The following is a 55427-nucleotide window of genomic DNA, read 5'->3' as shown; positions in this document are numbered from 1 at the left end:
CGAGGAGGTCGCCTACCTCTTCCCGGGCTACGTCAAGGTCGACACGAAGGACGCCCCCGTCGCCGGGTCGGGCTGGAACATGCACACCCGGCTCGGGCCGAAGAAGCCGACCCCGTTCAAGGGCTATTACATCTACGACGAGCTCACCGACAAGGTGTGCATCGCAACCGCCGGCCGCCGGCCCAAGCTCGACGCGATCACCCGTGATGTCCCCGTGGGCGCGGCCTACGCCGGCCGCTGGGCGCGCACACTGCCCGTGCTGTACAAGGGGCAGCAGCTCACCGAGGCCGCGCAGCGCGCGATCGAGGAGGCCGGCGAGATCGTCGAGGCGGCCGCCGCTCTGCTCGCCGAGCAGGGGATCGCGCCTGCAGCCCCGAGCGCTCCGGCCGCGGGCGCGCCGCAGGGGTACGAGGGGTTCGGCGGCGCCGCCGCCGACCTGTTCGCCGCGGTCGAGGCGAACATCAGCGGGGGCGCTCCTGCGCAGCACCTGGCCGTAGCCACCCCGACGGGCGTCGAGCCGGCGCCGACGGCGGCCGCGGCCGCAGCTGTACCGCGGCCGGCCCGGTCGCTCGACCCCCGACAGCTCGGGTGGGAGCTCCTCGCTGCGGCAGGCTCCGACGGCTACGCCCCCAAGGAGCTCCACACAGTGCTGTCCGAGGCCCTGCAACAGTGGGTCGGGGAGCACGCCAACGTGCCGGCACCGCGCACGGTGGGCGGCTGGCTGGCCGGCTGGGCGAAGGACGGCAAGGCCCTCGCCGACCACTCCGGGCAGTACACCCGCTACTTCGCCCGGACCGAACCGGCCGCCGGCGGCAACCCGCAGCCAGCGGTCGCCGAGAACGACCGGCTGCCCGACGGCGTCGACGAGACTCTCGTCCTCCAGGCCGTCGAACTCCTGGTCAGCACGCAGTTCGCCTCGCCGAGCATGCTGTCACGCAAGCTGCGCATCCCCTTCGACGTTGCCAAGGCCCTGATGGCATACCTGCAGCGTCGCAACATCGTCAGCCCTGCCGATGACGGGGAGAAGCCGGACCTCCTGGTGCGCCCGCAGGACCTGCCGGAGATCATCAGTAGGCTCTCCGCTGAACTCGGCGTTGCCGAACCCGATTTGGTGGCCCTCGGGCTCGCGCCCGCCGGCGCCGTCGCTGCTGCAGGAGAGTGATGCGACTGTGGAAACCGCCCACGAGGAGATCCGTCGCCTCGAAACCGAACGGCACCACTACAGCGAGACCTTCCGCAACACCTCGGAGACGGACCCCGTCACCCGGGCCCACCTCCAGGAGGAGATGGACCGCCGGACGGCCCGCATCCGGGCCCTGCAGGAGCAACGGCCGCTCGGCTTCCTCGCCCGGTGGGCACTTCGCGCGGCCGCGGCCGGCGCTGCCTGGTGCGCCTTCCAGGCCGACCCGTGGTGGGGCAAGGCCCTCCTCGGCGCTCTCGGGCTGGCTCTCGCTTTCCTCTCCCTGGGGTAACACCCAGCCCGGCTCCACCGCCCTCACCGGCGCCGCACCGAACGGAGAACACCATGGACCGACGCCCCTTGCTCATCGTGGATGAAGCCGCTGCCCTCATGGCCCCAGGTTCCAAGGCCCGCGAGTTGATGACCGAACTGCTGCTCATCGGACGCAAGCACGGTGTCCAGGAGCAGCCCGAATCACGTGAGCGCCGTCAGCTGCCGAGGCAGTACCCGACCCTCGCCGAGTTCGAGGCCGCCCCTCGCTGGCAGTAGCTTCCGCCTGACCCCGCACCGGCGGCCGACTTGGCCGTCCCGAAGACCCGCCCGGCTCTCGCCGGGCGGGTCTTTCGTTTGCCCGAACTGCCAAGGAGCCCCGTGGACACCCGCAACCTCAGCGTCCCCGCCCCATTTCCCGCCCCTCCAGCTCCACCAGCTGAGGCATCCACACCCGTCGCGGGCCTCCCGTACGACGAGCTCCTGCGGATAGCCCAGCTGTTCGCCGGGGAACACCTCCACACCGACCACCCCCCGCCAGCGCCCTATCAACAGATGACGCCCGAGGTGCGGCAGCTGCTCAACGAGCGGTACATGGCGCGCGTGCACGACCTGGTCGAGCGGGAGGAGGGCGTCCTGCTCAGGCGAGGGATCCTCGCGTCGGCCCAGCAGTACCCCGAACTCGTCGCCCCTGCCCGACCGGAGCCGAAACCCGCTCCGGCGGTGCCGGCCTTCGTCTGGAAATACTCCGCCATCGCCCTGTCCACCGGGGGCGGCATCGCCCTAGCCGGCGTGGGAGTCGGCGCCGCCGCCCCCACGCTGGCCCTCCTGGACGACATCCTGGCCGCGGCCGGCCAGATCGTCATGGGCCTCACGGCGCTCGTCGTCGTCCTGTGCCTGGCCTTCTGCGGCAGGCCAACCCAGAACGGATCCGGCGGCAGCACAGTCGTCAACATCGGCAAGGCCATCATCAAGCGCAGCCGGTTCCACGGCTGAGGCCGGACGACCCGCCTCGCCCCCGGGGCATCAGCGATGCCCCGGGCGCGGGACAGGCCGCCTGGCCTCACCGGATCCGACTGCACCAAGGAGATACACCCATGGCCCTCCGAGAAATGAACCCTCCGCACCCGGCCGAACCCCCCACCCCACCCAAGAAGCAGCGGACCCCCTTAGCCCGCCACTGGAAGCGGGCATGGGCTCCAGGGGGCTTCCTGCACCGTCGGTGGGACGAAATCCTTCAGGCCCGCTCGGCCGGCTGGCACGGACAGGCCAACTGGATCAAGACCACCCTGGCCGCGACTGTGGCTGCCGGCCTCGTGCTCCTGCTCTCCCAGGCCGGCGACGCGCTGCACGAAGGAACGCGAATGCTTGCCCCCGTCGTGAACCACCAGGCCCTGACCGAAGGATGGGCCACGATCGAGCAGCCTGTACGGCACTACCTCGACCTGCACACGCAGGACCTGCCCACCTCGCAGGCTGTCCTTCACGGCCTGTGGCGCACCAGCGGACTTCTCTTCCTCCTTGGCGGATTCCTCACCCGCAGCTCCGGACTGCGCTTGGGATGGACGACCTGGGGCGCCCTGACCGTGGGCATGGTCTGGGCCGGAACTCCAGACCCCGGCCGCCCCGTCGCCGCCGGTCTGGCAGCCATGGCATGGGCTCTTGCCTCCGCCTTCGCGCTCCGCGGACTCGGCGCGCGCCCCACCCCCGCTCCGGTGTTCCAGCACACCCAGTGCCAGCCGCAGATCATCCTCGCCCCGACGCCGTCGAGGGCGCCCGAACTTCCGCGCACCCACCCAGACTTCTGATCCCCCAACCACTCGGGAACAGCGAAATCTGTCCACAGCGCAATCTGCTTACCGTCAGGTCGGAGGCTCTGTGCACGTAAAACGTCCCGCTCGACGCCCGGCCGCCGTGCGTCCCCGATCCATCCACGACGTCTCAGGCCGGGCAGTTCCGCCCGGCCGACACCACGACCTGCTGTGACCGCCGCGCGGCGGACGCAGCGGAAGGGAACACCATGTGCTTCATCTGCCGCGTCCTTCTCGCGCTTGCTCTCTCGCGCATCGTCATCCGACTCGTCCTCTACGGCGCAGGAGTCACACTCCTGGCGGCATTGACGGAGGTTGTTCGCGCGGCCCTGTTGCGCGACGGCTCGGTCATGCTCGGCGCCGTGGGGATGATCCTCGTCGCAACCTGGGGTACCGCGTTCGTTCGACGGCGCGCGAGGCAGGCCGCATGAGCGCACGCTCCGACAAGTCCGCCGGCCAGCCGCGGTGCTACTGGGTGCACGAGCCCGATGGAACCCGTTGGCTCGTGCCGGGCTGCATGGGCCGCGTACACGATCCCGACATCGACTCGTGCGACTGCCCCAACCTGGCCGAGGAACTGGCCGCGGCCCGCAGTGAGCGGGACGCGGCCCAGCGGGGCTACCAGGGCCTTCGGGCATGGACGGACAGCATCGTCGCCGCCGTCCACGCCCACCCCGACGGCAAGAAGATCATGAAAGCTGCGGCCGACCGGGCCAGTCGGCCGTAGGACCACGACACCCACTCGTCGCCTCTTAAGGCTTGCGTTGGGGGAATCCCTTGTGTAGTGTCTTAAGAGTCATTAGGTACTCAGTTCTGGGGGAAGACCCGTGCTCAACGACATTCGCAGCGACCTCACCACCAACTTCGTCGACGAGTTCGGCGTATCGGAGACGTCGGCCGCCATGGCCGTACACCTCTACCTGGCCGTCACCAGCTCCGTACATGGGGAGGAGGCCCAGGCGCACGAGTTCCAGAGGGCGCTCCAGCAGGTCGCGGCCCAGGGGGAGGCCTGGGCCCTCGAATTGCTCACCAAGATCCTTGAGAAGCGGCTGCCTGCTTACCGCACCACCTACCAGCACGCTCTTGCGCACGGAAAGGAACCGTCCACCGCGCTGATGCGCACCCATTCGCTGCCTGCGGAAGCAGCCCACGAGCTGATTACCCTCTTCACCGGCGAGTCCGCCAGCGGCGACGAGGAGCAGCGCGACGCCCCCTCAGCCCGGCCTGTTATGGCGGACATCCAGTGCTTCAACGGCCAGGTGACGGTCACCATCGATCCGACCGCCACAGTGGCCAGCGCCCGCGTCCACACCAAGGACACCTCCGGCCCTTCCGCTAAGGCGGCCCGCGACGCCACCATCCGGCTCGCTGGCGACCAGCTGACGGTCACCGTTCCCGAGCCGGAATCCACTCTGATCGGCAATAGCCACTTCGGCAGCGGAACCGTCTTCCAGAACGTTTCCTCCGTGGGCGACGGCATGACGATGACGGGCCTCACCATGGACCGGAACGGCAACATGACTGCCGGTGGCATCAGCAGGGCCGTCAACGCCAGCCCGATCGAAATCGACGTCACCCTGCCGCCCGGCTCGGGCGTCAAGCTGCGCGGACGTAACGCCGACCTCACCGTCAACGGCCCGCTTGCCGCACTGGACATCAACACGAGCAACGGCGACCTGCGCGCCGGGATCCTCGGCAAGGCCAAGATCCGCACCCGCAACGGCGGCAGCACGATCGACGCTATCCAGGACTGGATCGACAGCGAGACGTACAACGGCACCACGACCATCGGCACCTACAGCGGGAATGACGCCCGCCTGATCACCCACAACGGCGGCATCCACCTCACCGCCTCCCGTCACGCCAGGCATGGGATCAACGCACGCAGCTACAACGGCCCCATCACCCTGCGCGGCGTCGTCGGACGCACCGACCTCCAGGTGACGACGAAGTCGTACAACGGGCACATCAGCGAATCCTGAGCCCTGTCGGGGCGGCCTGTGGGGCCGCCCCGACGGGCCGCCGCACCTTCTCACCGCCAGCCGGATAGCTGGCGAAACAGCAGAGAGGACACAGCAGTGCCGAACTCCATCGCCCGCTTCTTCATGGGTCTTATGGGCAGGTCCTGGGTCTACGAATCCGTCGAGGACATCCGCGAGGTCATCGCGAAGAACCATGTCAACTCCCAGGACAAGAGGGCCCGCACGCACACCGAGGGCGCCGCCCGCCTCACCGATGCGCCTGCCTTCCAGCCGGGCCTGATCGACCTGCACGACGAGCTGCACGAGACCTGGAGTTACCTCGTCGGCCTCGCCGACCGCGCTATCGAGCTGGGCCACGAGACCCTCGGCTCGACACTCGCCGTGGCCGCTACCACCACCCGCCACACGCTCGGACACGTGGCCACGGCTGCTGAGGCCACGGTCCCGGCACCCGCGAGCCCCGTTGCCAAACACGACCCGGACCGGGCGTCGTCCTGACACCGACACCAACCGCTCCGGGCCCCTGCGCGACTGGCAGAGCCCTCGCGCCGCACGGAGCCGCGCCCCCTGCAAGCCTACGAATTGGCTTCCTGGATGTGCCCTGACCTGGACTGCGGCCTCACCGCAATGAAGGGCACACACCACTGGGACGACCGGGGCCCCTACCAAAAGCTGAGCAACCACTCCCTGGAATGCCCGAACGGGCACCGCTGGAACAACAGCACCGACGGTGGCTAGCTCCCGGAGACCACATCACCCGCTGACCATCCCCCGCGAGCCCGGTCGAGCTAACAGACCAGGCCCCACACCCCAACCACACGCCACCGAAAGGCAACCCGCATGAGCCAGCCGAAGCACCAGACCGTCCGCGACTACATCGCCGCCAAGAAAGCCGGCAAGACCGAGGAGACCAGCCGAATCGTCCGCGAGGTCTGCGAGCGCTTCGCGACCCGCACCACCGACGGCTCCGAAGCAGCCGAACTCTTCGAAGCCACCATGACCACCCCGCTCGGCCAGCAGAACAACTGAAGGGAACCCACCCCATGGCCACCCCGCAGCCGACCAGCACCGAATCCGACAACCAGCGCCTGCGCGCCGAAGTCGCGGAGCTGAACTCCATCGTCCGCGAGCTGTGGCTGCGCGTCGCCGACGCCGGAAGCCTCATGAACACCTCCTGGGTCCGGGGTGCGCTGGAGGGCAGCACCGCACTGTCAGACCAGGACTACGTGCGCAACGCGTCCAAGCTCCCCGACCCCGTGCGCGACGGGCTCCCCGCCCACATGCGGGACGACTAGCCCCCGCAGGGCCCGGGAACCGCGCTCACACCCGCCTACTCGACCGACTCAATCAGGAGCAGAAGCCCATGACTCTCATGCCGTTCTCCCGCACTGCCCCCACCGATCCGCAGGCGGACCCCGCCCGCGAGGCCCGGCCGGAGACCTGGACGCCCGAGGGCGTGACCGTCTCTCAGCGCTTCCTGGGACTCGCAGGCGCTATCGCTCTCGTCTACACCGCAGATGCCGGGGTCAACGGCGCGTATTACGCGGTTACCTGCCTGGGCTGCTGGTTCAGCATCAAGTCAAAGGGGGGGCCCTACAACTACTTCGCCTCCCCGCGTGAGGCCGGGGTGGTAGCCAACGAGCACGCGGCCCAGTGCCGGGCCCTGAACGGACCGCTGCCCGAAAGGCCGGACGACGCCACGGCCCGCAAGTTCATCCGACGCATCCTGGACCGGCAGCGGCGTTCCGAGGACGTCACGGTCTCTCTCAACGAATTCCACCTGGACCGCCTCGCCCTCCAGAGGTCCACTGCATGGATCGAGGACGAGCTGCAGCGGCTCGCAGCTGAGCAGCCGGACTTCCTGGCTGCCAAGCCGCGCAGTTACGGCCCCGGAACCGAGTTCACGATCGTGAGGTTCAAGGCGGATGCCGTGCACACAGCCGGCCGCTGAGGCGCTTGAAGCGGTCCTACCAACCCGGCATCGGTCGGCGACGTGAAGGTCGAACGACCGTGCTCGTCTTGACGGTCACCCGTTCCGCCCTGGCTCCCGCGGCCAGGGCGGTGCGGTGACCAATCAGCCCGCTGCGACATTGCCAGCACATCGCGCACATCCCTCGCGGTAGCCGAAAAGCCCGACCGAAAGAGAAGAAGCAGATGCTGCTGAACCCCGCCATCCGCTGCGCATGCGGCGCCACCGACCTGGTGGCCGCGCCGCTCTATCGCTCCGACGGCAGCACCGGCGTCGCGGTGCTGACCTGTACATTCTGTGGCCTCACCTGGGAGGCAGGCATGACGCCCACATGCCCGGGACCGAATTACACGCAGGCCTACGCCACCGCCGAAGGGCTGGACCTGGTGGACGAGGAACTGGAGCTGCTGTTCCTCGCCGAAGACATCAAGGAACGCTCCACCGCAGCGTTCACCGGCCGCGGCCCGGCCGTCGACACCCGTGAGCTCCGCGACTTCCTCCTGCGCAAGGCCGCTTTCCTGGATCAGACCGCGTATGGACTCGAACTCGGCTGGTTCCTTGGGCAGGCCGGCGATGAGAGCGTGAACGACGCCAGCAGCAAGGCAGTCCTCGCCGCGCGCGAGTTCCTGGAGTTCGACTGCCGCCACGACGCTGCCTACGCCCTCGGCCCGACCCGCGTCACCTCGCCGGACTGGGCCTGCCACGGAGGAACCCGCGCGTATGTACGCCAGGAGTACCTTGCCCTGCGGCGGGCCGAGGAGGCCGAAGCCGACCAGGAGGAGTACCTTCCGCACCGCGACAGCAGCGGCGAACTCCTCGACACGGAGGGCCGGCCGCTGTGAGACCACACCGTGCAGCCAATCCCGACGAGACTGCCGCCTGGCGGGCCGTGGCCCGCGAGAGCGTCCGCGCCTTCGACCTGATCTTCATGCCGAGCGTGTACGGCCTTGGCGCGACGGACGGTGCCCGCCGCGCGGCCGGTCACCTCAAGGCCGGCCGCGCGTTGATGCAGCCCATCCTGGACCGGTACGTCGCTGGCGCACGCACGCCGGTGGCACGGCTGTGGCGCCGCTGGGCCGTGGCCCGGAGCCCGTACGTACGGGCCTTCGACGAAGCGCTGATACACGCCCGGGCCCGCTGCACCTGCGCGCCCGAGCCCCCGTGGCCGCAGCTCTACAGCCGCGGCTCCCTCCCGCTCATCCACCGGCACACCAGCGACCGCCGCCTCCTGGAGGAAGACCCCCGATGACCAGTTCACCCGACCCGGTCTTCGAGCCGGCATTCGACGACAACCCCGGCTGGGAGGGCAGCAAGCTCTACGTCGATCTCGGCTTGGCCCAACGCGAGGCACGAGACACCTACCGAGACGACGTCCTGGACGGCGAGGACGACGACCTCACGTGGGAGCCGGCGGGCCCTGACAGCTGGGACCTGCTCCACGCCGGCGAGCCGACGGCCGTGAGCATCCACACCCGCACGATTCACGGCACCGCCCGGCCGCGATGAGTCGCCACCACACCGAGGTCGTAGACGCCCAACGAGAACTGAAGGAGATGCTGTGCTGGCCCGCTTCGCGATAGACGACGGAAACCATCGGCCGAAGATTATCCCCGACGACGACGCCTCTGTGGCCGCCGGTGCCGCCCGCTACGCCGCCGAGTGCTCCTGCGGGCGATGGCCCCGAAAGGTGTATGACGACCGGCACCAGGCCCTCACCGGTCACCTTGCACATGTCACCTCGCGGCTCGGGCCCTCCAAAGGGCCGGGCTGGCTGCCCGTGGGTCTACGACTGTTTCTACTGGCCGCCGCGATGATGCTGGTCTGGTCGGCCTCCTTCGCCACGGGCCATGTCATCGGGCGCTCCACCAGCAATTCCGGCCTGGTGCTCGCCGCATTCCATCTGGTCGGGGTCGGCTTGGCTTTCGGCCTCATGGTCGCCGTGCGGCGCTACATCGCGCCGACTCGCGACTGATCCCACGCCACTGGTCACCGGTGGCCGTGGTGTCCCAGACGCAACAGGGACACCACGGGCAGGCGTAGGGGCACGGCTAACTACCGGAGGAGGAGAGTGAGTTCGCGAGTCGCTCACCTCGGTCGGGATCGAGTTCAAGCTGCGCCAGGACCACGGGGTCGACGACAGACGGCAACACGTACTGCCACATCACTTTCAGATGGCTCGTAAGCTTCATCCGACCGTCGTAGGTTTGCGACATATTCTGAATTCCTGAAAACGACGCGACGAAGTGCCAAGCCAACTCTTCGATGTTGACGGAAGTCCGCAGCTCTTCCTGTCTCCGAGCTTCCGTCAGGATGCCCGTTACGAGTTCAAGCCATAGATCGTTCGATCGCTTGGTGTCGAGATCCTTCGCCGCCTGTTCCATGGCCAGGCGGGACGCGCCACGCTGAATCGGATCTTTTCTCAGCTGATAGGCGAGGAGATATCCGGTATCGATGAGCTGCTGGAGTGCCAGCTGGTGCGGGGGGATGCCAGACATCCCTTCAATCTGTGCCGTGATGACGGCTGCCGCCATAGCGCTCTTGTTCTTAAAATGAAAATAGAGCGCCCCTTTGGTCATTCCAGACCTTTGGACGATGTCGGCGATCGTGGCGCGGCCGTATCCGAGCTCGTCAAACACGGCTGCAGCGGCATTCAGGATCTTCTTACGGGTCTGAACGGCCCGATCCTGTTGTAGAGCGCGTCCCGTCCGCTGGGCCACAATGTGTCTCCTGTCAATCAAGCTTTTTACGTGATGCAATCAGGTCGCCACGGACCGTGCCCATAAGCGGGGCGCGCTTTCGGGTTCCCGACGGTGAGTTGCGCCTAGCGTGGAGCTTAACATTCTGCACGGTCGGAAAACGCTGGTGCACAACCACTAATCTTTAGACTGCTTCCTTGGGCTGTCGTGCGAAGTTTTATCCACAGTCTCACTTCCTATCGCATGTGGCATCGATAGTTACGGCGGAATCTGTAGAAACCGCCCCGATTTACCCTCGACCATTCTCGGAAGGTGAAGGTGAATTGGAAAATCTATCCACAGGATGGTTCCAATACGCTCAGCCATGTGCGGAGAGAGGGGAATTTTGATGTCCGCCATTACGTGGCTACGCGTGGAGGGCGACCGCCTGATCCGTGCCGACCTGATCACGGAGCTCGATCTGTGGGGGCCGTCGGTAGGGCACGGCACCGTGGTGGCCGGCCAGGAAGCTCGGATCATCGCGTTCGTGGGGGCTGACCGTGATCACTGGGTCGAGGTTGGCCGCGTAACGAAGTGTGAGTGGGGAGGTGACCTGATCACCAGTCTGGCCAGCGCACTGGCGAGAGCCGCCGGCAGTGCCGAGGCTGTGCGGTATGTCTACGGCCTCTACGAGGGAGGCGCGCTGATCGGCTGGTCGAGCGGGCCGGTGATCCCTGTCTCCGATCCAAGGGTTCGACCTCTGCACACGGTCGCCGATCCGGCGCCCGGCAAATGGCTCCGCTACTCGGCCGGCCAAGGCCGGCCATCGAATCTGGCGGCCGCCAGCAGCTCGTAGACCACCTTCGGGTCGAATGCACGTGCAGGGAGCGAGGGCCCCGCCCGGTATGAATCACGTCGGGCGGACCGGTTCCGTCAGCCGGCCCGCCCGACGAGGATCAGCTGAGGGTCAGCACCGGTTTGATGACCTCACCGGCGGCCGCGGCCCGCGCGGCCTCCTCGATGTCGCTGAACGGGAACGTGGTGATCAGCTTCTCGACGGGGAGCCGTCCTTGCTCGTAGAGCTTGATGAGCTGGGGAATGAAGCTCTGGGGTACCGCGTCGCCTTCGATCACGCCGCGCAGCTGGATCCCCTTGGCCATCACGGTCATGATGTCGAACTCGGCCGACTTGCCGATCCCCACCAACGCCAGCGTTCCACGCTGCCGCAGGGCTGCGATGGCCTGAGAGATCACGGCCGACCGACCGGTGGTGTCGATGGCGTAGTGCGGTCCATCGGAGGCGATGTCCCGGACGGCTGCCGCAACATCCGGCACCTCAGCCGGGTCGAGAGCTGCGACGGCACCGAGGTCTCGCGCTACGGAGCGTCGGGAAGCGATCGGGTCGACGGCGACGACGGCGCAGTCCTCGGCAACCGCGGCCATGACCGCGCTCAGGCCGACAGCACCGGCTCCGAAGACGACCAGCGACGAACCGGCGGCCGGTTGCAGAACGTTGAGGACCGTGCCTGCCCCGGTTTGTACGCCACAGCCAAGGGGGGCGGCCAGGGTAGGGGAGAAGTCTGCGGGGATCTTGACGCAGTTGCTCTCGTAGGCGAGGGCGTGGGTGGCGAAGCTGCTCTGCCCGAAGAAGTTGCCGTAGACCCCTTCTCCCATGAGGGTGAGGCCGGTGCTTCCGTCGGTGCGTGTGCCGCTGGCGTTCAGGGCAGTGATGCCGGCATCGCAGTACGCGGTGCGTCCGGAGGCGCATTGCCCGCAGGTGCCGCAGCTGCGGTAGCTCAGGCACACGGTGTCGCCCGGGGCGACGGTGGTGACCTGCTCGCCGACGGCTTCGACGATGCCGGCACCCTCGTGGCCGAACACCATCGGCAGCCGCGGCCAGAACGCGCGGGTGCTCAGGTCCGTGTGGCAGATGCCCGCCGCGGTGATTTTGACGAGGACCTCGTCGGGCCGCGGTTCCTCGAGGTCGAGGTTGCGGATGGTGAAGGGGCCGCCGCGGGACTCGACGACGGCTGCCTGAATGCGCACAGATTTCCCCTGGAGTCGTGGCCGCGGACCGCGGCCTGGATCAATGGATGGCCGCTGTCGGGAGAGCGGCCGCGGGTTGCCAGGCAGGAGCCGGCGGCGGGTTAGTCGTGTTCCCGCTCAAGCACGAAGTAGAAGTGCTGGCCGTCGGCCAAGACGTCCTTGCCGTTCATGACGCCCAGGAGGGTCTCAGCATCGATGCGCTTGAAGTGGTCGAGGATCGGCCGGGCATCGTAGACCATGGTCGCGGTTGGCTCTCCACGAAATTCGACGGTCCACAGGCTGGCACCGCCACCGTTGCCCAGCTCGTGGTTGGAGAACAGATCCCCCTGGTCATCGCGGCAGATGAGCGGGTGCACCGCCGAGACGGAGTCGAATCGTTTGCCGTGCCACTGCGCCGTGGTGAGCATGGCCTCCACCGGGTGGCCAGTAGAGAACGCGCTACCCTTCCACGCCCCGAGTATCTCCTCCGGGCGTACGGTCGGCAGCGCCATCCAGAGCTCATCCAGTTCGGCGGTGGACACCTCCCCGCCGGCTGCGCGGATCTCGGCAATGCGCGCGCGGGCATGCTCGTCGTTCATCGGGCTCCTCTCAACAGGTAGATCGACCCTAGCTGTCGGGGCGTCACGCCCGCGGGGCCGTTGACCTGTCACGGAGCACACGCGGCATCAGCGCAACACGTACCCGTTTCTCGTTCCTGTTTGAGCGCGCCGACGGCCAAGAGCAGCTCACAAGGGCTTCGGTGCGGGGCCGTCAACGGAATCTCTCCTCGACAGCCCCGCAGCGCTCCGGTCAGCCCAGCGGTGAGGCTATGCGACCGCTGGTGTGTCGTTCGGGTCGAGCATCTGTCCGCGGACAGCACCGCCGGTGACCCCCGGGCCGAGGGCTAGGAGCAGGGTCTCGCTCCCTGGATTCGGTGCGTGCTCAGCGGTCTCGGCCAGGAGGTCACATACGGCGGCACCCCCGGTGTTGCCGATCTCGGACAGACGCTTCCAGGAAAGCTTGAGGGGATTGCCCGGATCATCAGGGTCAGCCGGAAAACCCAGCATGTCTGCCATGTTGCGCAGCACCGCGGGTCCGCCGGGATGGCCGATCACCGTCTCAGGCCGCCACCCCTCGGGCAGCCACTCCTCCAGCGGCGCCTTGAGCTTGCGGACCATCCGCTGCGCACCGCGCTCGGACAGAAAGTGCAGGCCGTCGGAGAGGTGGTCGAGTTCGTAGGTGGTCATGGAGTCTGGGATGACGTACTGCCAGCTGTCGACGATCCTCATGCAGGCGCCCCGCGGAGGGCGCTCGTGGCGTGCGTTGCTGGGAGCGGTCACGACGCATGCTGCGGCGCTGTCGCCGAAAAAGAGGCGCCAGAGCAGACTGTCCAGGGAGGCGGGCTTGCGTGGCTTGCTGATGTCGTGGCCCCCCGTCTGGTAGACGGCGCTCAGGGGCTCCGGGATGAGGACGAGGACGTTCTTTCCTGGGTGTGTATCAGCCCAATCAGCTGCCGTGCCCAGGGTGTGGGCTCCTCCGACGCAGCCGAGCGTGGTGGCGGGCGTGCGCTTGACGCTGGGGGACATCCCCCGTTTCACCAGTTCATTGACCGCGTAGACGTCGACGCCCGGTGTCCCGGGGTTCACCGAGTTGCTGGTGATGATGTGGTGGATGTCCTTGGGTAGGAGGCTGGCGCGCTCCAGTGCCTCCAGGACGGCTTGCTTGGCGAGGGCCCTCATGCCCCGCTTCGCCCACTTGTTGCGCTCCTCCATGTTGCCGGCGCGGGCCACGACCTCCAGAGGTTCGACGAAGTACCGGTTTCGAACCCCCACATCCATCGCTATGACGCGTTCCAGGAACGGACTGTCTTTGGCACTGACCTCCATCTCCTTGTGGATGTCGGTGGTGCTGATGGGGTTCTGGAGGGGGAACACCCGGGAGGGCGGAAATGCGTAGGCCACAGCGAACTCCTTGCCGCGGCGAGGCGGAGCCCGGGTGCCCCTGGCACGCAGGTCGCCTCGCGTAGTCGATCGCGACGGTCGTGTGGTCGCCCGTGGGTGCGCCACAGTCGGGTGAGGGTGGTCAGGGGGGCCGACGCGATCTCGAACGTGTCTGGATTTGGATGAGGCAGGGCTACAGGAGGGAGCGTCAGCAACGCCTCGACAGGACAGAGGCGTTGGCGAACATCAGGTGACTGGAACGAACCGTGCAGCCTGCCTGCTGAGCACGGTCCTCCCCTCACCTGCGCACAGTGCGCAGTGACAGGCTCTCCTGGGCTACCGCATGGGGAGCCCGTACATCGTTACGGAAGTGCGGACCCCCCCGCCGGCCGATCGCCTGGTCTCCAGGACAGGCCCCTTGGGGCCTCGGTGGTGACGGCTCTCGATGGCGTGAGTTGTGCAGAGATCATGGAGGCATTGTCGGTCCTGTTCAGGACCCATGAATGTGGTACATCGCACAGTCGGATGAGCAGATTCCGCTGGCCTGTTCCAACGGCCGCCATTCCATGAAGACCACTCGGGCCCCCGGCGCGCCGAGAGGTTCGGAGACCGCGCCTTCCATGACCCCGACCTCGTCCCGGCCGGCGTGGTACATCAATCGGCGTGTGCCGTCAGGGTGGGAGTTGCGATCCTCGGCACCGGCACCTGCGATGACCGGCCCTTCGTACAGGTCCAGGAGCTCGGGGTCTTGCCGCACTTCGGCGTGGATCTTCAGCAGGATCGGGTCGTCGGGGTGGTCGGCCAACCCGCTCCGCAGGCCGGCTGCTCCGGCTCGGCCCCAGGTCCATCCCCAGTCGGGCATGTGGCGCCGCTGGTAGGGCTGTGGCGGCAGGTCCAGCATCTCCAGCTGTTCCAGAGCGCGTTCGCCCCACGGTCGCTTCGGGTCGGGCTGGGTTGAGTCCTTGTGCCGACCATGAGGGAGGCCGAATAGGCTCCTGAGTATGTTGTCCGGCATACCGCCGAAGAGCTCATCCGCTGCGGCGTTGAAGGCGCAAACGTCCCAGCTGCGGTTGCTGATGTAGGCCGGCATCGGGCTGCTGTGCAAGACGCGATTCCAAGCAGGAGCCACCGCTAGGCCGGCGTCCTGCCGATGCGGCTGCATGGTCCTGCTGCCGAACAGTGCGATGTGGAGTGCCTCGAACTCACGCCAGCTCAGATCCAGCAGCCGGCTGACCCGGCGCAGCTCGCGCCTGTCCGGCTGGGTGATGCGGCCGCCCTCCAGTTTTTTGTACCAGTCCGTCCGGGAGTGGATGTGCCCCAGCAGGAGGCTGACTTCCTGCTGGAGGAGGTAGGGGCGCAGCGCCTGGGTGCGGTCCTGGGAAAGGCCGGCCTGCATGCGCAGGGCACCGAGTTCCGGGAAGTTGGTCGCCTTCGTTCGCATACGGGCTGCGCTCAGGATCCTGCTGACGAGCTCCATGTCCGGCACGACGTGGTCCTCCATAGAAAAAAACCAAACCGACGGTTTGTTGGGTTTTCAATCAGGTGCGATCGATCGCCCTATAAATCGAGGAGGGAGGCATATGACAATCGGGCCGCCAGGTCGCTGATACGCATACGCGCTGGCACGCAGACGAACGGGGGGCAAGTGGTAACCATGTGTGATCGCGGCGCTACGCGGAAGGCTTCACCGAGTGCCCGAAATGCGCAAAGAAGGCACCCGCGCGGCATCGCTCCATCACCCCGATGGGGTGGATGCCGGAAGTCGATCCCTGTCGCTGACACTGCCCTGACCTTGTGTTTCTCGCCGGACGAGGAACTCTATCTTCGACCGGACGCGACTCCGTCAGTCACCCCTGACGGAGTTCACGGGGGTGTCGAAACTGCGGCCAAAAGGTGTCAAACGGTGAAGCACGTGACGGTCAGTAACGTTCCGATTGGTATTTCTGCTATAAATTGCACCGGGATGTGCGCACAGGGCCGAACCTCCGGTCACCTGCCCGGGGAGCCCTCCAGCGGTTGTGTGATGTGCGTCCCGGGACGGACTTGGCGCACCTTCGCTCAGCGCGGGCGGCACGTTGCCCCGGCCTCAGCAGGCACGGTGGCCCCGAACGTGAGGGGCTCGACGTGTTCGAGGTAAGGAAGCTGCGCCGGTCGTGCGAGAAGCGCCTCGACGACCTTCCAATGCCGGACCCGTTCACCCTGGACGGCCTGGTCGCCGCCATCAGTGAACGCCGGGGCCGCACGATCAGCCTGGTGCCCATCGACGACGACGGCGACATGCGCACAGCCTGCGGACTCCGTGTCAAAACCCCCGACCGCACCTTCGTGCTCTACCGCCGCAGATCGAGTCCCATCCAAGACCAGCATGTGATCTTTCACGAGCTCACACACGAGTGGCTCGAACACACCACCGACCTCTCCCCGGACGAGCTGAAGCGCCTCGTTCCTGCTGGGGTCCACCAGCTCATCAAGCAGTTCGCCGACGAAGCGGTCTTCCAAGCACGCTCCTCCCGGTACGAGGACCTCCAGGAGCAGGAGGCCGAAATGGGCGCTTTCATCATCGGACGCCGGCGAGGGCAGTGCCGCCCAGCCGGAGACGACCTTGTGAGCCAGCTCGAACGCACGCTCTGCCATCCCGTCGCTCCGCCGCGGCGCGACCGCAGTTAGGACTCCATGCAAACCGGCTTTTTCGACTACCTCGCAGCACTGCTCATGACCGGCGTCGCACTGTGGCGCGCACCGGCGGCCCTGCGCTGGGGAGACACGCAGCGCAGGGCACTGTGCGCCTGCTATGCCGGCTACGCCGCTGCCCTGTGGCCCAAAACGCCCATCGTGGCGGACTGGTTGTCGCACATACCGGTCACGGACTTGGCTGTGCTCCTGGAGCACTACGCCGGCTCGGCCGCCGTCATGTGCATCATCATTTACGTCGCGGCCGGCTACGGAAGGATCGACGACTCTGCGCCCCGTCCGGTGGTGCTGACAGTCCGGCTGGCACGTGTGGCCCCGGCTACCGCGGCCGTGTTCGCCCTCGGATTGACGGCAGCGTTCCTCACCCTCGTGGACCGCAGCCACTCCACCAGCGACTTCGTGGCCGAGCACGTAGGCCAACCCGGCGCCGCCGCGTACCTGACGATTTTTTACGTCTGGCTGGGATCCAGCTGCCTGGTGTGCGGCTACCAATGGGCCAGCGCCGCCCGCCTGTCGTCCTCGCGCCCCCTGCGCGTCGGCCTGGCGGTGCTGGCCACCGCGATGGTCCTCGGATCGGTATACATCGTGATTCGCGTGATTTACATGTGGGGCGCCGTCGCCTTCCCCAGCCTTCGCGCCTACGGTTCCTCGGTCGCTCACATCACCGCTGGGATCCAGCTGGTCATGTTCATCACCTTCGCTGCCGGATGCAGCATTCCGACAAGCAACGTGGCGGCGGGACGCTGGACCAGCTCACGCCTCCTCAAGGACCTGAAAACGCTCCACCACGACCTCATCGCCTGTTTCCCCGACGTGGCCTTCGAAGGCAGCCTCCGGCGTCGCAGCGCTCTGGCCTCAGTCCCCGTGCTGCGGAAATTCTTCGACTGGTCGATGCCGATCGATGTCAGGCTCGGATTCAGGATCCACGCGATCGCCGACGCGATGGAACAACTCCGCCACTACGCCCCACCGGACCTCTTTGAGCACGCCGAGGACTACGCCGCCACCATGGAAGAGGAACTGCCCGAGGAAGAACGCCCCAACCCCCAGGCAGTAGCCGAGGCCATCTACATCCGAGCGGCCCTGGCCGGCTTCGCACTCGGCACGTACAGGGCGACGCCCTCGGATCCTCTGCCGCGCAAGCCACACGTCAGTGTTGAAGCGGAGGCCCGGTGGTGGCGGCAGGTGCAGGCGCAGTACACCGCTATCACTCCTGCCGAGGCGTGGAGTCTGCTCCTGACAGCAGCGGCAGAGGCGTGACGGATGGACGTCCCCGCAGCAGCAAAGAGGGCCGGGCGCACATCTGTCCTGCCCGGCCTCGGAGGCGGCATCAGCTGAGCTGGCTGGCTGCGCGGGGGCGTCCGGCCCTATCAGCCCCGCTTCGGGCGGGATTCGGATTTGACCACGGCCGCCAGTTCCTTGAGTTTGGCGGCCATGCGAGGGGAGATGCCCCTCTCGCCACCGCGGGCCTGCAACTCGAAGTTGCCCTGTCCAGCCAGGGCCTGGACCACCTCGACGAGGTGTTCAACCATTTCGTCGCTCGACTGGAACGTGACCGCCGGGACGTCGAAGACGTCAGCCAGACCTTGGTGCAGGATCGACTCCGGAACCTGATCCAGGATGTCCTTCTGAGACATCGCCCCCGTGCGCAGCGCGAGCGCCTGGTCCGGGACGATCAAAGGCCTTCCCGCCCGCGCGTTGACCGCCGCGGCGATATCCGCATCAGTCGGGCGGGCATCCGCCGGCATGCGCTCAAGCTGATACGTGATCTTCCCGGCGAGGGTGGACGGCATCACAGGCTGCTCGCGATCGCCGAACGACCGGTCCTCCGCAGCACGCAGCTCCTCCACGGACACCCCGTACGCGGGAGCCAGCAGTTCCGCGTAGACCTGGTCGAGCCGCTTCTTGCCGTTCTCGGCCTTGCGGACCGGGACAGGGCTGGATGTCCCGAGGATCTCGGGAATCATCTTCATCTTGATGCCCATGTCGCACCGCAGATCCTGCAGGTTGGGCTCAACGGGATTGCCGTCGTCGTCGAGATGAGGGAAGACCTCGTCGATGTCCACGCCCAAGGCGTCCGCCCAGGCGGGAATCTGCTCCGGTGCAGGGGTCACCTCGCCAGCCAGCATCTTGCTGACCATGCTGTGTGTCGCGTAGCCCAACCGTTCAGCCAACGTTTGCTTTTGGACGCGCTGGCGTCGACGGATGGTCTCGACGAGCTCGTAGTCGAATCTGCGTGGCACCTGGGCTCCTGCACTGCTGGGGGTGGCGGCAGGAAGAACCCTAGCCACTCGCTTGATCACAGGAAACACATACGTTAGTTTCGTGATCGAGCGATGGTCTGGCACGACACCCTCTTGGTTGCTCTGCCAGCAGTTTCTCACCCAGATCGCTCCGCGCCCACCCCCAGGCGCGGGGCCGCCGGACCCGGCGAGCACGAGGTTTGCGAGGCCAGTAGCTGGCCGGGTCCGGCTCTCATCCCGAATGGAGACGTGCATGAGTTTGTCATCATCACCCCGCCGCGCGCACCCAGGTCGCCGATTTCGTTCAGCCCTTCTGCTTGGCACTACGGCGGTTGCGCTGGGCGCGGGCCTGGTTGCGGCGCCGAGCGCGCTCGCTGCGGACAAGTACGGCCCGGGCTACTCGATACCGGACAGCCACGGCAAGCCCGGCGCCTCTCACCTCGGCGCCTTTGGCAAGCCCGGCTCGCTCTTCCCCAACGCGCGCTTCCACGGCTACTGCGCTGACCCGACCCTGCCCGGCCCCGCCGCGGGCGGTCACTACAGCCCGATCACGCAGTTCAGCAGCTGGAAGTCGAAGGCCACCGGCGCAAAGGTCCCGGCAGCCAACATCGCCCGCGCCGCCTTGATTTTGAGCGATCTGCGTCAGCCGACCGACGCACAGGCAGCGGCCGCCGACGCAGCAATCACCAGCTACCTCAACCCGGGCACTACCTACGCACTGCCCAACGGCCAGCGGGCCCTGCAGCGCCTGTCCTACCGCAACGTCTCGCCGGCGGCGAAGCGCCTCGCCGTCCAGTACATGAAGCTCGCCGACCGCTACGCCGGCCCGTACAAGGTCAACCTGCACATGCCGGACAGCCTGAAGCCGGGCGCGAAGGCCCGCGTCCAGGTCGACGTCACCTCCGCGGCCGGCCACAAGATCAGCAACGTGAAGCTGGACCTGTCCGGCGCCACCGGAGCCGAGAAGATTTCGACCGGCCCGACCGGCACCGCGACCACGACGATCACCGCCCCCAAGAAGGGCGAGGCGACCGTCAAGGCAGTCGCCAAGACCCTGCCGGCCTACACCCTGCGCGCGCAGATCCCCAGCAACCCGGGCGCGCAGCGCATCGTGGTCACCGGCGGACGATCCAGCGCTCAGGCCACGGCCCACGCCAAGGTCAGCAGTGCACACGGCGGTCTGAAGGTGATCAAGACCGCAGCCGACAGCCACAAGGTCATGGCCGGCGTGCAGTTCGAGATCAAGGACCACCGCGGGGCCGTTGTGGCCAAGGGCACGACCGACCGTCAGGGCGTGTGGCAGGTGAAGGGCCTGAATCCTGGCTCGTACACGGTGCACGAGATTCGCGCCGCTGAGGGCTACCAGCTCGCCCCTGACAAGCGGGTGAGCGTCGGCGACTTCGCCGCGACCAACGTCTCGGTCACCGACGTCAAGATCCCGAAGGGGACGGCCCCCCAGGGCCACGCGGTGCACCTGCCCGGCAACGTTCTGCCGCAGACCGGCGCCTGACACTCACACCTGGCGCGCCGCCGGATGTAACAGCCGCGGGGCGGTGACCGTGCCCCCAGCACCTCCCGCCCCGCCGCTGTCCTCACAGCCGAGATCACTCGGCCGATCTCACCGCTGGACGGATTCCCATGCCTGAAAACCCTCCTGCCGCCGACGCCGCCGAGTCCACCTCCTCCAGCGAAGCCGGTCAAAACTCCCGCGCCCGTCGCAACATCCTGATCGGCGCGGCCGTCGCAACCGCCGTCGCGATCGGCCTCACCGGCGTGCGCTGGAGCAACGGCACCCAACCTGCCTCCGCCGAGACCAAGACCGCAGCAGTCAAGCGGCCCAGCACCTCGGCCCAGGACTCGCTCAAGACTTCTCAGCCCTCCTCCCGGAAAGCACCGGACCACACTGACAAGGCGACCGGCCAGGCCAGCAAGACGCTCCGCAGCTGGAGCCGGCACAACCCCGCCGGCGACAGCACGCACGCCGTCAGCGGCACTCCCGACATCGGCGCCGGCGGCCACATCAACGAAGTGCTGCGCATCCCCGCGCTCGGTACGTCCTGGGCCCAGCCGGTGTACGAAGGAGCCGGCGTCAAGCAACTGCGCTCAGGCATAGGGCACTTCGACGGCTCGGCCAACCCCGGCGAGCTCGGCAACTTCGCGCTTGCCGGCCACCGCAGCGGGGTGACGAACCCGCCCTTCCGCAACATCGACCGCGTCAAGCCGGGATCGGCGATCAAGGTCACCACTGCCAACCGGACGACCTACACGTACACCGTCGCCCGGGTCCGCATCGTCCCTCCCACCAACGTCGACGTCCTCCTGCCCGTGCCTGACAAGCCCAACGCCGTCCCGACGACGGCCAAGCTCACTCTCGTGACCTGCTGGCCGGCCACCGGCCACACCAAGCGCGTCATCGTTGAAGCCAACCTCACCTCTGCGAGGGGCGGTGCGAAATGACCAATGACGAGGCGGACAAGGCGACCATCCAGCCGGCTGTCGCCTGGCCGTCGTACCAAGAAGGACATGCCCACGCCGAGCTTGCCGCCTTGCGCATGCTCGTCGAGAAGGTCCCGCTGACCTCCATCCGGCGGCGCACCAAGCTGAGCTGGGCGCACATCCACCGTCTCGCCGAACTCGTCAGCGAGGAATCCCGCAATCCGGCTGTGCCCCGCAACGTGATGCGTGAGCCGCGGCGGCGACGGCCGGCGCGCGTCCGCGTGATCGAGCCCCACCAGGAGGCGTTGCCCGAACCCGCTGAACCTGAAGACGTCCCAGTGAGCCAGACCACCACGCAAAGGCCGCCCGAGACTCCGCCCGAGATGCACGCGGCCGCCCTCGCCGTACCAGAACAGCTCTCGCTCCTCTGCGTCTGACAAGCCCTCCCTGAGCCGCCCACCGCGGCCCGACCTCCCCAGGCCCTGCAGGGCCCGCAGCAGCCTTCGTCGCCGCGGGTCTACTTCGCGCTACCCGGAAACGGATCCTCGTGCCCACCACCCAGCCCACCCTCCCTGAAGCGGCTGCAGCGGCCATACCGCCGCACGTTCCCACCGCCCATCAGTGGCTCTCGGCGACCACCGGCCGCATCGCCCCCGACGGCTACTCCTGGATGCAAGCCGTCTGCTGGGCGCACCTCGACAACACCTACCGCCCCAACCGCGGCCACGGCCCGCAGCACATCGGCGACACCACACTGCGCGTCGCCGTCGAGCTCGCCCGCCTTGCACCCTGCCGCCCCGGCGTCGACTACCTCGTGCGCGTACTCAAGCTGTCCAAGCGCACCGTCCAGTACCACCTCGGGATTCTGCGCGAGGCCGGCCTGCTCACCTACCAGGCCAAGGGCACCCGCGTTCGCGGTGAAGGCGGCCGCGCCAGCGAGTTCATCTGGACGATCCCTGCCGCCTTCGACATAGCACTGCACCTGATCACTCGGGCCTGCGACCGGTACATCCGGGCCTTGCAGGGCATCGCCGACGAGGGACGCGCGACGATGAAGCGGCTCGCGAAGATGGCCCGGAAGCTGATGCGTCGCCCCCGCCGGAGCCGTCCCACCGGCCCGTCCGCCAAGCGCCCTTCGAGTGCTCCCCGTTGCACCCCAATGGAGGGTGGTTCCTCTACGTCTTCTTCTGCGGCAACTACTACCTCTCCCTCTGAGAGCAAGCTCGAAACGGGGAACCGCCATGCACCCGCCCCGAAGAAGTCCCGTAAAGCCCGCAAGCTGAACGCCGTCGGTCGGCGCCACCAGCTCGCGTACGAGCTGATCCAGCAGGTGCCGTGGCTGCACCGCGCCGCGGTACCCCGCATCGCCTGGGTCATCCAGGACGTTGCCGACGCGGGATGGACCGCGGAGGAAGTCATCGCCGTCATCAACGAGCAGGCCCCCACCCGCACCGTCCACCGGCCCTCTGGCTTCCTCGCCCGCCGCCTCGCTGGCGCCCTCCGGCGATTCGACACCCCCGCCAAACGACAGGCCCTGGTCACCTGGTGGCGGGACTCGCGTGAGGCGGAACGCGCCCGCCACGTCGAGTGGGAGGGCGCCTGGCAGGCCCCGCGCAGCCGCGCCGTCACGCGTCTGGTCCGTCAGGCCATCAACGCCGTCCGCCACACGGAGGCCCCGGCCGGCCAGGCCGTGGAACAGGACGACCAGGCCCTGACCGACGACCAACTGCAGGTGCTGCGCGAGACGGCCCATCAGGCGTTCCTGGCGGGAGACACCGGGCTGGTCACCTCCACAGTCGCCTTCCGCGGACGCGTCGAGGCCGAGCGCATCTACGGCGCCGAGCTCGTCGGCCGAGCCCTGCGCCTGCGCAGCGCCAGCAGTCACCTGAAGGTGGGGGCCGGCCTGTGAGCACTCCGCAACTCGCGGGGGTCGACCTCGCCCGCGACGCCCTCAACGCCGCACGTGCGAACGCCAAGAGGAACGGCGGCTCCTCCGCCCGACAGAGCAGGACCCGGCCCCGCGTTGTACGGGGCGGGGGGCGCGATCCGATCAGCCTGTCCGCCGCAGTCACAGGGCTGGTTGCCAACCGCGACTGGGAAGACCAGGCCGCCGCCGGCTCGATCGTGGACCAGTGGATCGCCATCGCCGGTGAGGAACTCGCCGCCCACATCGCCGTGGAGACATTCCACGAGGAGACCGGCGTCCTCGACCTCCGACCAGACTCGCCGGCCTACCGCCTGCACATCCGCCACCTGGCCCCCGCACTCATCAAGCGGATCGAGGAGTTCTTCGGCAGGAAGCTGGTCCGCAAGATCAACGACCTGGAGCCCGGGAGGGCCCAGTCCCGGGAGGCCGGCCCCAGGGGGCCGGAGACGACGGAGCTCGTACAGGCGCCCGTCCTCGGACCTGTCAAAACCCGGAAGAACGCGTCACCCGGGTATCACGAGGCGCTCGAAGCGCATCAGGACCGCTGGACGAAGATCGTCGAAGAGCGAGAGGCCCAGGCGGCCAGGACGCTCTCCGGCGGCCGGCGCATGCGTGAACCGCTCGCCGAGTTCGACCGAGTGCTGGCCCGTTCCGCGGACACCCCCCGCCGACAGCCCGATGTCACCCGAGCCCGGGCACTCGCCTTCGCTCGTCAGGAGCGGTCCCAGCGACAGACGACCAGCTCCCAGTCCAACAAGCACCGTCCGTAACGGAGTTCACCGTGATCGACCTTGCCAGCGGCCTCCCGCCCCACCAGCAGATAGCCAACGACATCCGACAGCAGATCTCCACCGGCACGCTCCCTCCCAAGGGCCGCTGCCCTTCGGAGAGGACCCTCCAGAATCGGTACGGAGTCGCGAGCACGACCGCGCGCAACGCCGTTCGGCTGCTGCGCCAGGAAGGCCTCGTTCACCACGTCCCGGGCCGCGGCTGGTTTGTGGCGGCTGCCGCCCGTGCCACCCCTTCCCGTACCGGACTCGATGCACGTCAGGCTGGGGTCGATGGGGTCAGGTACACGGCGTCGACGATTACCGATCAGGCGCTCGATGCGTTGTACGACGAGCTGGCCCGTCTACGCGAGAGCCTCGCGGCGGGCGCCGGTACCTCCCTCCCGGGAGGCTCGGCATGACGCAGCAGGTGCTGGACCGGGTCTCCGTCGAGGACGCAGTGCCGTGCCGGACGACAGACCCCGAGGTCTTCCACAGGAAGGAGCACGAGGCCGTCGCCAAATCCCTGTGCCATTCCTGCGAGTTGCTCGCGGCGTGCCGCAGCTACGCGCGGGACAAGCGCGAGTGGGGGACATGGGGGGCTGAGACGAGCGCCGAGCGGAGCGAGGCCGGCTTCAGCCCCGCCTACTGGGCCTGCTGAGAATACTTCCGAATGCTGTTGCGTAAGTATTCGGAAGTATTCTAGGGTGGGGTTGCAACACGAACCCAAAGACTCAGGGAGCACGGATGTCGGTCGACGAAGCCCAGCCGGACCTCGCTCTGGCGGTCAACGTCGGCCGACGCTGGCGCGAAGTCGAGGCCGGCGCCAGCACCGAAGCCGATGTGGTGCTCTCCGCCTGGTCCCCCTGGTCCGGACGCTCCACGACCAAGATGCACTTCGACCCAGACCGCATCGCCGTGGTCGTCGGATGCCGCGATGGCCAGACCATGGCCGTCTTCGACGTCATCCCCGACGAGGAAGGCCTTCGCTGGCGCTGGGTGAACGACGGCCCAGGCCGTAGAAGGATCGCCTTCCACGGCCGGCCTTCCAAGCGCTACGCCGCCCAGCTCGCCGCTCCCGCGCCCAAATGGCAACGAGGCGAAGGCAAGCCCGTCAAGGTGCTTGAGCTGACAGCGCTGCTGCGAGGAGATGCCCCCGCCGACAACTCCGCGCGCCGAGCCGTGCTGGGCCAAGCCGTCATCACCACCGACGGAGACCGCCAGATCGCGGTCTCCGTCCCGGCCGACTACACCGTTGTCATTCACACCCGAACTGCCGCCGCCGACAGGGACAGCTGATGGACGCCAAGGAATTCGCCAACGGCCTCGCCGAGCTGCGCGGCGTACGAGACCAGATCAAGAAGGCTGAGAAGGAACTCGCCAAGCTTCACGCCAATCGCGACCAGCGCATCAAAGTGCTCGGCGCATACCCGAAGGCCAAGTCCGACCGTCTCGCGCCGGCCGCCGGAATGTCCGTCAAGGACATCGTCGCCCTCGTGCCGCAGCTCGCCCCGGCCTCCGAGGAAGGGGCAGTGCCGGACACCCAGCCGAGCCCCGCTGAACTCCAGGCACCCGTCGAGCCGGCCGGAGCCTCCGCACCGACCATGAGCCCCATTTCGACACGGCCGGCCACTGAGCCGATCCCTTCGGCGGGAGACACTGAAGCCGCAGCCACCAGCGAGCAGCCCGTCATCGCCAGCGCCGCCGCCCAGGCCGAGCAGCCCACCCCCGCCACAGAGCCGACCACGCCCACCGCCGAGCCGGCAGCCCGGGAACTGCCGACGATCCCCGAAGGCGCAGAGGGCGACCGCTGGTTCACCGTTGCGCCCGAGCTGGTCTCCACCCGCCCTGCCTATTCCCAGCAGCCCCGCCCGACGGTCTTCCTCGACGCCACCACCGGCGATCTCGTCCACAGGGATCAGCGCGTCCGCCTCGACCTCGGCCAGGCCAGCGCCCACGAGATCCTCACCGCCGTCTACGCCCACGTGCCCGACAGCATCGAGCGCATCTACATCACCGCCGGCGACCCCTGGCACCGCGACGCTGACCGCTACCCCTACCTCAAGGACGCCGTACGCGCCTGGCTCGACGCCCCCATGCCCAGCGGCTGGAAAGTCGAGACCCGCCGCGGCAGCGACCGCCTGGCCGGCCACTTCATTCCCGAGCGGCACGGGGGCACTCCCGTCGGCCGGTGGGAACGCGGTGACCAGCACGTCGAGATTCGCAGCGTCAGCGAGTGGTTCGACCCTGAAGGCGCCGACGTCGCCACCGTCCGCCACGCTCTCACCCTGCTGTGGCAGGCCCTGAAAACGGACTGGCCCGATGTGGTGCTGATGGGATCTCCCAGCCAGACCGGACGTGACCTGTGGACCCGCACCATCCCCACCAAGGCCGGCGCCCGCTGGGCCGACGGCTACCCCGTCATGTCGGACGAGATCCGCCAGCTGCTGCACGCCACCTCCGGCCAGGGCCGCACCGAACTGATCACCCCGCCCCGTGTGCCCGAACAGCTCCCTCAGCTCCACGAGTTCGACCGCACCCTGGCCTACGGCAAGCACACCTGGGCCTCCGGGGTGGGCGCCCCTCAGCGCGTCACCGCCCAGACGTTCGCTTCCTGGAGCGAGAAGCAGCAGGCCAACGCGCTCTTCGCGCCCAGCCACTGGCGGGTCAAGGTCACCATCCCCGACGACTGGAACCACGTCGGCATCCTGCCGTCGGCCGTCGAGGGCGACCGGGCGTGGACCTACCCCCACCAGGCCGGCCGCACCTTCACCACCTGGGCGGGAGGAGCCGAGGTCAACCTCGCACTGCGCAACCCGATCACCCCGTGGAAGATCGAGATCCTTGACGGTCTGCTGTGGGAGAGCGGCACCCCGCTCAAGGAATGGTCGGAGAAGCTGAAGGCGGCATGGAGCAGGCTGTCCGCCGCGGCCGCGCATGCCGGCACCGACGACCTGCGCCAGGCATACAAGCTGGCCTCCCGCGGCGCACGCAGCATCCTGCTCTACGGTATTGGCGGTTTCGCTCAGCGCCCCGTCACCACCAGTGGCATCGTGCCCATCGGCAGCGAATCTCAGATCCCCGACGGAGGCAAGATCACCTCCATCAGCGGCGACACCGTCGCTTGGGAGCGGACGAAGATGAGCCGCAACCCCAACGCCCACCCCGAGTGGGCGTCCGGAGTCTGGTCCGCAGCGCGCGCTGCCCTGCTGTCCACACGGGCCAAGAACGCCGAGGGCCAGACGGTCCACGTCGGGGCGCTTCACCTGCCGCCCGGCAGTGTCGTCGCGTTCCGGACCGACGCCATCTACACCACCGTCATGCCCGACTGGCCCTACAACGGTGAGCCCGGCGACTACCTGCTCAAGGGCACCACGCCCCACCCGGTCACCGCTCCCACCGTGGAGAGCGAGTTCTACACCCTGCAGTCCCTCGGCCGGGCCCTGCTCCAGGAGCAGCAGCACGACCTGACCTGAAGCAACCACGCAGACTGACACGACGAGGAAAACGGACCGCCACCATGCCCCCGCGCCGGCGCAATCGACGGAACATCCCCGCCCCCAACGAAGCAGCCCGCCTGACCAACACCCTCCTGGGCGAAGGCTTCACCCGGCGTCAGGTCGCCACGATTCTGGGACGCAACAGCGCGATCGTCTCCCACTTCTACACCCGCGGCCCTGGCTCCGGGCAGGCGTACGTCGAAGGACTGCGCGCCGTCGTGCAGGAAGTACAGTCCGGTGGCCCCCGCGATCTCGAATCCCTCCAGAGCCTCGCCGGGCAGTACGTCACCCGACGTCGGACGAAGTCCGGCCGCCGAGCGCGGGTCCGCAGCAAGGACGTCGTTCAACACGCTCCCGACGACCAGTGGACTTCCGGCATCGCCCGCGCCGGCCGACAGCACATCTCCTCCGGCGCATCGCGGCTCAAGCCCATCGTGGACTCCGCGGCAGAAACCGGCGGCTCGATTGCCTTCACCGTCCGGGCCTCCAAGGGGCGCTTCCTCATTGACTCCGGCAGCGATGACGACAGCCCCCGCGTGCGCAAACACGTCGTTCAGCGTCCGGACGGCACCGAGGAACGCAACTACGGCAACCACGGCGCCGGCCTCGACGCCCGAGAGTGGCAGCGGCGTGTCTCCCACAGCGGCGGAGACGTCGCCGCCGCCATCACCGAGTGGATGGTCGAAACCGGCCGCCTCGCCGAGGGCACCAAGATCTCCCACCTCGAACTCCGAGGGTGGAAGCAGGGAAGTTGACCACCACGCTGAGGATTGAGGACGAGATGAACTCCGACATGCATCCCTGGGCGGCCCGCTGGTCGTTCAACACTTCCTCCGGCGTCACTGCCGACGCGAGCCGTTTCACCTCCATGGAGGCCCTCAAGTCCGCCATCTCCGGGGCGGCCGAAAGGGCGCTGGCCGACCTCACCGAAGCGGAGGGCGACGCCATGGACGAGTCCTGGAATCGCTTCATCGCCGCGATCGAGCTCGACGCGGAACCCGAAGCACGGCGGGCGGGACGCTGGCAGTACCAGTCCGACGGGTGGGCCGAGGTCGAGATCAACTTTTCGTCTGTCTGACACCCCTCGGCTCCCTGCCCCCGCGTCCCTGTCAACCCTCGTGCGATGCTGATTCGAGCCCGGCGGTGTCCCATCACCGAAGCCGATGCGCCGCCGGGCTCCAACGCCGAGAAGGGGATGCTGTACGTGCTGCGCCACCGCGCCACCGCGCCAACTGAGCGGCTGGCGCGACGTATTGATCCTTACCGATGGCGAGGAGTTCACGCGGCCCCTCTGCACGAGGCCTGGTAGCTCTCCGGCGCCAGAATCAAGCGGGACGCCGTCGAGGGCGCCACGATTTGGCTGCCTCTACGCAACTCACCGTCGACGCCCGCCCCAGTGGCGAAGCTGCCCTGCCTGATGGGCCGCCGATATCACGACCCTAGCATTCGTCTCTTAAGACTAGACGCCGACTTTCGTCATGCTGTATTGTCTTAAGAGTCAGAACGAAGCGATCGGCCCCACTGCAGCCCCGGAGGAAAGCATGTTGAACGCTCGTACACGGTGGAAGTTCTTGGTGGTGCTGCCGGTCATCACCCTCATGGTGCCCCTCAATGCTTGCGCAGACAGGTCATCTACTGGACCCCATAAGGTCTCGGGCCTGCGCGACGATGTGCGCCACATCAGCGAGAAGACTCAGCTCGCCACTCGGCCCCACATGGTCAGGGTGTGTAGGACTCGCACCAAGTCAGTCCCCCACACGGCGACGACTCGGGTGGGCGGCGTTACCAAAACTCGGACGTGGACCACCGCCGAGAACATCTCGGAATGCCGGATGGAGCCGCGCGGCACGGAGACCTACATGCAGGTAGTTCGTGCCGAGCGGTGGTGCGTCGAACTCGACGACGCTGGCGGAAAGCGCCACGACGACGTGTGGTTCCGCGTCGACGCCCAGACCTACGCCCAGGCCCTCAACGTCAACGAGGGCAAGAAGATCACCTTCACTCCACACGCCGAAGGCTGCTGATGCCCCGTCGGCGGCCGGCACTTCATCACGGGTACCTGCCGCCCACCGCTTCCTTCGCAATCGGCCTGCGCGCGAAATCTGTCCACAAGCCAACGGCCGTACGGTCCGACGGCACACCGACCGCCATCAGCAGGGAGATCCAGTGAAACCGGCCCGCCGCCGTAACCGAGCAGGCGCCAGCGCAAAGCAGATGGCACGTCAACGCCGTGCTGGACGCCACCGCCGCATCCTGCGAACCCTCCCGGTCATGGCGGTCGCTTCCCTTGCCATTGGCTTTCTCATCACCCAGGCTCTCGGCCTCGCCGCAGGGATGGCGGCCGAGGCCGCCGCCCTGGGCATCGGCCTTCGGCAGATACTCGTCGGGCGCACGAATTCGTGGTCGACCGGAGCCGCTGGCGAACGCCGGACCGGCCGCATCCTCGCCCCACTCACCTGGCTCCACCGCTACGTGGTCCTCCACGACCGGGCGATACCTCGATCTCGAGCCAATCTCGATCACCTCATAATTGGCCGGGCTGGCCTGCTCTACGTAGATAGCAAGAACTGGACGTCCATCAACTCCCGGGTGCGCCTCGCCCCCGATGGCCAGCTCTGGTACGGCCGTTTTGCCCAGGGCCGGGCAGTGGCCACCGTGCGGTGGGAGGCGGACCAGGCGCAGCGCATTCTCGGCTGGCCCGTCCGGGCAGTCATCGCCGTCCACGGAGCCCACGTACCCGGAGGTTGCATCCAACTCGACGGGGTCACCGTCGTGCAGGCCCGGAACCTGCGTCGCTACATCCGCACGTTGCCACCCGCCCCCGGATGGAACCGGGAGATGGTCAGCGAGACCGCCCGCGTTGCGGACGCTCGGCTCCGGCCCGCTGCCGCTCGGACTCCATGAGCACCGCCAGGCCAACTGGGGTGAGCGGGCCGGAGGCTCGATGCAGGTGTGCCGGGCTCCAGTCGCCAGGCTGGACGCACATCGGTACGTGCCGCGGGCGCATCCGTCCCGCTGCATCGCGTGGGGGCCGGGCCCCAGGAGACGGTCCTTCCCTCTCTCCATCGACATCGTCTGGCTGGGCTGACACCGCCGCGCTTCCCGGCCAGTGACCACGCAGGGCCAGGCAGCCGGCGCGGCCGGGGAGCGCGGGGCCGGCTGAAGGGCTGTTCGGAGTGCTTCGGTACACCCTGTGTCGCTGTCCGTACGCACCTGCTGGGCCCGCCCGCGCCGCCGGGCCCAGCAGCAGACCTAGCGCAGCTCGACCTGCTGGGGTGCCACGCCAGCGGCCCCCTCGCCCAGGACCTCGCCGAGAACGACATAGCTGACCGCCGGAATAGCCTTGGGCTGCGACGGCAAGGCCCGGTGCACGATGCCCTCCAAGACGGAACCGGGGGCCAGCAACGCCAGAATCTTCAGAGCGACTTCAGCAGGCACATCGTTGAGCTTGAGGGTGGCGTGCGTCGCATCCCCGCTCAGGGTCACGTTGCCCGAGGCGAGCACTGCGGGACTGCCCTCCGGGCTGTACTGGCCGCCGTACCAGTACGAGCGCGTCCGCCCGGGCTCCGGGTGGCGCGGTGCGCCGGCAGAGCTCAGGCCGGGGACGGCCGCCTCCAGGCGCCGGTTCATGGCCACCCGGGCCCGGCGGTGCTCGTCGGCGATGTGTTTCTGCGCCAAGGCCTCCCGGAGGGTTGGAAGGTAATCGGGCAAGAGGCGCCGTTCGATCTCGTTTGCGATCTCTGTCACGCGACGGTCCTTGTCGACGGTGATGGCCGCCGCGCGTGGACCGCCCCAGCAGCCGGGATAGATGCCGCTGATGGTCAGGCGCCGGCCCGCGGTTCCCTTGCGGTGCGTGTTCCACCGGCAGAGCGAGAAGCCCAGGCCGTCCGGATGGAACAGGGACACAGCCCCGTAAATGTTCCAGCCGGCTTGGTGTGTCCAGCCGCCGCCGTGAAGGCCGCGGTGGTTGAAGACGTCGGCCAGGGCGCGGCCGAGCGCGTCATAGTGGTCGTGAACGCGCTGCATCTTGTCGTCGTGGTGCATGGTCTCCTTTCGATAGGCCGACAGGTCAGGCGGCTCGCCGCAGAGCGGTGTCCGGGCCAGGGGCGGCAGAGGCAAGCAGCGCGCGGTACTGCTGTTCCCGCGCGCGGTGCTGACGCGCTCGCCGCTCGGCGGCGGTCTGCTCGCGGCGAAGGTCGCGCAGCTTCTGCCGGGTGTCGTTGAGGTGCTTCCAGGCCATGTCCTGTGCGGCAGCCAAACGCAACGGCTCGGCGTCGGGGCGGTCCAGGTAGTGAAGCGCGAGGACGCGAAGTACGGCGGAGGCCCGCCGGGCCGTGGCGGCTGGCGCGGAATGGCCCGTCGTCCTGGTCAGCCGCACATGAGCCGGAAGCTGATCGGGAGTCGACGCGGTCAGATCGTCGGTGGTGCTGTGGTCCCACCCGCCGTCGAGACGGACGCCGTTGACGGTCGGCTCGTGGTCGCGCTCGTACTCGAAGTACCGGGCCCGAGCGTGCCCGTAGGCGACGTGAACACCCTGGGGGAGGGACTGGGGCCGGTAGATGTCCCGGCCGACGGTGAAGCGGCCGTGGACGCGGGCTCCGTGAACCTCGTAGACCACCGTGCCGGCGACGTCCTCGTTCACCGCGACCTCGCGCACGGTGATGGTGCCCAGGGTGCGATTGCGGTAGTCCACCAGGGGCAGCCGCACCGGCGCGGGGTCGGCGGCACGGATCGGGCGGGGTCGACGCCGGATGATGCCGGTCACGACGTTCAGCCGGCGGCGCGCCGCGGCTCGCTGGCCCTGCAGCTCGACCGCCTCGTCTTCGGCCTGTGCGGCGAGTTCGGCCTCGTGTACCGCCAGGGCGTCAGCCTTCGGGCGGGCGGCCGCCAGAAGCAGTTCGTGGCGGTTGGGAAGGTTGCGCCAGTGGGCGACCAGCGCGCGGATCACGTCCTCAGTGCGTCGGCGGACCGTGGTGGTCAGCTGACGGTGGGCACCGGCGCGCAGGCTGGCGGCATACCGTCCGAGGAACCATCCGTCACTGACGTGGTCGGGGTCGATGCCGTCGGTCCAGCCGTGCAGGGGCATGCCGAAGATGACCGGCTCGTCCGGACGGTGCTCGTAGTAGCCGCAGTCGTCCATACCGTCGCCGAACTGCACCCGCAGCCTGCTGGGCAGGACCGACCCGCCCCGCAGGTGCTCGGGAATCAGGACAAAGGTGCCACGGATATGGGCGCTTCGGACGACGAAGCGGAGGCGGCCGTGCTGGAGGGCGGTGATGCGGGCGGTGAGGGTCTTGCCACCTGCGAGTGGCAAGACGGCTCGGGTGGTGAGGGGCTTCAGGGTCAAGGGTCTCCTAGTGTCTGGTCGGTCGGCTACGGCACAGGTGCCGGTCCGCTGAGCTCACGCAGGAGTTCGATGCGCCGGCGTGTATCGGCCAGGTCCTCCTGCGCGCGGCGGAGAGCGTCTTCGCGCTGCGCGAGTTCCTCCGTGTAGTGGCTGAGGAAATGCTCGGCAGTCGAGCGCCGGGCGAGGGATTCGAGTAGGGCGCGGTCGCTGCGCACAGCCCAGTGCTCGACGGCGGCCGCCAACACCACCCGGGCAAGTGCGCGGGAGTGGCGCGGCAGAGGCTCGGTGATCCCTGCCTTACCCAAGCGCTGGGCCTCGATCTGGTCGACCTGGTCGAGTCGGACGGCTGTGCGTCCGGCCAGTTCGATGCCATTGACGGTGAGCGGCCGCTCGTGGCGGCCGGCTCCACCGGGGCCGTCCAGACGGGCGAATACGTACAGGTCGCAAGGCTGCCGCAGGGGGCCGGTGGGGTCGGCAAACAGCAGCGCCGGCACCAGGACCACGCTGCCACGGACGTGCCTTGTCGTGAGCCAATAGCGCACCGCGCCGGAGGTCGGGTCGGCGAGAGATCTCATCTGCAGCAGGCCGCATCGGCCGAGGTCGCGTGCGGCGTAGTGATCGTCGTGCAATGCCCTGACCTTTGCTCTGTAGGGAGGATGGGTGGCCGTACCGGCGAACTGGCACGGGGATGGGTCCGCCGACCGCCCATGCTGAGGGGGAGAGCGTGAGGGCGGTCGACGGCCATCGGCCAGCTGAGCAGGAAGGCTCCGACGGTCCCGGGGGTCAACGGAAAACCCGGTATGACTCTTAAGACCATACGACAAGGGTGGCGAATAGGCAAGCTTTAAGAGTCGACATCAGGGAGTGTCGCGCCCGTCGACGGCGATCAGCGCCGAGCCGAGGCTGGCAGAAGAAGGAGCCGTTCAGTTAGGCAGTGACGTCAGAAGGCTGAGAACGCGTCGAGTATGCGTGCGGCTGCTCTCCTTCACCATGATTCCCCAGCCGACGGACGCGAGGGCCTGGTGGACGACTACCAGCGCGGTGTTGCGCGCCGCGCGGTCAGCTGAGACTCGGCTGCGGGGCCGGCACCGTTCGCTGTCGCGGCCGTCGATGAACCAGCTGCACTCAACGCCCCGCTCACCACTGGGCGAAAGGTAGAGCCCCTGGGCTCCGTGCTCACCGTAGGCGTCCCGCCAGTCATGCCGGATCACCGCGAGGGGGATGCCTGCCTCTCGCGCGATGGCGCTGGCTGCCGCGACGGCCGGGTGATCAGCGTGCTCCGGCAGGCAGGCCACGAACGCGCAATTCAACTCCTCGATGTTGGAGGGGTTCTGCCACAGCCGCTGTGCCCTGCGTGCGAGATCGGCCAGTGTCGGCACGTGAGTCGCTGCGGCCGCAGCCGCCATCGTGGCCGCGAATGCCTCAGGCAGCGTCGCAACGAAGTCGTGGCCGTCCAGGGCGGCGAACAGCGCTGCGGCACGACGCACGAGGCCGGCCAGTTCCGCCTCGTCCTGACTGCCCGCGATGTCGTCGATCGTGGCGGCCAGCTGCTCGTCGAAGTCCGCAACGACCACCTCCTGGGAGGGGTTGTGCTGCTGGTCGGCGTCGTTCTCGTCAGTTCCAGGGCACAGGTCGCAGCCGTCATCATCCCGCCACCAGCCGCAGGCGTTGTCGCTGAAGGCGTCGGGATCGTCGAACTCCCAGGTGATGCGGTTCCCGCACCCGGCGCAGCGGTCCGTCTGCCCGTCCTCCAGGACCGCACCGGCGCGGTAGAGGGCGACCGCCGGACGGGGAGCACACCGCTGGCGCACGACCTGCTCACCCGGTCGGTACTCCACCCATCCGGCCTGCTCGTTGGCAAGGGTCCGGCACCGCAGCCGCCGGACCCGGCGCCCGAAGGAATCGGTGATGCCCTGGGGAGCGGCCATCACCTCAACCCGCCGGTCGGCGCCGTAGCCGCGCACGAGCACATCGCCGACGCCAATGTCCTCGTAAGCCACCACCTCCGCGCCGGCCAACACCGTCTGCCACTGAGCCTCCGCGGCCGACGCCGCAGCGCGCTCAGTCAGCTGCACGGCCGGGTCATGGCGAGGGACCAGGACAGTCGTGCACTCCGGACGGCGCAGTGTCAGGCCCGCCTCCTCCCAGGCCGGCGCCGAGCCCGCCCGCAGCTCCGCCGCGACGACCTCGACGCTCACCCCACGGTCGAATACCGGCTCCGCAGCGCCGGACGCGGTGTCGGACCGGTGCGTCCAATGGCTGAAGGCCTGCGGGAGGAGGTCACCGGCCGTCCGCAGAGAGTGAGAGGCCTCGGCCTCCGGGGTGCAGGTGAGCGACGGGAGATCCACACGCGGTCCGCGCTGCCGACAATCCGCACACTCATAGAGAGCCACCCGGTGTCCGTCGAAGCCGGAGACGCGCGCACCGGTATTCCATACCTGGTGGGCGCCTGCCCTCGCCTGCTCCACGGGCCGCCGGGTTCGGCCAGCCGGCCGCAGCATGCCAAGCGGATACGTGCCGAGCTGGCCTTCCTCGCCCTGCACCTTGTAGGAGCCGTCGTTCAGCGGGTAGAGCACGGTGCCGGCGAACTCGTCCTCGACCTGGTGGGCCCGCTGCATCCGATCCCACCGAACGTGCCGGACGACCACCTTGCTCCCGGGCCCGTAGACCTCCTCGTCGGGAACATGGGGCTCAGAAGCCTCCTCGCCTGTGGCCGGGCGCAGTTCGACCAGTCCGCGTACATCGCTGTAGTGGAGGGCGACACCGCCCTCGGCCGTGTTCTCCACCCGCACTCCGTCGCCCCGGGCCACCTCGATCTCGTGCAGTGCTATTCCTGCACGCTCACGCAGCACCGTCCCCCCGTTTACCCGCCGCATGTAGTAGCCCCATGCAGGGAAAGGCCCGGCCTGCGTCGGCCGGATCGGTGCGTGCTGGTGGTCGTCGTCGGGGCACAGGAAGCCGTCGTCATCGGACCACCACAGCCTCGTGAGGTAGTCGATGGGACGACCGCAGCGGCGGCACGTGCTGGGGAAGTGAACATCGTCGCAGGGGCGGGGGGAGGTGTTCAGGGGCAAGCGATACTCCTTCATGTCGAGGGGGCATGGCCGGTAGCGGCCAGGTCAGGTGGAGGTCAGACGGACCGCGTGGGCGGCCAGCGCGGTCACGGTGGCGGTGTCCACCGGCACGTCCCAAGCGAAGCGGGCCACGTGGTCGTGACGGTGCACCGTGATCCGGGCGTCCTCCATCTCGAAGGTCACGCCGGGCGCGCCCGGCAGACGTTCGGGAAGAGCCGGCACGGCTGCGTCGGTGTCGTCGGCGGTGCGGTCGGCGAGGTCCGCAGCGAGCTGCTCAAGGGCGTAGGTGCTGTGGGTGCAGCGGCCGTGGCAGGTGAGGACCGCCAGCCGCACCTGGCCGTCACTCCCGTACAGAGCGTGGCGGGTATGCGTTCGGTAGGTGCGGGTGCGCACGGCCGTCGAAGCGGCCGCGGAGTTGTGGCGCACCAGCCAAAACGCCTCGCCGTCCGCATCCCGGAAGCCCCTACCCAGACGAAGGCCGGCGGTGTTCCGTACGGTCCGCCAGTCGGCCTCGACCCCCGTGGGCTCACCGAGCCAGGAGACCATCTCGAGTTCGCTGAGCCCGGCAGTCACGTTGACGAACACCGAGCCGGGAGTGGGAGGGAGCGGGCGCACACGGGCCAGCAGCAGCGGCGTCTTCGCCGGCCAGTCGATGCCGTCGTGCGCCATGTGCAGCTGCTGGATGCGGCAGCCGCCGCACTGCCCGGGCGCCAGCCGCGAGCACCGGCCGAAGCCGCCCCAGGCCTGTCGGCCGGTCATGGACTCCCACAGCGCGGCGTAGTTCTGTGGGAGCAGGCCGCACTGGTGCCGGGTGTCGAAGTGTGCGTTGAGGCTGAGTCGATTCCATCCCTGGCCGTCCGGCCCACCAGGGCAATAGCTGGGCTGGGGTAGAAAGAGCACGGTCACTCCTTTATGCGTCGGCCGGAGAAAAGCCGGTCGCCGACGGTCGAATACGGGGGGCCGCCCCGGCAGGCGGAGGGGCCAGTGCCAGCTTGTCCGGGACGACCCGTCAGTCACGCCCGCGGGCGGCGCGCCGTGCCTTCATGCGGGCGAGGGTCTGTGCGGTGGTCGGCCACGTCCAGCCGCGCCGGCCGGTCCGGACGCACGACAATCCATGGTGGGACCGTTCGCGACCGCACCAGCGGCAGCCGAACGGCGGCGGCGGAGCGCCGTCGGGAAAACGAATCGGCCCGCGCCGCAGACCGGTGGCTGGATCGCGGGTGACAAGGGTCACGAGGGCTCACTTTCTGGGCGGTCTCATGCGGCCGATGCACTGCAAGGCGGCCGAGGAGGTGGATAGTTGGGGGCGATTCAGCGCTCGGGGCGTCAGCGCCGTTCACGGGAAAACCGAGCGAACCGCGACGTCGTCCTTGTCGATACCGTGGAACAGTGCTGCGGCCTCCGCAGCGGTCGCCGCGTACCGGTGACCGACCTCGAAATACCCTTCACGGGTCAGGTCGTCCCACATCGGGACTCGGTAGGCGACCCGCTGACCGATCGGCACCGAGCCCCAGCCGCCTTCGGTTGCGAGCATCGGGAAGCCGGTCTCCAGAGGCACCAGCGCGCGCCCGTTGCTGACCCAGAAGTGCTGACGGCCCGCAGCGATCACGCTGAAGCCGTCGCCGGGAGAGAAGCTGCGCAGCTTCTTGTTGCGGTAGTCCGCGGTGATCTCCCGGTCCCGGCCGTCGAGCATGTCCTCGTCGGCGTTGCACAGCATCACCGCGCGCCAGAGCTGGTCCTCGGCGGGGCCATGGGGGGCGGAGTAGGAGTAGACGGGGAGCATGGGGTGTTCAGGCCGGTATCCGGAGCGGTAGCCGGTGACCATGTTGTGCCAGACGGTGACGCGCACGAGGAGCCTCTCAGGAACTTGTGAGTGGGTAGCAGAGCTGACCGGGGGTCAGGCAGCCGCACTGGAGAACCGGATGGCGGCGCGACGGCCGTTGTGCCGATCCCGGGCACGGCGGGGGCCCGAGGCGTGGGTGCCGCTGGCGCCGGAACGGCGCCGGTTCTGGACCGCTGCGACTCGGGCCGAGTTGCCGGCCATCTGGCGGTTGTTCTGCGACGACATTGGGTGCAAGCCGATCTGTGCGGTGGGAGGTGGGATGTCCCGACCCCGATTGACTCTTAAGACTCTACTGGAATCACGTGGGTGCACGCAAGTCTTAAGAGTCAATCGGGGTGATCGGGGACGCCGGTTGCCGCGCCCTGGGCTCCTACTTCACGAGGGCGCGAATCTGCGCGAGCTTCTTGTCGGAGGCCTCGGCCCGGCTCTTCATCCCTTCGAGGCGAAGCCGGTAGTCGTCCGCCCGCTGCTTCCAGTCGTCAACGCTGCGGTACGCCTGCGCTGCTTGCTCCCGGGCGGCGTCCCGCTGAGCCCGCATCTGCTCGGTGAGCTGCGCGCGTTCCACCAGCTCGCCGAGGCTCAGGGACGCCAGGTCCCGCGCGGCCTGTGCCGGATTGCGGCGAGGCGTCGCCTTGGCGGGGTTGGTCGGGGCTGCCTTGACCGTAGGGGTGGCCGGCTTCGACGCCTTGCGTACCTGACCCTTGGGCTTCGAACTGTGGGCCTTGAGGTGGCCCCTAACGCTGCTGATGTTTTCCGACACGTAAGGGCAGTGGAGGCACCCGTACGTCTCGGCCCCATCTGCGAGGAGCAGATGGCGAATCTGGTCAAAAGTAACGTCGGCCCCGGGGCGGCTGATGGGGGACGGCGCGGGCTCGTCGATGATCACGGCGACGCCGTTCACGTGCGTTGCGGTCATATGTGGGCTGTGAATCTCTCTGGTCGGGTAGTCCGGCAGTCAGTGGGGCGCCGGGTGACGGGTCCCGGCCGGTCCGTAGTCGGCGGACCGGCCGGAGGCTGCCCGGGGCGGGGGCCCGAGCGGGACGTCAGGCCGCCAAGGCAAGGGCCTCATGCATGGCGCGCGTCTTGAAGGTGTTCTGCTCCAGCAGCGACCGACGGAGGCGACCGTCCACCGTCTGGTGCCCACCCCAGTCGGAGAGTTCTCCGGCCGCTTCGACCAGGGCCCCCGCCGTCAGGTCAACACCCGCCATGGTCGGGCTGGTGAAGATGGAGCGCAGCACGTCGCGACGCTCGTGGACCCGGCGGATACGGAAGTTGTCGTCCTTCATCTCCGTCCACTGATCGGGAAGCGGCACCATGCGCTCGATGAACTCTTCGCGCTGCGTGCGCGTCACCGGCATGCGGTGGAGGCTCTCACGGTCCTTCAGGAAGCCGTCGAAGTCGTGGCGCAGGACTGCCATCAGCCGGGCAGCCTGCTCGACCTGCTCGGGCGCGTTCTTGGTGTGCTTGATCGCGTAGAAACGTCCCTCCGCACGGGCCCGGCGCATGCCAGCGTTCCACTGGTTCGTGCACCACAACCTCTCGGCGCTGCCCCAGACCTTGAGGGAGCCCTTTCCGTCGTGCGATGCCTGGAAGCCGATCGTCAGCGTCCACGGCGACGGGTCGCCTGCGAGGCCGCGCGACTCCCGGGTCAGTTCAACCAGGCCCATCACGGACCGGCCACCGCGCAGCTCGTGGAGCATGCGCACCTGCGCTCCGGGGGCTTCGATGACCGGGGCGATGATGCGGCCCAGCAGTGCGTGATCGAGGACTTCGTACCCGGAGCGGGGGATGCCGAGCGTCGCCCAGGTGTCGTTGCGCACGATCTTCTTGTGGTCGCCTTCCGTCTGATAGACGGGACGGCCCGACTCGTCGATCCCTTCCAGGATCGGCGCCCCGCCGGGACCGGAGGCCAGGACCGGGGCAGCAACCGGCTCCCACGCGAGGTTGTAGTGGGCCCGCACGGCGTTCCAAGTCGGCAGCTCTGCCATGGAGTGTGCGGCGACACCGCTGAGGCTCCGCTGCTCGGCGGGCTCCAGGTACGAAGCGGCGGACGTCGAGTTGGAACGGTGGGAGGTGGTCGTGCTGACGGTGCTGATCACGCAGGTCCTTTCTGGCAGGCCGCGACGATCTTGCGGCGCTGAATGATCCCGGGAGCTCCCCGGTTCGACTCTTAAGACTATACAGAGGGGTGTGACTCGGCGCAAGCCTTAAGAGTCAACTTGGTTGCGAATCTCTGCCGCTGCTCAGGGCGGAGAGAGCATGCGGCGCAATGCAGAGGGCTGATGGCCCTCGCGCTTCTGGTAACCGAGCCGGGAGCCGGCGACCTACCCGGGAGGGCCTCCTGCCACGCCGCCCGCCGGTTCGCTTCCCCCACGGTCCGGCTCGTTCTCGTGGCTAGCTCGCGTGACCCAGCCTCAAGACGAGTGTGTGCAGTTCGTAGAGTCGGACGGGTGAACCAAGACGCCCCTGATCGTGGCTTGCCGATGTTGACCGCCGCACAGGCTGCACGCCTGCGGGAACTGGCCGCTCCCCACACCGAGGACGACCACAGCACATCCCTGACCAACCTGGCGCATATGTGCCGCCACGAGCCGGAGGACCGTTGGCCCGACCTGGTGGACGCACACTTCGCCGGCTTGCGGGCGGCGAGCAGCGGAGGGGAGAGCACCGCGGAATTGCTGCGTGGCGTACATGCGCGCCTCCTGCCCGTCGAGTCGCTCACCCCGGAGCTCACGGGCGCCATGCGCTACGCGCGCCCGGTGGCCGAGGGACTGGTCTTCGCCTATGCCCTGGACGGGCCGACCGCTGTTCGGATCCTCACCGACGCCGATGTGGAGCGCGTGGGGCTGGAGAAGCTGGGGGAAGCGGCGTACGCGAACCTCAGCCGCGTACCCGTGCAGCATGAGGAAGTGTCCATCGAGGGGCGGGCGTTGCTCCACTCCGTCTACGGCGACTCGCCGTTCGTCGCGAGCAGGGCGCTGTTCCTGGACGAGCTGGCCCGGCAAGGAACGGGCGGGCCGCTCCCCGACGCCGGGGCACTTGTCGTCGTGCCGACCCGGCACCTGCTGGCCTACCACCCCATCATTGACGGATCCGTGGTCGACGCCATCAACGACCTTGCCGCATACGGCCTCGGCGCCTACGAGGATGGTCCAGGCGCCCTGTCCCCGCGGGTCTACTGGTGGCACCGAGGCGATCTCACATCAATGACGGTCTTCGACGACACCACCCACACTCTCTCCATCGAGCCGCCACCAGAGCTGCTCGGTCTGATGAAGGGCCTGGTCCGACTCGACCGCGCCGGGCGCCTCGCCGGCCGCAACACGGGCAAGGCCCCAGACGTCGGCGAGCTCACGCGCAAGACGGCCGCGGCGATAGGCCGGCTAGCCCAAGCTCCGGACAGCCTTGGCGACGCCTTCACCTCCGCCCTCGAACTGGCCCACGCCCATGCAGCCACCGACCCCAACGTGGCGCTCCTCGACAGTTGGGACGCCTGGGCGGCCGCCGTCCAGCTCGGGTCCGCGTTGTTCACCGGCACGCAGCCGCACGAGTGCCACCTGGGCGAGACCCCAGCCCTACAGGTGCCCGCCATCCCCGCCGAACCGCCCGCCGATGCCCGCGCCTGGCTCGACACCTTCTACCTCGCGGTCGTGTGCCGACAGCGAGACCGAATCGACCGACTGTGCCGGGTGCCGCTGGAAGTGCTGAGCCAGGACGACTCCGTCGACGCCTACGTCCTGCACTGGATCGACACGCTGCAGACTTACTGTTCCAAGCGCCCCATGGACGACGTCGTGGAGAAGCTGATCGCCACCATGGAGACGTCCGGACGCGACGTGGTGGCCCGCGCACAGAGGGACTTCGTGGATCTGATCGACTACCAGCCCGCCGCCCTCTTTCACCGCCTGATCGCACGCGACCACGACCAATTCACCGAGGCCCTGAACGAAGCCCTCGCGCACCACGGCCGCTACTGGGGCGACTCGACGGCGCCACGCGCCCAGGTAGCGCTCGGACCACTGGCAATGGCGAGTCTGGCCTACGACTCCGGGTTCCCCGTTGCCCCGCAGCCGTACCTCCCCAAGTACCTGCTCAACCGCGAACGCATCGAGACCATCCCCGGGTGACCCACCGCCTGCCGCACCGCCGCCGACCGTTTCGGGCGATGCGGCAGGCGCGCCAGCTTCATCCATGTTCTCGGGGGCGGTTAGTCGCCGTGGGAGTGGCGATCGAGTGGTGTCAGGCTGCGGTCGTGAGGGAGGAAGGAAGCCGGGCGGAGAGCGTTCTGGACCACCGCGGGGCGTACTGAGATTTGTAGGTTTGGCCGTTGACGGTCCTCCCGAGATCAAGGGTCCGGAAGCCCGCGCTGGTCAGATCAGCGATGAGAGCGCGCAGTAGAGCGTGGCCGACCGCGATGTGCTTGTGGGCGGGGTCCATGGCGGGGACCACCGAGTAGACGGTCTCCTCTCCCTGGAGGCACAGCTGTGCGGCGAGGACATCGCCGTCTACAGCGAGGGTGGCGACGAATGCCTCAGGGCAATTCCTCAGCACTGGCTCCCACTGCAGGCTCCCCGCCGATGGGGCGATACCGGGAAGTGGCAGCTGCTCTGCCCAGCGAGCCTGATGCAGCCGACGCAGGTGTTGGAAAGCGTCGAGGAGCTCGCCAGGGCCGCAGGTGCGCCTATACCTAACATCGCGCTCGGTAGCCATCCGGGACCAGGTGTGTTCTCGGCGCCGGTGTTCACGGCGGGTGGAACGGGAGAGCGACTGGAGATCGAGGGGCAACGCCACGCGGGCGCAGGGGCTGCTGCTGTACGGCCACTCCCCTGGATGGGTCTGCGACATGCAGAATCCCAGGGCCGAGTCGGCCGGAACGTCGGTCAGCTCGACGGGTTCCTGCAGAGCCAGGCGCTGCAGGTGGCGGAGCAGCGAGGCTGCTACGTCCGGATCCTCGGCACCAGGGCCAACGGGTAGCACATACTCCGCCATTGGCGCTGACAATGGCGCTACGCGCGTGCTCGATGCGTCGCTGTACCGGGCGAGGGCGAGCGCCGCGAGTACCCGGCCGTCAGGGTCTGCGGAGGTCAACACCATCGGCGAGGCGATGGAGGCCTGGTGGCGGAGCCAGCCCAGCACCCACCCGGGAGCCTGGTAAGGCGTGGCTTTGGGGCTCTGCAAGTAGAGGTCTCCCCAGCAATTGGTGAGGAAGTCGCGCGCGTCCTGTGCGCAGACTATGTGTGTGGCGCCGCCGTCCATCAGTCCCCTTCGGGCAGTCGAATCGAAGCCCTTCTGTGGATGTGGTGAAGGGTCTCCGGGACGGTAAGACAGAGCCCCTGTGGACAGATTTCGCTTGCGGCCGCCGTGGGGCGAGGGGGCGCTGATTGTGACCGAGGGTGGTAGTTGGCAATACGCGTGTATATCTGCGCAGGTCACGGGCACGGTGGCGGCACGCGGGAGATCGCGTCAGCGCCCAGGCGGGCCTGGCAACGAAGATGTTCCCTGGCCGGGACAAGGCGCTGCACGCCCCGCCTGCGGACTTACCCCGGCGTCTAGCACCCGGGAGCTCGGCCGGTGCGAGGTGACGGAGGCCCGTAGCCGCTGCGGTCGCGCACCGCGCCGGCCACCCGCATGACGCTCGGTGCCAGGTCTCGTGCGGGATGCGGGGCCCGGCGGTGCGGTACCTCAGATGGCAGGGGCCTGCGCAGCGATCTCGGCCCGTACGCCGGCGATCACGACGACCTCGTCGAGCCGCTCGGCGAGGTCGTCGTAGCACTCGTACAAGGTGTCGCGGTCAAAAGGGTGGATTGCGGCGGCGGCCTCGTCGATGCCGTTCCGATCTCCGGTCTGGGCGGAGTCGACCAGGTTCTGCAGGAGGTCGGCGAGCTCGTCGGAGCCCTGCGATGCAGGACGAAGGCGGCGTTCGCGCCCCATGTGGTCGAGCGCGGGCCCGCTGTGCGTAGCCGTGGTGGGCAACGGGTTGAGCGGCTTCGCCCGACACCGCGACGGGCCGTGATGCGGGTCAGCCCAGTTCGGAGCAGGCTGAGGGAATGAGAGGTGACGCCCCGATCGTCGTTCACCGCCCATCATCGACTGGTGGCCGGCGCGTCACCGCACGTGGACAGATCCTCGGCCTTGCCTATAACGATGCTGACCTCATCGAGTTCCTGCGCCGAGCCGGCCTCCCCGCAGACGATGAGCTGCTCGATGACGAGGCCTGGGTGGAATGGCGCGGCGGACAGGCCCATAGGTACGACGTCTCGTGACAGGACCCCGCCCTCGGTGGGCCACGCCCGAGGACATCGAGGCGGCTGCAGAAGTGCGCGAGGGCCGCGCTACGCCGGATCCTGGTCGGATTCCCGAGCCATCCCTGCCGCGGCACCGGCAGTGGCCGCCCGCCGATTCGAGTTCCCCTCGTCCTGCTGTTCGTCACCGGGGCTACGCCCTGCTGTGCCTTGCGGCGTGGGCTTGGGTGCCGGGTTGTAGAAGGGCCGTCCTCTGGGCTCGTGCGTCGATACAGTGGCGTGGGCGCCCGCCAACTCCCACTGCACGCCAACCGCCGACCGCTGGACATGGGCGGCGGGACTCAGGAAGGAAGCTCTCGTGAGTCACCAGAGCGGCAATCTGCTGTTCGCGTTCATCGACGACCGGCTCGATGAGCGAATGCGTGCCGACTATCCGGATGGTGTCGCCGCGTACCAGGAGGACTGGCTCAAGGCCCATCATCTGGCGTTGGCCCATGCCGACGCGGTCGCCGCTGGCGACGGTGAACGGGCAGCGCAGCACCTGGGACAACTGCAGGAGCTCGCCGACGGCTGGGACGACCACCCCGACCACCCGGTCCGCACGGCCGCCTAGTTGCGTCCTGGCGCCCGAACGGCGCAGCCGAGGCGCGCGGCCTGGCTCGCCTGCGCGCAGTTCTCGCCTGACGCCAGGGCCGCTGGCGTCGGCCGCGGCCCGGACGCCGGAACTGGCCCGCGCCTACCGGCGCCTGGGTTTCGCCGCCGATGCCGAACACCCGCCTGTCCTGGTCCGGATCCCGCGCAGCCGGGAGCGGTAGCCGCCATCCGGCACGTCTGCCAGTGCCCGCAGTCCGGTGCATCGGTCCGGCCGAGGCGCGCCCGTGCAGCCGGGTCCTGTGGGGGAGTTCAGTCCTGCCTGGCAGGCAGCTGGCGTCCGTAACGGGGTGGTGGGGCGCGTCCAGGAGCGCGGTGGCGCGATGCGCGGCTAGCCTGCCAAGGGCCCGGGGGCTCGGCGTTCCGCCGGCGCCTGAGGTGCTCTGTCTGTCCGTTGGGCGCGCACCCCATCCCGGCTCTTAAGGCTCGCGAGTCGCCGTTTCAGAACGTAGTGGCTTAAGAGTCAAACGCGTGGAGGAGGGATCGCTCTATGGAGCGGGAGTTCGGTGAGCCGGAGCTCGACGCGGTGGACGCGGCCCAGCAGATCGAGTCGCTGCTGGGAATGGCTGAGCGGCTGATGTCCGGAACGTTCACCCCGGCGTTCGGTCTGGATGTGCAGGGTCGGGCGCGGATGGTCGAGGCGCTGTATGCGCAGGTCGGCCGTCTGCCGGCAGGCATCGTTCGGGCTCGCGGGCAGGCGTAGTGGTCTCCCTGGTGGCGTCACCGGGCGCCACCGGAGAGGGTTGTGCCCCGCCCGGCGCTTCCACGATGTCTCTTATGGCTTGCGCGGCGACCGCATCTGCTGTATAGTCTTAAGAGTCGTCAGGGAGTGGGCGGAGCGCTGCAAAGCCGAACCGTCCCCCTGGCAGCCTTGGTCGGACCCGGGTGCCTGATCAGCGTCCTGGGTTGAAGGAGGGGTAGCTCCCCTCTGGAGCTGCTGGCTTGCACGGTCCCCTTGTCGGGGACCCGGTCGGGTTCGAATCCCGTCGGCTCACTGGTTCTCCGCTCCCTCCCCTCGGGGCGGAGGACCTCGCTGGGCCCCTTCTCCCCCGGGGGCTGGTGTTCGCCCTGTCGGGGCGGGATACGCGACCGCGCGGCTCAGGCCGTGCACCGACTCGCTTCCCGCCCCGCAGGTGCTTTGTTGCCGCCCCGCCCGCACTCGAACAGTCCGGTGGGCCTGAGTGCTCACCGGAACGGTCATTCATAGGCACCTGACTGTGGGAGGGGAACGGCCCGCGCGAGAACTGCCCGCCGAGAACACTCCGGCCCTGAGATCCCGGCTCGCTTCCGCGGTCCCTACCGCCCTGCGCCGCAGGCCGCGACCACGCGCCGCTGAGCGGCCTTCCCTCGGGCCCTGACGGGCCCGGCGCCCAACCTCTTCAAGGAGCTGACATGCGCTACCGCCTCCCGCGTCCCGGACCCTCCCGCTCGCGGCCCGAACTGCCCCGCCCTGGCGCCTCTGGGCGAGGCGTGACGACCAAGGCGCGGGTCAAGAGGATCGCCGGATCGCTCGTGCTCGCGACGGACGCGTCTATCGGGGACGGGCATGTCAGTGCCGGGTACATCGCGACCAGTGGTCATGCCGGACTGCACGCCCACCGCTACCCGCAGTACCTGGCAGATGCCGGTGCCCGTACGGCGGTTGGGGAATTGCGGGCGGTGGACCTGGGACTGCGGGCCGTGCTGGCTGCACATCCGGGGCGGCCGGTCGAGGTGCGTGTGGACAGCATGGACGCGTTGCGGTTCCTGCAGGACTGGCACAGCGGCGGCTGCGAGATGCCCGCCGGGTACAACACTGCCGCCCGCGCTCAGGGTGGGGCCCCGACCTTGGTGAAGCTGTGCCGTCGCGTCCAGGAGGCGGATCACCTGCTGTCGTTCGGCCACGAGAAGGCGCACGCGGGCCACCCGCTGAACGAAACGGCTGATTCGCTGGCCAAGTTGGGTCTGCGCACTCTGCGCGGAATTCTTCCCCGTACGGAGCTGCCCCGCCTCGTGACGTTGTGGGCTGAGCGCGCTCTGGCCGACTTCCGCTCTGGCCGCATGAGCTGAATATGCCGGCCCGCCCAGCCGCCGTGTCTCGGCTCGTTGGCCCGGCCCTGCGCCGCCCGCCCTGGCTCGCCCACTGCGCCGCTTGGCGCCCGGGGTGGCTGCCTGTTGGACCCGCAAGGTCCCGGGGCCCCTCCCGTCCGCTGCCGCCAGCCAGCTGCCCTGGGGCCGCCGGGCCGCCGCCCTATTGGTCGGTGCGCCGTGGCTGGTGCCGTACGTCCATTGTTGACTGCCCCCGCTTGTCTCTTATGGCTTGCGCCGAATGCTAACTATGTGTGTATAGTCTTAAGAGTCAACGACACGTGACCCCTGATCCCTTCTCACGAACTGCGTCGGAAAGGCCCGCACATGAGCTTGCCGTCGAAAACCGTCACCTTCCGCCAGGTTGAACTTGAAGCACTCGAATGCCTCATTTGCAGTCACTACGGCTTGGAGTACAGCGTGATTCGGGCGCTCGGCGCGTCCAACGGCTCGTACCGCAAGGTCGAGGCGTGGGCCGCCCCCCTGGACCCGGATGAAGCCGAGGAGATTGCCGCGTGGCGCGCGGGTGGTCCCGAGCCCCACCTGGCTTCGGTCATGAACGACCTCGCGTGCAGCGGTGTCATCGACAGTGACGAGTATCTCGTCCACGTCTGGTGGTAGCCGTGGGGACTGTCTTTCCGGCGTTCCCGATTCGACAGAAGGAGAGCGCGCTGAGTCTGGAGCACTCGTTTTATGCCGTCTACGGCGTCGAGCTCGCCGACGCGGACTGGCTGGTCGTCGGTGAGGCCTTGGAGGGTCGGCGCCGCGCCCGCGGTGAGGAAACTGGCGGCGTGGCTGGTGAGGACGTGCAGCTGTTCACCGTCGCGGGCGGCGACGGCCCTGACCGGGTGGTGATCGGCGTCGCGTACGAGGAACTGGCCCCAGGCTCCTGCAGAGCGATCGGGGACTTCATGCCCTCGCCCGAGCGGGATCAGGTCCTGGGCGCCGCAGCTGCGGCCCTGGGCTACGGCGCGCTGGCCGGGCCCGGCTGGCTGATGCTGCACGACTGGAGCTGACACCCGCCGCCCGGATGTGGCGAATCCGTCCCGCGGGCGGCGCCGGCCGGGCCGAGGAGTGTCTGGGGCGGCTGCGCGCTCTCGCGTCCGACTGGGAGGGGTACTGCGACACCCCGCACGGCTGCGTAGCCACCCGGGCCGCTCGCCGGACATGAGGGCAGAGCCTGCCAGGATTCCGGCAGGCCTGGGGCGTCGGTCCGGCCGTGGCGCGCTCGTGCGGCCGGGTGCGGTGGGGGAGTTCAGGCTTGTCCGGCAGACGGGGCCGGCGCCTGTGACGGGGTGGCGGCGCGCCTCCAGGGGTGCGAGGGCCGATGCGGCGGCCGGTCTGTCGAGGGGTTCGCGGTGGCCCGGCGTCCGCCGGTACCGGAGGCGCTCCATGTGTCTGCCGAGGGTGGAGTGCGACCCTCCAGTATGTCTCTTAAGACTTGCCTTCCTCGCAGCCCTTGTGTATTGTCTTAAGAGTCAAAACGGTTTGAGGAGACACTCCATGGCGCACCCCCTGTTCCCCGATGACGAGTTCCCCGTCGACGTCCTGCCCTACTACCCGGTCGACGACCACAGCGGTGACGGTTACCACTGGATGCGGGAGCTGCCCGTGGGCTGGGAGGCCGTCGGGGTGTGGGGCTCCGAGGGCTGGGACCTCGGCGCGTGGCCGTACCAGGTCGTCGCGCACTACGACTGCCCGCTGGATCTGACCTACGGCCTGGCCCACTACATCGAGGGCGACGTCACCGTCACCGCCTACGGCTCCCGCGCCGCCCGCGACAGGGCCACCGACGAGCTCGCCCTGGGCACCTGGCTGTGGGAGGAGAACGGCCCCCGCGAGGGACTGCCCGCCACTGACACCCCGGCCGCTGAGATCCCGGATCGCTTCCGCGGCCCCTACCGCCCCGCGCCGCAGCCCGAGACCTCCCACTGAACGGCCTTCCCCGGGCCCTGACGGGCCCGGGCCCTTCCCTGCCGGTGCCCGCTTGACGGGGCCGGTGCCGACCCTCTTCAAGAGGAGAACGACATGAACGCCACCGAGAGCTCCAGCGCAGACGACCGCGAAGTAGTCCCCTCCAGCGACCGCAGCACCCGGCCTGTCATCGAGCGCGCCCTCACCGTCTACTTCGACGGCAACGCCGAGCTCGCCCGCACTCTCATCGACCGTCTGGTCGCCGAGAACCGCAGCCACTGAGCGCCCTGACCCTCACCCTGTCGCCGCCTGCCCCGCTGGGGCGGGCGCCACCGTACGGAGAACGGAGAGACATGCACGCCGCAGACCGGCGCCGCTACCTCGTGGAGCAGCTCGGCTATCAGGACTGGGGGGTCTGGGACACCCGCACCGAGGTCTGGGTCACCGACGGCAGCCAGGCGCACTGCGAAGACGTCGCCGACCGCCTCAATACCAAGGGCCACTGAGGCTGCGCCCGCCCCACTGCTTCCGCATTCCGGTGATGCCCTGCCAGGCCGCGCCGGTCCGCTTCTGATCCCTCTCGGAAGGACGACACCTTGCACACTCGGATGATGACGCGGCAGGGGCTGCGTCGCTACGACTGCTGTCCGGGGCACAACCCCCGCTCCTACGACCACGGACGCGAACGCGCCCGCGAGAAGCGCGAGTGGCGCCGCGACGTGGCCGCCGACGCCGCGACCAAGCCCGAGCGCACCCGCCTGCCCTGACCATGGACGGCTCCGGCTCCGCCCGCCGCCGGCGCGGCGCTCGTCCGGCGTAGCTGCCGCGCTCAACCGCGCGCCAGCCGAAGCGGATCTCGCGGCCACCGGACGGTAGACGGTCGGCCCGCGTGCTGGCCGCCTCGCCTCTGGGGCTGTTGATGGCCGTGGGTTGCAGGGTCCTTTCCGGGCTGCCGCGCGGGCGCGCATCTGTGCCTCTTATGACTTGCACCCTGCCGATATTGTCTGTATAGTCTTAAGAGACGCAATGAAAGGGGAGGACATGGACTGCATCGACGACGTGAGGGTGGACGCCAGCCGTCACTGCGCCGCTCTGGAGCAGGAGGCGGACCGTCTTGAGGGGATCGCCAAGGGCATCGCCTCGGGAGCCTTCGAGGCGGCGGACGGACTCAGCGACCAGGACCGGGCGGAGCTCGTTGAGGCGCTCTTCCAGGAGATCGGCCGCAAGTGGGCGGCGAGCATCATTGCCGGCGGCGCGATCTTGCCGTGAGTGCCTGCGGGCCACCGGCCTGTGGCCCGCAGGCTGAGCCGAGGACCGGTGAACGGCGGACTTGCCGTCGTCCATCGGTGACCAGCCCGGCCCTCCCACCCCTGACAAGAACGGAGACCCTCCCGTTGGACTCCTCGATCGAAGCTGGCCGTGTGACCACAGGTGAGACTGGTTGCCACGTGCGCCGCGAAATGGACCCCACCGCCCTCTTCCTGGTGGCCCAGTTCGGCCCGAAACTGGTCGCCGAGTTCCTAGACGACGCCGACAAGCGCCGCCACGCCCGCGACACCTTCCACTTGATCGCCAGCAACTACCGGCGTGAAGGCGGAGCCATCGCCCGCGCCTGGATGTCCGGCATGAACCCCCATCTCGACGACGACGCCCCTTTCCTCGTCATCGGGGCCGGACGGGGCGCCGCCGCGCTGGACGCCGCGCGCAGGCACGTCACCGGCAACGACGCCCACTAACCGCCCAGCGTCGCGCCACGCTCCGTCGCTCCCCCTGCCTGAACTTCCCCGCCCGGCCGCGCTTCGGTCAGCCCTCGAAAGGACCGCACCACCCATGTCCACTCTCCTGCTCGGCCGCTGGGACAGCGGCGGCAACCTCGTAATCGAGGAGTCCCACCAGATCGAGGACGGCGACCAGGCCGCCGCCGACACCCTGGTCGACGAGCAGGACAACGAGAACAACGACGCGTGGGCAGGTGAGTTCGACGTCGACCGGCACCGCGACGCCGTGCAGCGCGCTTATGAGGAGTACGTCGCCCACGAAGGCACCCGGCTGATAGACGAAGCCGAAGGCCACGAGCCGCTCACCGACTTCGACTGACACCCACCCGTACGACGCCGACGGCCGGCGCGCCCTGCGTTGCACCCCGCTCGCCCGCCGGCGTCGTCCAGCCCACCCCGAACGAAGGAGATCACCAACCGATGTACAGCGACCAGGACACGGTGGCTGTGGACGTCCGCGCACTCGAAGTCGACGGCTACGCCAGCCTCGCTCAGGTCCCCCAGGACCATCTGCTGCGTCTGCGGGAGGACACCCTCGGCATCAAGGCCGGCCTTGTAAAGACCAATTGGACCTACCAGAGGGGCTCCTACCCCTGCACCCTGCGCGACCTGGAGCCGCTGTCGGCACACGAAGCCGAAGCCCTCATCGCTGCCGGTACCCCCGTGTACGACGCCCGCCGCGCCCCGGACTGGAGCGGCAAGTTTCCCGCTCTCGTCCTCGGCCTGCGCCTCAGCGAGCTCCGTATGGCCCTCGCGGCTGTCGACCTGCCGGACGACGCGATCGTCGCCATCCGCGCCGCCGAGTTCCCCAGCGAGGGTGTCGGCTCGCCCGCGGACCCCCATGTGCAGGCAGGCTTCTACCAGCCGGACCCGGCCAGCGGCACGTCCGGGCGGGCGTTCGGCGGAGAGATCGACTACGCCATGGATGGCAGCATTCCCGAGCACCTGCCCGCACTGGTGCTCGCCCCCACTCACTGACCCGCCCGGAGCCCGCACACGGCATTCCCTGGGTGCGGGCTCCGTCGCAGGTCCCTCCGTCGCCCTCACCGGCCCACGGAGTCATCCGCCCTCCGCCCGGCACAGCTGCCAGCATCCGAGAGGACAACCCATGTCATACCCCCGTGGTGATGAGCGCTTCCTCGTGTCCCACGAGCCCGCCACCAACCGGTGCACCCACCATCTCGACGCCGACGAGGACGTCAACGGCGACCAGGTGACAGCCTGCGCCACGAAGGCGCGCGGGGCCACCTTCGGTGTCCTTGCCGACGAAGGCGTGCTCGACTCCTTCGTCTGTGCTGTCCTGGCCGCCAACGAGGCCGCTCGCCTGAACTGCGAATACACCACACGCGGCGATCCCTTCTTCGCATGGGCCCGGCTGTGCACCGCGCACGAGAAGCAGCCCGCGGACGGCTGCGAGGAGTGCGCCCCGGATGGTGCCGAGGAGGAGCCGGCCGGTGGTGACGAGGACCCTGGCGTGTCCGGGCGGGGGTTCGTCTCCGGCGAGCGCGTCGTGTGTGCCGATGGCGTCCCCCGCACTGTTGAGGGCATGGCCCCCTCCATCTCCGGCGAGCCCGCGCGCCTCATCGTCGTCGGGGGCGCGCAGTGGATCGCCGCCAACTGCCTGCGGGCCAACGGAGAGGACGTCGTCGCCGCACAGGAGCCCGCCCAGCGGGCTGCACGTCGTGTGCACCCCGATGCGCACAGCCTTCAGCCGATCGTGCCCGAGGGCGACAATCACTGGTGGCGTGGACGTTCCGCACCGGCTACGGCACCGGCGCCCGGTACGGCGTGGTGACCGTCCAGGGCGAGGTGGCACCGGTGGGCCTGTACGAGTACCCCACCACCGCCGAACGCGCTTTCCGCCAGAGCCTGAAGGACCAGGCCGCCCCTGACCCCGCACCTTGTTCCAACTGCTCTGGGGGCTGCAGCCGTTGACGTGCGTCATGCCCGTGGTGGCGCACTGAACAGACCGCGGCCGGGCCGCTCGCCGCAATTCGCCCTACCGATTCCGAGGAGATCACGCATGCAGCTGCGTCAGACCACCACCTGTGCCGAGCCGGCCATCCGGACGATCGAGTGCCGCAGTCGAAAAGCCGGCCGTGCGCTGGAGTACCGCCTGCTCCTGTGCGACCGGCACCGGTGGTTGGCCCGTTCCTGGCCCGGCCGTCGTGAGAAGCACGCACCAGCCGGCCGTTGTGGCACCCTGTTCGACCACCGTGATTTCGCCCGAGTCGTGGAGTCGCACGGCGACCAGTGGCTGATGTCCTTGACCACCCATCACCCCCGCGATCACCACGGCGACGTCGCCGCGGCGCTGCGGGCTGCTCACTGCTTCTTGGGCCAGGCGCGCGAGTACGCCCGTCCCCTGGGGCAGCGGGCGGAGATCACCGACGGCATTCTGGCCGCCCTCGATCACGCGGCCCGGATCGCCGAGGCCCTCACCGACGGCACAGTCGAGCAGGCTGACGGGCGTGCCCAGTTGCTGGCCGCGCTCAGCACCGGCGAGGCGATCGCTGTGGCCGCGCGCGGTGCGTAGCGGCCTTGGAAACCCGGCGGTGCCTGGTCGGCTGGCCTGCGCCCCGGGCTCGTCCGGCGGCCGGGACCGCCGGACTCCGGCGCTGCCGCCTTCCTGCCATCCTGGGGTAGTAGGGTGTGGCTGGCAGTACCTGCTGCCCCTGCCCAGCGCTGGCCGGCCCGGACCCGGTGGCGTGATCGGTGGAAAGGTGGCGAATCGCCCCGCCAGGTCGCATTGCATGCCTTCTTCGTCTGCCGGCGTGCTGGTCCGGGGTGCCACGCCGCGGATGGATCGATCGTGACTTCCAGGGCCGTGCGTCTGCGTGTCCGGTACACCGGCGAGCCGAAGGCCGCCGCACTCCACGCCTTCCGCCAGAGCGGGATGCACTTCGGGCTGGTTCCCGACGCCCTCGATGCCGGGCAGCGCCGGCTGGAGGCGACGCTGCTGCGCACGCTGGCGCGTCCGCACCCGGGCTTCGCGCAGTTGTCGGTGGCCGGGTCGGTGTGGGGGCTGTCCGCGGCGAGTCCGGCTGCGGACGGCCTGGTGATCTGGCCAGCGCACGGGCAGGCCGCGCAGCTGTTGGCGCGCTGGCTGCCGACCCGCGCGCCGGGTGGCGAGTTGGGCGGTGTGCCGGGGCTCAGGGTCGCGCCGTTGCCCGAGCGCCGCCGTGACACCCTCAGCCTCGCGCTGGCGGGTCGTCATGCGCATGTGGAACTGCGTGCCGAGCCCGCGGTGTTGCGTGCAGCGGCCCGCCTGGCGGCCGAGGCCGGCTGCGAGGTGTTGTGGGAAAGGGACGCGGCCTCGCGTGAGGAGAGTGAAGCGCTCGTCGAGCTGACCAGGGGCCTGGAGACCGCCGAGGTCGCGGTGTGGAGCAGGGCGTTGCGTCGCCTGGGTGTGGCGCAGGACGTATTCGGCGCCTGGCGCCACCGGGCACCGCTGGAGCAGGAGCTCGAAGGCCCCAAGCCGGAGCGGATCGCTCCCCGGCCCACAGGGCCCGGGGTGGCGCTGCGCGGCGTGGTGGCGGTGCTCTCTGCGGACGGTCGGGGCGGCAGCGGCTGCACGACTGCGGCCTACATGATGGCCGCGGCCGCGGCCGCGGGCGGCGCACGGGTCGGATTCCTGGCCGGCGACGACCCCTCGAACCTGCCGGCGCTGCTCGGCCAGGCGCGGGCGTCGTTCACCGGCTGGCGCGATGCATCCCAGCAGCTGCCTGCCGGCGGCCACCTGAAGGTGGCGCTGGCGCCGAAGGACCCGGCGGTGGCCGCCGAGTACCTGACGGCGGTGCGGGCCGACTTCGATGTCGTAGTGGTCGACGCCGGCAACGGTTTCCAGCTGCCCCATCTGGCGGCCCAGGCCGATGCCGTGCTCGCCCTGCTCCCCGACCAGGTGTCCTGGTACAGCCAGGAGGTGCTCGATGACCGCTCGGCGCGCGTGCAGATCTGGTCCCACCTCAACGACCAGCCGCAGCCCGGTCACTGGCGCGATGACCTGCCGACCTTCCTCGACGAGGCGTTCGAGCACTATGTCCAATGGCGCGCCGAGCAGGAGGGGCTGTCACTGCCCGAGGACGGCGCGGCGGACGAGGAGGGCAGCGGGGGAGAGGGCCTGCCGGCCTTCGACTTCGACGACGAGGACGGCGAGGCGGGGGACGAGGAGGGAGGTGAGGAAGGCCAGGGCGACTGGGAGGACGACGACGGGGGCTGGGTCGAGCCGTACGACCCGGACTTCGACGACGACGTCGAGATGTTCTGGTCGCGCGGCGCCTCGCCGCACCCGTACGGGGCCACCCTTCTGCCGCCGGAGGAGACCGCCCCGTATCTGGACCGCTGGCGGGAGGACTTCCTGCAGGTCCTCACCCCGCAGGGGCAGCGCCGCCACCCCGACCAGTGGCCGCGGATCGTGGCTGGCTGGAGTGAGCGGAACCGCGCCCGCAACCTGGAGCGCCTCCCGGTTGGTGCGCCGACGGCCGTGGAACGGGCCGCGGCGGAGGAGGAGCTGGTGGCGAGCCTGACCCCGCAGGCACTTGAGCGGTGGGACGAGCAGCTCTGGCAGCGCGAGAGCACAGCGTGGCGGGCGGCCGGCCTGGACGAGCGGCACGACGTCGGCCGTGCCGAGGACGACCTGCTGTGGACATTGCATCACCCGCGGCCGGCCGAGGAGGTCGCGGGCGAACTGCGCATGTTCGCCCGGCAGGTTCCCTACGGCCGGCCGGTCGTCCTGGGTGTGACCCGGCTGCGGCAGGACTTGGACAGGCACCTGCTCGCCGACGTCAGGCAAGCCCTCCAGGGCCAGGGCATCGCGGGACTCGCGCTGATCGCGCGCAGCCGCGCCCTGCAGTCGTGGATCGGAGCGCAGCGCCTGGATGCGTCTGTGCTCGCGGTCGGCTGGAGTTTGGCCGCATCCGTCCTCGACGCCGTCGAACAGCAACGCCGGCCGGCACCGTGACGCACCCGGCCGGGGCCGCCGGCCCCGGCACGGGCCCTGTGCCCGCCGCCGTGGCGGGTGGTCGCCGCTCCTGGCGCTGAGCGAGGCGTTGCATGCCCGGATGGTGGCGCGGCTGCCGCGCACCGCCGCTGGGTTG

The 55427-nt window shown here is 68.9% G+C and carries 67 protein-coding genes (1 of these 67 running past the window's edge); 51 read left to right on the top strand and 16 right to left on the bottom strand.

Going from position 1 to position 55427, the window contains the following annotated elements; genetic code table 11:
• From ABZ851_RS30200 to ABZ851_RS30125, 16 genes are all read left to right on the top strand, one after another.
• Positions 1-1162, top strand: the final stretch of a protein-coding gene (locus tag ABZ851_RS30200; protein ID WP_361134105.1) for a DNA translocase FtsK. The gene continues 1298 nt to the left of window position 1, outside the view; only the last 1162 of its 2460 coding nucleotides appear in the window; the start codon falls outside the window, past its left edge; the stop codon is at positions 1160-1162.
• Positions 1163-1169: 7 nt separating this feature from the next.
• Entirely contained in the window at positions 1170-1472 is a 303-nt protein-coding gene (locus tag ABZ851_RS30195) for a hypothetical protein (RefSeq protein ID WP_361134102.1), read from the top strand.
• A 53-nt stretch (positions 1473-1525) separates the two neighbouring features.
• Positions 1526-1729, top strand: coding sequence for a hypothetical protein (locus ABZ851_RS30190; RefSeq protein ID WP_361134099.1), 204 nt, complete (start codon positions 1526-1528; stop codon positions 1727-1729).
• A gap of 102 nt (positions 1730-1831) precedes the next feature.
• The gene (locus ABZ851_RS30185) at positions 1832-2446 is read left to right on the top strand and encodes a hypothetical protein (protein WP_361134096.1); all 615 of its coding nucleotides are present in this window, start codon (positions 1832-1834) and stop codon (positions 2444-2446) included.
• A 101-nt stretch (positions 2447-2547) separates the two neighbouring features.
• Positions 2548-3258 (top strand): hypothetical protein, encoded by a 711-nt coding sequence (locus tag ABZ851_RS30180; RefSeq protein ID WP_361134093.1) that lies wholly within the window; start codon positions 2548-2550, stop codon positions 3256-3258.
• 212 nt (positions 3259-3470) lie between these two features.
• The gene (locus tag ABZ851_RS30175) at positions 3471-3692 is read left to right on the top strand and encodes a hypothetical protein (RefSeq protein ID WP_361134090.1); all 222 of its coding nucleotides are present in this window, start codon (positions 3471-3473) and stop codon (positions 3690-3692) included.
• The gene (locus ABZ851_RS30170; RefSeq protein WP_361134087.1) at positions 3689-3988 is read left to right on the top strand and encodes a hypothetical protein; all 300 of its coding nucleotides are present in this window, start codon (positions 3689-3691) and stop codon (positions 3986-3988) included. The genes ABZ851_RS30175 and ABZ851_RS30170 overlap by 4 nt, the downstream gene beginning before the upstream one ends.
• Before the next feature lie 100 nt (positions 3989-4088).
• Complete coding sequence (locus ABZ851_RS30165; protein WP_361134084.1) at positions 4089-5243, top strand: hypothetical protein; 1155 nt, start codon at positions 4089-4091, stop codon at positions 5241-5243.
• A 96-nt stretch (positions 5244-5339) separates the two neighbouring features.
• The gene (locus ABZ851_RS30160) at positions 5340-5741 is read left to right on the top strand and encodes a hypothetical protein (protein WP_361134081.1); all 402 of its coding nucleotides are present in this window, start codon (positions 5340-5342) and stop codon (positions 5739-5741) included.
• Positions 5742-6083: 342 nt separating this feature from the next.
• A complete protein-coding gene (locus tag ABZ851_RS30155; RefSeq protein ID WP_361134078.1) occupies positions 6084-6272 on the top strand; it encodes a hypothetical protein in 189 nt (62 codons plus the stop codon).
• Positions 6273-6286: 14 nt separating this feature from the next.
• Complete coding sequence (locus ABZ851_RS30150) at positions 6287-6538, top strand: hypothetical protein (protein WP_361134074.1); 252 nt, start codon at positions 6287-6289, stop codon at positions 6536-6538.
• A 68-nt stretch (positions 6539-6606) separates the two neighbouring features.
• A complete protein-coding gene (locus ABZ851_RS30145; protein WP_361134071.1) occupies positions 6607-7194 on the top strand; it encodes a hypothetical protein in 588 nt (195 codons plus the stop codon).
• Positions 7195-7397: 203 nt separating this feature from the next.
• Positions 7398-8054 carry a hypothetical protein gene (locus ABZ851_RS30140; protein WP_361134068.1) on the top strand — a complete coding sequence of 219 codons (657 nt, stop codon included), beginning with the start codon at positions 7398-7400 and terminating at the stop codon, positions 8052-8054.
• A complete protein-coding gene (locus ABZ851_RS30135; protein ID WP_361134065.1) occupies positions 8051-8461 on the top strand; it encodes a hypothetical protein in 411 nt (136 codons plus the stop codon). Before ABZ851_RS30140 ends, ABZ851_RS30135 begins: the two co-directional genes overlap by 4 nt.
• The gene (locus ABZ851_RS30130) at positions 8458-8718 is read left to right on the top strand and encodes a hypothetical protein (protein WP_361134062.1); all 261 of its coding nucleotides are present in this window, start codon (positions 8458-8460) and stop codon (positions 8716-8718) included. Before ABZ851_RS30135 ends, ABZ851_RS30130 begins: the two co-directional genes overlap by 4 nt.
• 52 nt (positions 8719-8770) lie before the next feature.
• Entirely contained in the window at positions 8771-9184 is a 414-nt protein-coding gene (locus ABZ851_RS30125) for a hypothetical protein (protein WP_361134059.1), read from the top strand.
• 76 nt (positions 9185-9260) lie between these two features.
• Here the strand turns inward: ABZ851_RS30125 and ABZ851_RS30120 are convergent, their stop codons facing one another.
• The gene (locus ABZ851_RS30120) at positions 9261-9929 is read right to left on the bottom strand and encodes a ScbR family autoregulator-binding transcription factor (RefSeq protein WP_361134056.1); all 669 of its coding nucleotides are present in this window, start codon (positions 9927-9929) and stop codon (positions 9261-9263) included.
• A 367-nt stretch (positions 9930-10296) separates the two neighbouring features.
• On the opposite strand from ABZ851_RS30120, the gene ABZ851_RS30115 reads away from it, so the two are divergent.
• Positions 10297-10743, top strand: coding sequence for a hypothetical protein (locus ABZ851_RS30115; RefSeq protein WP_361134054.1), 447 nt, complete (start codon positions 10297-10299; stop codon positions 10741-10743).
• Positions 10744-10843: 100 nt separating this feature from the next.
• On the opposite strand, the gene ABZ851_RS30110 is transcribed toward ABZ851_RS30115, so the two are convergent.
• The 4 genes from ABZ851_RS30110 to ABZ851_RS30095 form a co-directional block, all read right to left on the bottom strand.
• Positions 10844-11932, bottom strand: a complete 1089-nt coding sequence (locus tag ABZ851_RS30110; RefSeq protein ID WP_361134051.1) for an NAD(P)-dependent alcohol dehydrogenase — start codon at positions 11930-11932, stop codon at positions 10844-10846.
• A 101-nt stretch (positions 11933-12033) separates the two neighbouring features.
• The gene (locus ABZ851_RS30105) at positions 12034-12510 is read right to left on the bottom strand and encodes a DUF4334 domain-containing protein (RefSeq protein ID WP_361134048.1); all 477 of its coding nucleotides are present in this window, start codon (positions 12508-12510) and stop codon (positions 12034-12036) included.
• 228 nt (positions 12511-12738) lie between these two features.
• Positions 12739-13872, bottom strand: a complete 1134-nt coding sequence (locus ABZ851_RS30100) for a hypothetical protein (protein ID WP_361134045.1) — start codon at positions 13870-13872, stop codon at positions 12739-12741.
• A 469-nt stretch (positions 13873-14341) separates the two neighbouring features.
• Entirely contained in the window at positions 14342-15352 is a 1011-nt protein-coding gene (locus tag ABZ851_RS30095; protein WP_361134042.1) for a hypothetical protein, read from the bottom strand.
• 623 nt (positions 15353-15975) lie between these two features.
• Between ABZ851_RS30095 and ABZ851_RS30090 the strand changes: the two genes are divergently transcribed.
• Positions 15976-16518, top strand: a complete 543-nt coding sequence (locus ABZ851_RS30090) for a hypothetical protein (protein WP_361134039.1) — start codon at positions 15976-15978, stop codon at positions 16516-16518.
• Between the two features lie 6 nt (positions 16519-16524).
• Complete coding sequence (locus ABZ851_RS30085; RefSeq protein ID WP_361134036.1) at positions 16525-17802, top strand: MAB_1171c family putative transporter; 1278 nt, start codon at positions 16525-16527, stop codon at positions 17800-17802.
• Between the two features lie 110 nt (positions 17803-17912).
• Here ABZ851_RS30085 and ABZ851_RS30080 read toward each other — a convergent pair whose 3' ends face one another.
• Entirely contained in the window at positions 17913-18785 is an 873-nt protein-coding gene (locus tag ABZ851_RS30080) for a helix-turn-helix transcriptional regulator (RefSeq protein WP_361134033.1), read from the bottom strand.
• Between the two features lie 253 nt (positions 18786-19038).
• Here ABZ851_RS30080 and ABZ851_RS30075 point away from each other — a divergent pair, with 253 nt between their 5' ends.
• From ABZ851_RS30075 to ABZ851_RS30015, 13 genes are all read left to right on the top strand, one after another.
• The gene (locus ABZ851_RS30075) at positions 19039-20295 is read left to right on the top strand and encodes a prealbumin-like fold domain-containing protein (RefSeq protein WP_361134030.1); all 1257 of its coding nucleotides are present in this window, start codon (positions 19039-19041) and stop codon (positions 20293-20295) included.
• Between the two features lie 128 nt (positions 20296-20423).
• Positions 20424-21242 carry a sortase gene (locus ABZ851_RS30070; protein ID WP_361134027.1) on the top strand — a complete coding sequence of 273 codons (819 nt, stop codon included), beginning with the start codon at positions 20424-20426 and terminating at the stop codon, positions 21240-21242.
• Positions 21239-21658 carry a hypothetical protein gene (locus ABZ851_RS30065; RefSeq protein WP_361134024.1) on the top strand — a complete coding sequence of 140 codons (420 nt, stop codon included), beginning with the start codon at positions 21239-21241 and terminating at the stop codon, positions 21656-21658. Before ABZ851_RS30070 ends, ABZ851_RS30065 begins: the two co-directional genes overlap by 4 nt.
• Before the next feature lie 110 nt (positions 21659-21768).
• Complete coding sequence (locus ABZ851_RS30060) at positions 21769-23130, top strand: helix-turn-helix domain-containing protein (protein ID WP_361134021.1); 1362 nt, start codon at positions 21769-21771, stop codon at positions 23128-23130.
• The gene (locus tag ABZ851_RS30055) at positions 23127-23918 is read left to right on the top strand and encodes a DciA family protein (RefSeq protein ID WP_361134019.1); all 792 of its coding nucleotides are present in this window, start codon (positions 23127-23129) and stop codon (positions 23916-23918) included. The genes ABZ851_RS30060 and ABZ851_RS30055 overlap by 4 nt, the downstream gene beginning before the upstream one ends.
• Before the next feature lie 11 nt (positions 23919-23929).
• Complete coding sequence (locus tag ABZ851_RS30050; RefSeq protein ID WP_361134016.1) at positions 23930-24337, top strand: GntR family transcriptional regulator; 408 nt, start codon at positions 23930-23932, stop codon at positions 24335-24337.
• The gene (locus tag ABZ851_RS30045) at positions 24334-24576 is read left to right on the top strand and encodes a WhiB family transcriptional regulator (protein WP_361134013.1); all 243 of its coding nucleotides are present in this window, start codon (positions 24334-24336) and stop codon (positions 24574-24576) included. The genes ABZ851_RS30050 and ABZ851_RS30045 overlap by 4 nt, the downstream gene beginning before the upstream one ends.
• 86 nt (positions 24577-24662) lie before the next feature.
• Complete coding sequence (locus tag ABZ851_RS30040) at positions 24663-25214, top strand: hypothetical protein (RefSeq protein WP_361134010.1); 552 nt, start codon at positions 24663-24665, stop codon at positions 25212-25214.
• Positions 25214-27391, top strand: coding sequence for a Mucin-19 (locus ABZ851_RS30035; protein WP_361134007.1), 2178 nt, complete (start codon positions 25214-25216; stop codon positions 27389-27391). The genes ABZ851_RS30040 and ABZ851_RS30035 overlap by 1 nt, the downstream gene beginning before the upstream one ends.
• A 44-nt stretch (positions 27392-27435) precedes the next feature.
• Positions 27436-28170 (top strand): hypothetical protein, encoded by a 735-nt coding sequence (locus ABZ851_RS30030; protein ID WP_361134005.1) that lies wholly within the window; start codon positions 27436-27438, stop codon positions 28168-28170.
• Positions 28167-28493: a hypothetical protein gene (locus tag ABZ851_RS30025; RefSeq protein ID WP_361134003.1), complete on the top strand. Its 327-nt coding sequence runs from the start codon at positions 28167-28169 to the stop codon at positions 28491-28493. The genes ABZ851_RS30030 and ABZ851_RS30025 overlap by 4 nt, the downstream gene beginning before the upstream one ends.
• 781 nt (positions 28494-29274) lie before the next feature.
• Positions 29275-29439, top strand: coding sequence for a hypothetical protein (locus ABZ851_RS30020; RefSeq protein WP_361134001.1), 165 nt, complete (start codon positions 29275-29277; stop codon positions 29437-29439).
• A gap of 247 nt (positions 29440-29686) precedes the next feature.
• Entirely contained in the window at positions 29687-30319 is a 633-nt protein-coding gene (locus tag ABZ851_RS30015) for a nuclease-related domain-containing protein (RefSeq protein WP_361133998.1), read from the top strand.
• A gap of 348 nt (positions 30320-30667) precedes the next feature.
• On the opposite strand, the gene ABZ851_RS30010 is transcribed toward ABZ851_RS30015, so the two are convergent.
• From ABZ851_RS30010 to ABZ851_RS29975, 8 genes are all read right to left on the bottom strand, one after another.
• On the bottom strand, positions 30668-31459 hold the full coding sequence (locus ABZ851_RS30010; protein WP_361133995.1) for a hypothetical protein: 792 nt from the start codon (positions 31457-31459) through the stop codon (positions 30668-30670).
• A gap of 25 nt (positions 31460-31484) precedes the next feature.
• Positions 31485-32729 carry a hypothetical protein gene (locus ABZ851_RS30005; protein WP_361133992.1) on the bottom strand — a complete coding sequence of 415 codons (1245 nt, stop codon included), beginning with the start codon at positions 32727-32729 and terminating at the stop codon, positions 31485-31487.
• Between the two features lie 59 nt (positions 32730-32788).
• Entirely contained in the window at positions 32789-33391 is a 603-nt protein-coding gene (locus ABZ851_RS30000) for a hypothetical protein (RefSeq protein WP_361133988.1), read from the bottom strand.
• Positions 33392-33685: 294 nt separating this feature from the next.
• On the bottom strand, positions 33686-35836 hold the full coding sequence (locus tag ABZ851_RS29995) for a hypothetical protein (RefSeq protein ID WP_361133985.1): 2151 nt from the start codon (positions 35834-35836) through the stop codon (positions 33686-33688).
• A gap of 45 nt (positions 35837-35881) precedes the next feature.
• On the bottom strand, positions 35882-36736 hold the full coding sequence (locus ABZ851_RS29990; RefSeq protein ID WP_361133982.1) for a hypothetical protein: 855 nt from the start codon (positions 36734-36736) through the stop codon (positions 35882-35884).
• A gap of 436 nt (positions 36737-37172) precedes the next feature.
• Positions 37173-37685 carry a hypothetical protein gene (locus ABZ851_RS29985; RefSeq protein WP_361133979.1) on the bottom strand — a complete coding sequence of 171 codons (513 nt, stop codon included), beginning with the start codon at positions 37683-37685 and terminating at the stop codon, positions 37173-37175.
• Between the two features lie 364 nt (positions 37686-38049).
• Positions 38050-38595: a hypothetical protein gene (locus ABZ851_RS29980; RefSeq protein WP_361133977.1), complete on the bottom strand. Its 546-nt coding sequence runs from the start codon at positions 38593-38595 to the stop codon at positions 38050-38052.
• Positions 38596-38722: 127 nt separating this feature from the next.
• Positions 38723-39778 carry a DUF932 domain-containing protein gene (locus ABZ851_RS29975; RefSeq protein WP_361133974.1) on the bottom strand — a complete coding sequence of 352 codons (1056 nt, stop codon included), beginning with the start codon at positions 39776-39778 and terminating at the stop codon, positions 38723-38725.
• Positions 39779-40162: 384 nt separating this feature from the next.
• On the opposite strand from ABZ851_RS29975, the gene ABZ851_RS29970 reads away from it, so the two are divergent.
• Positions 40163-41806, top strand: a complete 1644-nt coding sequence (locus ABZ851_RS29970) for an immunity 49 family protein (protein WP_361134459.1) — start codon at positions 40163-40165, stop codon at positions 41804-41806.
• A gap of 112 nt (positions 41807-41918) precedes the next feature.
• Here ABZ851_RS29970 and ABZ851_RS29965 read toward each other — a convergent pair whose 3' ends face one another.
• Positions 41919-42524, bottom strand: a complete 606-nt coding sequence (locus ABZ851_RS29965) for a GNAT family N-acetyltransferase (RefSeq protein WP_361134457.1) — start codon at positions 42522-42524, stop codon at positions 41919-41921.
• Between ABZ851_RS29965 and ABZ851_RS29960 the strand changes: the two genes are divergently transcribed.
• Positions 42510-42653 (top strand): hypothetical protein, encoded by a 144-nt coding sequence (locus ABZ851_RS29960; RefSeq protein ID WP_361134468.1) that lies wholly within the window; start codon positions 42510-42512, stop codon positions 42651-42653. The two genes, ABZ851_RS29965 and ABZ851_RS29960, sit on opposite strands and share 15 nt — an antisense overlap.
• Before the next feature lie 708 nt (positions 42654-43361).
• Here the strand turns inward: ABZ851_RS29960 and ABZ851_RS29955 are convergent.
• Entirely contained in the window at positions 43362-43652 is a 291-nt protein-coding gene (locus ABZ851_RS29955; protein ID WP_361133971.1) for a hypothetical protein, read from the bottom strand.
• A gap of 74 nt (positions 43653-43726) precedes the next feature.
• On the opposite strand from ABZ851_RS29955, the gene ABZ851_RS29950 reads away from it, so the two are divergent.
• The 17 genes from ABZ851_RS29950 to ABZ851_RS29870 all read left to right on the top strand — a co-directional run bounded on the left by ABZ851_RS29950 (position 43727) and on the right by ABZ851_RS29870 (position 55291).
• On the top strand, positions 43727-43942 hold the full coding sequence (locus ABZ851_RS29950; protein WP_361133968.1) for a hypothetical protein: 216 nt from the start codon (positions 43727-43729) through the stop codon (positions 43940-43942).
• A 337-nt stretch (positions 43943-44279) separates the two neighbouring features.
• The gene (locus ABZ851_RS29945; protein WP_361133965.1) at positions 44280-44534 is read left to right on the top strand and encodes a hypothetical protein; all 255 of its coding nucleotides are present in this window, start codon (positions 44280-44282) and stop codon (positions 44532-44534) included.
• A gap of 528 nt (positions 44535-45062) precedes the next feature.
• Positions 45063-45275 (top strand): hypothetical protein, encoded by a 213-nt coding sequence (locus ABZ851_RS29940; RefSeq protein ID WP_361133963.1) that lies wholly within the window; start codon positions 45063-45065, stop codon positions 45273-45275.
• 767 nt (positions 45276-46042) lie between these two features.
• Positions 46043-46621 (top strand): RNase H family protein, encoded by a 579-nt coding sequence (locus tag ABZ851_RS29935; protein ID WP_361133961.1) that lies wholly within the window; start codon positions 46043-46045, stop codon positions 46619-46621.
• Positions 46622-46966: 345 nt separating this feature from the next.
• Positions 46967-47260, top strand: a complete 294-nt coding sequence (locus ABZ851_RS29930) for a hypothetical protein (RefSeq protein ID WP_361133958.1) — start codon at positions 46967-46969, stop codon at positions 47258-47260.
• A gap of 2 nt (positions 47261-47262) precedes the next feature.
• Positions 47263-47655: a hypothetical protein gene (locus ABZ851_RS29925; RefSeq protein WP_361133955.1), complete on the top strand. Its 393-nt coding sequence runs from the start codon at positions 47263-47265 to the stop codon at positions 47653-47655.
• A gap of 487 nt (positions 47656-48142) precedes the next feature.
• Positions 48143-48574: a hypothetical protein gene (locus tag ABZ851_RS29920; protein ID WP_361133952.1), complete on the top strand. Its 432-nt coding sequence runs from the start codon at positions 48143-48145 to the stop codon at positions 48572-48574.
• Between the two features lie 93 nt (positions 48575-48667).
• The gene (locus ABZ851_RS29915; RefSeq protein WP_361133950.1) at positions 48668-48835 is read left to right on the top strand and encodes a hypothetical protein; all 168 of its coding nucleotides are present in this window, start codon (positions 48668-48670) and stop codon (positions 48833-48835) included.
• Between the two features lie 71 nt (positions 48836-48906).
• Positions 48907-49059 carry a hypothetical protein gene (locus ABZ851_RS29910; protein WP_361133947.1) on the top strand — a complete coding sequence of 51 codons (153 nt, stop codon included), beginning with the start codon at positions 48907-48909 and terminating at the stop codon, positions 49057-49059.
• A gap of 105 nt (positions 49060-49164) precedes the next feature.
• The gene (locus tag ABZ851_RS29905) at positions 49165-49320 is read left to right on the top strand and encodes a hypothetical protein (RefSeq protein WP_361133945.1); all 156 of its coding nucleotides are present in this window, start codon (positions 49165-49167) and stop codon (positions 49318-49320) included.
• A 274-nt stretch (positions 49321-49594) separates the two neighbouring features.
• Positions 49595-49822: a hypothetical protein gene (locus ABZ851_RS29900; RefSeq protein WP_361133943.1), complete on the top strand. Its 228-nt coding sequence runs from the start codon at positions 49595-49597 to the stop codon at positions 49820-49822.
• Between the two features lie 179 nt (positions 49823-50001).
• A complete protein-coding gene (locus ABZ851_RS29895) occupies positions 50002-50289 on the top strand; it encodes a hypothetical protein (RefSeq protein WP_361133941.1) in 288 nt (95 codons plus the stop codon).
• A gap of 94 nt (positions 50290-50383) precedes the next feature.
• Positions 50384-50650, top strand: coding sequence for a hypothetical protein (locus ABZ851_RS29890; RefSeq protein WP_361133939.1), 267 nt, complete (start codon positions 50384-50386; stop codon positions 50648-50650).
• Between the two features lie 101 nt (positions 50651-50751).
• Positions 50752-51309 carry a hypothetical protein gene (locus ABZ851_RS29885; protein ID WP_361133937.1) on the top strand — a complete coding sequence of 186 codons (558 nt, stop codon included), beginning with the start codon at positions 50752-50754 and terminating at the stop codon, positions 51307-51309.
• 130 nt (positions 51310-51439) lie between these two features.
• Positions 51440-52126 (top strand): hypothetical protein, encoded by a 687-nt coding sequence (locus tag ABZ851_RS29880; protein ID WP_361133935.1) that lies wholly within the window; start codon positions 51440-51442, stop codon positions 52124-52126.
• A gap of 228 nt (positions 52127-52354) precedes the next feature.
• Entirely contained in the window at positions 52355-52867 is a 513-nt protein-coding gene (locus tag ABZ851_RS29875; protein WP_361133932.1) for a hypothetical protein, read from the top strand.
• Positions 52868-53143: 276 nt separating this feature from the next.
• Positions 53144-55291, top strand: a complete 2148-nt coding sequence (locus ABZ851_RS29870; protein ID WP_361133930.1) for a hypothetical protein — start codon at positions 53144-53146, stop codon at positions 55289-55291.
• The last annotated feature ends 136 nt before the right edge of the window (positions 55292-55427 follow it).

This window comes from Streptomyces sp. NPDC047049, from assembly GCF_040643995.1.
GTDB classification, from domain to species: domain Bacteria; phylum Actinomycetota; class Actinomycetes; order Streptomycetales; family Streptomycetaceae; genus Streptomyces; species Streptomyces mooreae.
The sequence above is the reverse complement of the archived record's forward strand: the minus strand, read 5'-3'. Positions and strand labels throughout refer to the sequence as shown.

What these genes read in the sequence shown, in the direction of transcription:
- ABZ851_RS29900 (WP_361133943.1), top strand. Translation starts at nt 49,595, where the DNA reads ATGGACTGCATCGACGACGTGAGGGTGGACGCCAGCCGTCACTGCGCC.
- ABZ851_RS29970 (WP_361134459.1), top strand. Translation starts at nt 40,163, where the DNA reads ATGTTGACCGCCGCACAGGCTGCACGCCTGCGGGAACTGGCCGCTCCC.
- ABZ851_RS30105 (WP_361134048.1), bottom strand. Translation starts at nt 12,510, where the DNA reads ATGAACGACGAGCATGCCCGCGCGCGCATTGCCGAGATCCGCGCAGCC.
- ABZ851_RS30115 (WP_361134054.1), top strand. Translation starts at nt 10,297, where the DNA reads ATGTCCGCCATTACGTGGCTACGCGTGGAGGGCGACCGCCTGATCCGT.
- ABZ851_RS30075 (WP_361134030.1), top strand. Translation starts at nt 19,039, where the DNA reads ATGAGTTTGTCATCATCACCCCGCCGCGCGCACCCAGGTCGCCGATTT.
- ABZ851_RS29880 (WP_361133935.1), top strand. Translation starts at nt 51,440, where the DNA reads ATGTCATACCCCCGTGGTGATGAGCGCTTCCTCGTGTCCCACGAGCCC.
- ABZ851_RS30095 (WP_361134042.1), bottom strand. Translation starts at nt 15,352, where the DNA reads ATGGAGGACCACGTCGTGCCGGACATGGAGCTCGTCAGCAGGATCCTG.
- ABZ851_RS29875 (WP_361133932.1), top strand. Translation starts at nt 52,355, where the DNA reads ATGCAGCTGCGTCAGACCACCACCTGTGCCGAGCCGGCCATCCGGACG.
- ABZ851_RS29885 (WP_361133937.1), top strand. Translation starts at nt 50,752, where the DNA reads ATGTACAGCGACCAGGACACGGTGGCTGTGGACGTCCGCGCACTCGAA.
- ABZ851_RS30015 (WP_361133998.1), top strand. Translation starts at nt 29,687, where the DNA reads ATGGCGGTCGCTTCCCTTGCCATTGGCTTTCTCATCACCCAGGCTCTC.
- ABZ851_RS30155 (WP_361134078.1), top strand. Translation starts at nt 6,084, where the DNA reads ATGAGCCAGCCGAAGCACCAGACCGTCCGCGACTACATCGCCGCCAAG.
- ABZ851_RS30175 (WP_361134090.1), top strand. Translation starts at nt 3,471, where the DNA reads ATGTGCTTCATCTGCCGCGTCCTTCTCGCGCTTGCTCTCTCGCGCATC.
- ABZ851_RS30040 (WP_361134010.1), top strand. Translation starts at nt 24,663, where the DNA reads ATGTCGGTCGACGAAGCCCAGCCGGACCTCGCTCTGGCGGTCAACGTC.
- ABZ851_RS29905 (WP_361133945.1), top strand. Translation starts at nt 49,165, where the DNA reads ATGACGCGGCAGGGGCTGCGTCGCTACGACTGCTGTCCGGGGCACAAC.
- ABZ851_RS30180 (WP_361134093.1), top strand. Translation starts at nt 2,548, where the DNA reads ATGGCCCTCCGAGAAATGAACCCTCCGCACCCGGCCGAACCCCCCACC.
- ABZ851_RS29930 (WP_361133958.1), top strand. Translation starts at nt 46,967, where the DNA reads ATGAGCTTGCCGTCGAAAACCGTCACCTTCCGCCAGGTTGAACTTGAA.
- ABZ851_RS30045 (WP_361134013.1), top strand. Translation starts at nt 24,334, where the DNA reads ATGACGCAGCAGGTGCTGGACCGGGTCTCCGTCGAGGACGCAGTGCCG.
- ABZ851_RS30070 (WP_361134027.1), top strand. Translation starts at nt 20,424, where the DNA reads ATGCCTGAAAACCCTCCTGCCGCCGACGCCGCCGAGTCCACCTCCTCC.
- ABZ851_RS29980 (WP_361133977.1), bottom strand. Translation starts at nt 38,595, where the DNA reads ATGACCGCAACGCACGTGAACGGCGTCGCCGTGATCATCGACGAGCCC.
- ABZ851_RS30035 (WP_361134007.1), top strand. Translation starts at nt 25,214, where the DNA reads ATGGACGCCAAGGAATTCGCCAACGGCCTCGCCGAGCTGCGCGGCGTA.
- ABZ851_RS30030 (WP_361134005.1), top strand. Translation starts at nt 27,436, where the DNA reads ATGCCCCCGCGCCGGCGCAATCGACGGAACATCCCCGCCCCCAACGAA.
- ABZ851_RS30150 (WP_361134074.1), top strand. Translation starts at nt 6,287, where the DNA reads ATGGCCACCCCGCAGCCGACCAGCACCGAATCCGACAACCAGCGCCTG.
- ABZ851_RS29890 (WP_361133939.1), top strand. Translation starts at nt 50,384, where the DNA reads ATGTCCACTCTCCTGCTCGGCCGCTGGGACAGCGGCGGCAACCTCGTA.
- ABZ851_RS29915 (WP_361133950.1), top strand. Translation starts at nt 48,668, where the DNA reads ATGAACGCCACCGAGAGCTCCAGCGCAGACGACCGCGAAGTAGTCCCC.
- ABZ851_RS29965 (WP_361134457.1), bottom strand. Translation starts at nt 42,524, where the DNA reads ATGTCGCAGACCCATCCAGGGGAGTGGCCGTACAGCAGCAGCCCCTGC.
- ABZ851_RS30190 (WP_361134099.1), top strand. Translation starts at nt 1,526, where the DNA reads ATGGACCGACGCCCCTTGCTCATCGTGGATGAAGCCGCTGCCCTCATG.
- ABZ851_RS30145 (WP_361134071.1), top strand. Translation starts at nt 6,607, where the DNA reads ATGACTCTCATGCCGTTCTCCCGCACTGCCCCCACCGATCCGCAGGCG.
- ABZ851_RS30130 (WP_361134062.1), top strand. Translation starts at nt 8,458, where the DNA reads ATGACCAGTTCACCCGACCCGGTCTTCGAGCCGGCATTCGACGACAAC.
- ABZ851_RS30085 (WP_361134036.1), top strand. Translation starts at nt 16,525, where the DNA reads ATGCAAACCGGCTTTTTCGACTACCTCGCAGCACTGCTCATGACCGGC.
- ABZ851_RS30020 (WP_361134001.1), top strand. Translation starts at nt 29,275, where the DNA reads ATGCAGGTAGTTCGTGCCGAGCGGTGGTGCGTCGAACTCGACGACGCT.
- ABZ851_RS30140 (WP_361134068.1), top strand. Translation starts at nt 7,398, where the DNA reads ATGCTGCTGAACCCCGCCATCCGCTGCGCATGCGGCGCCACCGACCTG.
- ABZ851_RS29950 (WP_361133968.1), top strand. Translation starts at nt 43,727, where the DNA reads ATGAGAGGTGACGCCCCGATCGTCGTTCACCGCCCATCATCGACTGGT.
- ABZ851_RS29910 (WP_361133947.1), top strand. Translation starts at nt 48,907, where the DNA reads ATGCACGCCGCAGACCGGCGCCGCTACCTCGTGGAGCAGCTCGGCTAT.
- ABZ851_RS29920 (WP_361133952.1), top strand. Translation starts at nt 48,143, where the DNA reads ATGGCGCACCCCCTGTTCCCCGATGACGAGTTCCCCGTCGACGTCCTG.
- ABZ851_RS30065 (WP_361134024.1), top strand. Translation starts at nt 21,239, where the DNA reads ATGACCAATGACGAGGCGGACAAGGCGACCATCCAGCCGGCTGTCGCC.
- ABZ851_RS30170 (WP_361134087.1), top strand. Translation starts at nt 3,689, where the DNA reads ATGAGCGCACGCTCCGACAAGTCCGCCGGCCAGCCGCGGTGCTACTGG.
- ABZ851_RS29960 (WP_361134468.1), top strand. Translation starts at nt 42,510, where the DNA reads ATGGGTCTGCGACATGCAGAATCCCAGGGCCGAGTCGGCCGGAACGTC.
- ABZ851_RS30010 (WP_361133995.1), bottom strand. Translation starts at nt 31,459, where the DNA reads ATGCACCACGACGACAAGATGCAGCGCGTTCACGACCACTATGACGCG.
- ABZ851_RS29940 (WP_361133963.1), top strand. Translation starts at nt 45,063, where the DNA reads ATGGAGCGGGAGTTCGGTGAGCCGGAGCTCGACGCGGTGGACGCGGCC.